We start from the raw sequence: 57,671 nt of genomic DNA, 5'->3' as shown, positions 1-57,671 counted from the left end.
GTGATGCCGAGCAGGTAGCCGGTAGCCGCCATGACGATGAAGAGCTGATAGCCCCAGAATACGAACCAGGCCAGATTGCCGCCGAACAGCCGCGCGCGGCAGGTGCGTTGGACGACATATAATGATGTGCACAGAAGCGCGTTGCCGCCAAAGGCGAAGACGACGCCCGACGTGTGCACCGGGCGCAGACGGCCGAAGTTGAACCATGGCTGGATGTTGAGCTGCGGATAGGCCAGTTGTAGCGCAATGATCACGCCGACAAGCATGCCGACGACACCCCAGAACACGGTGGCGATCGCGCCATAGCGGATAGGCCCGTCCAAATAGGCTGATGGATCGATCGGGGCAGCGGGTGCGAAGTTCGAGTTGCGCAGCAGAATGGCGGTGAAGCCGAGTAGTACGAAAAACAGCACCCACATATGTTGCCGGAAGGGCTCGTCCGTGCCGAAGCCGGCCGCCGCCAGAGCGGCGAATGCGAACAAACTCAAGGCGAAGGTTTCTCTGCCGAATTTCATGACATGTCCCCGAGCGCGAATCCGATGTGCGGGATGTGACCCCTCTGCCTAATCAATTCCGCGACTGGCCTGCCGACGCCTTGATCCATGTCAAAGTCGATGCTTCAACAGTCGGACAATCTTGCGCATTGGTTTCATGCGCGGAGGTTCCGATGGCCCGTGGCAAATCGTCAGTTGTCGTTAGGTGCGACCAACCGGAAGCCTGTCCGGTCGTTGAGGCATGCGTTCAAGGTGGGCGCGTGCCGTGTCTGGATGTCTCTCGCTGGCATGATAAAAAAATGCGCCTATGCGACGAGCTGGAGGCTGTTGCCGATGGGTTGCCTTCCCGGGTGGATCGGCTGAAATGCCTTCTGGTCGCAAATGAGCTCGTGCCTTTGCTGCGTAGAAGCCACGCTTATGAGGAGGAACATATCTTCCCCGCGTTTGCGCACGGCAGCACCAATGACTCCGCTCGGGGCACCTCCATACGCCGCCTGAAAGCCGAGCATGTCGAGGATGAGTGTTCGGCGCAGGATCTGACGGACACTCTGCTTGAGATCGGGCATGGGTCCGTTGTCGCCAATCCCGAAGCCTTCGGGTTCATGCTGCGCGGCTTCTTTGACAGCGTGCGCCGGCACGTGGCCTTTGAAAGGGAGCATGTGCTGCCGACGATCCTTGCAAGCGAGGTCGGCTAAAGCGCGTCGCGCTGAAACGGATTCAGGGCGCCGCGCTTTAGATCATTGTTTTGATGCATGTCGTGTTCGCAAAACCGCTGCGCACTTTTGCGCGATATGCATTAGGCGCCGGAGCGTTGTTTCAGCCTGTTCATGTTCTCGACGAAAACGTGACGGTTGTTCTCGATACGGATCACTCCGTCGGCGCGCAGCCTGGTCAGTTGACGGCTGACCGTCTCTATCGTCAGGCCGAGAAAGTCGGCGATATCCGCCCGTGTCAACGGCAGATCGAAGGTCGCCGACCCGGTGTCCTGAGCCGCCGCCGGATCAATGTTCGTTGCAATGATGAGCAGGAAGCTTGCCACTTTTTCCGAAGCCGTCTTGCGCCCAAGCGTCACCATCCAGTCACGGGCCTGGTCGAGTTCCTTGAGCGTCTGTTGGAGCAGGCGGTGTTCCAGCTCAGGCGACACTTTCATCATTCGCTCGATTGCCGTCTTTGGAAAAGAACACAGGGAAACATCCGTCGCGGCCTCGGCGTTGATCGAACTTTCGAGCTTGAATGGACGCCCCAGAAAATCGGGCGCGAACTGAAGGCCGACGATCTGCTGGCGCCCGTCCGAGAGAGTCTTGGTCAGCTTCACCACGCCTGAAAGCACATTCGAAAAGCTGTCGATCGCTTCGGCATCGCCAACCAGTTCGGCTCCCGGCTGAACGCTGTGCTTGGACGAGTTTCTCGCCAGGTCGACTAACTGATCCGGATCGAGCGCACCACAGACGCCGCGATGCCGCGCTTCGCAAGATTTGCAGAGCACCGGAATGTCGGAGTTGTGAACGTCACGCCGCACGGCCATCGCATCACCTGTGATCGGATGCCGCCAGACAGCATCGCTTTTTCTGCCATGGTTGCGTCAGTTCTTTCCCGGCACCTTGATCAAAATCAAAGCTCCTGCAGCCAGATGAGGCCTAACTGGAGGCCATGCAAAAGCCAGAGACCTGCGAGTTGAGACCGGACCTGACCGCCAGCTTGAGCGAGAACGTGCCGCGTTACACCAGCTATCCGACCGCGCCGCATTTCCATGCGGGGATCGACGACATGGTCGTTCGCGGCTGGCTGCGGACAATCGGCGCCGTCGACGAAATATCGCTCTACCTGCACGTCCCTTATTGCGACAAGTTATGCTGGTTCTGTGCCTGCCATACCAAGCAGACGCGCCACTACGCGCCGGTGGCGAGTTTCCTTCGCTCCCTGCACAGCGAAATCGAGACGGTCGCGGAGCTCCTCAGGGGCAAGGGCAGGGTGCGCGCAGTCCATTTCGGCGGCGGCTCACCGACCATGCTGACACCCGATGACCTTGTGGCTCTTGGAAGGCGCCTGCGAGCCGAGTTCGACTTTCTTAACGATGCCACCGTCAGTGTCGAGATAGAGCCCAATGACATGGACGAGGCACGCCTGGATGCGCTGGCGCAAATTGGCATGACGAGGGCGAGCCTCGGTGTGCAGGATTTCGATCCCAGGGTGCAGAAGGCGATCAATCGCGAGCAGAGTTTTCTACAGACCAAGCAGGTGGTGGACGGCGTGCGCTCGCGCGGCACGAAATCCGTCAATCTCGATCTGCTCTATGGTCTGCCACATCAGACGCTTCAGAGCATCGCCACGACAGTTGAACAGGCCTTGACACTGGCGCCCGACAGAGTGGCGCTTTTCGGCTACGCGCATGTGCCGTGGTTCAAAAAGCATCAGACGATGATCGATGAGGCCTGGTTGCCGGATTCGGCCCAACGCCTCGGACAATCACAACTTGCCGCGAAGATGATTGAAACGGCCGGCTACCAGGCCGTCGGGCTCGATCATTTCGCCAAGCCCGGCGATTCGCTGGCAATAGCGGCAGCGCCGGGCAAATTGCGCCGCAATTTCCAAGGCTATACCGAGGATCAATGTGAGACCTTGATCGGGTTCGGACCTTCCTCGATCAGCCGATACAAGCAGGGTTACGCACAGAACATCGTGGCCACTGGCGAGTATGAGAAGGTAGTCGATGGCCGGCGATTGGCGACGGCACGCGGCGTGGAACTCAGCCTCGATGACCAGGCGAGGGCCTGGATAATCGAGCGACTGATGTGCGATTTTTCCTTCCCGGCCATCGAACTTGTCGAATGCTTCGGCGATGTTGGGCAGGGATTGCTTCTTCAGGCCAGTCGGCTCGGCAATGTCGGCTCGGGGTTGCTTCGACTCCAGGGCGATGATTTTGTCGTGCCGGTAGAGTGCCGTCCTCTCGTCCGGACCATTGCGGCCAAATTTGACAAGTATCTCCAGGCCGGAACGGCCAGGCACTCCGTCGCATTCTGAGCGTTCGGCGTGCGCACCCTTCCGAAGATCGCCGTCGACCGAGTTCGGGCAACTTGAGCGACGCGATCCGTCGATTCCCATGTTCAAGTAGTCGCCTGGTTCGGGCGCCCGCTTCTTACCCGTGACCATCGAGCGAACGAGGTTTTCGTGATGACGCAGACTGGCAAGAAGCACCCCGGCAATGTGCAGGCCAACCAGAAGGAGGACCGTGTTGCCAAGCAACTGATGGAGTGTCTGCAACCAGCCGACGCCCAAAAAGCGTCAGTGGTCTGCAGCCAGCCGGTCAGGGCTATGCCGCAGATCGTGACAAGCAGCGCCAGCACCATGGCGGCGCCCGCCGGGTTATGTCCGAGATATCCTTTTTCGCGATGCGCCGCGATGTCGCCGAGATAGGACGTCACGGCGCTTGGGCCACGCACGAATTGGGCAAATCGGGTGTACCTGGAGCCGACGATGCCGGCCAGAAGCCGCGAGGCGACCAGCGCAAACACCGTAGCCGGCGAGTTCATGAATCTTCACGATCAGCCCCGACGACAGCCACGCCACCGTCACGCTCAACACCAGCGCCCAGTGAACCAGGCGAACACAAGGACTCCAGACCTTGACCATGTTCCGGCGGGAGGAAAGGGTGGCGTTCATGTCGATCAGCCTTCGTCGCCGTCGGCGTCGCTGCCGACCGGAGCCAACGTCTTGGGATCGAACATGGTCTCGACCCGCTTGCCTTTGCCGTCGACCGCATAGGCTTCGTAGCAGCCGCTTTCCGACTTGATGTTGCGCACCTTCCAGCCCTGGGCCTCGAGTTTACTCTGCAGTGCCTCTGCCGGCTGCCACTGGTCGGCAGGTACATCGCACTTGTTGCCGGCAAAGGCGGTTGCGATTCCGGCCGCGCTGAGCATCAGGGTGGCGAAAATCATCGTCTTCATCTTCAAGTCTCCATCGGCCAATTCCGATGCGGCCAACATCACGATGCAATCTGACAGCAACCTGAATGCGAAGCGCAATTCGAGATCCGGGCCTCGGGGGCGTTCAGGTTGGTGTAAGGTTTTCGGTGCAACGAGCACCGCGTCCGATGCGGACAGGACAGGGATGGAGGAGAGGTGCGGGTTCTTTTAATCGAAGACGATCGGATTCTTGGCGAAGCAGTTCGCGACCACGTCGCCGCCGCCAGCCATGTCGTCGATTGGTCGAAGACACTTGACGAGGCCCGCACCTGCCTGGCTGTCATTTCATATCAGCTCATCCTGCTCGATCTCCAACTCCCTGATGGGAGGGCAGGATTTCTTGAAGGCCCTGCGACGCGATGGAACCGATACGCCGGTGATCATCCTCACGGCGCGGGACCAACTCTCGGATCAGATCGAAGGTCTGAACAGCGGCGCCGACGATTACCTCGTCAAGCCTTTCAATCTCGAAAAGCTGTCGGCACGGCTGCAAGGGGTGGCTCGCCGTTATACCGGCAAACCCAATCCAATTGTCCGTTTGGGCAAGGTCGAGATCGACTTGGCACGACGCGACATCACCATCGACGGCAACTCCACTTCGCTTACCGGCCGCGAGTGGGCGGTGCTGGAACAGTTTCTGCAGCGGCCGGGCGCCATTGTGAGCAAGGCTCAGATCGAAGACGCGCTCTATGCGTTCGGCGCGGAGATCGAAAGCAATGCGGTGGAGGTGTACATAAGCCGTCTGCGCCGCAAGATTGGCAGCGACACCATCCGCACCGTGCGCGGTGTCGGCTACCGTGGGATGACCCAATGAACGGCCGTACAAGTCTGGTGCGCCGGCTGGTCGTCGCCCTCAGCACGGTGATGGTGGTTTACGGCCTTGTGGCGGCCATCGCCGGCGGCATCACCCTGCATCGCGAAATCAACGAAGCCATGGACGTCGCCATGAGAGAGGCAGCCAGAAGACTGCTGCCGGTAGTGGTAGCCGATCTCATTGGGAAGGAAGCCCAGGCTGCGCCGCGGGTTTTCGGAAGCCGATAATGACGAGGACGGCGACCGGCTGGTCGTCCAGGTTCGCGACAAGCAGGGCTTGGTGCTGCTGCATTCAAATCACGCGCCATCGTCGCCGCTTTCGCTGATCCCAGTTCCTGGTTTCACCGAGAACAAGGGGTGGCGTATCTATACCGAAGCGGCGGTGAGCGGAACGATTTTCATCCAGATTGCCGAGCTTGAAAGCCGTCGAGACGAGGAGACACTGGAAGCCGCATTCGGCTTCCTGCTGCCCCTGGTCCTGCTCACGCCACTGGCGGCGATCGTCTGTTGGCTGATCCTGGAGCGTTCCCTGCGTCCCGTTCTGACGTTGCGCAGCGAGATCGCTGGCCGCCACGGTGACAATCTGGCATCGATCCGCACCGAAGACCTTCCATTGGAATTGGCCGCCATCGCCAAGTCCGTGAATAGCCTGATGCGGCGGCTTGGAATGGCTTTGTCGGCAGAAAGGGAATTCACAGCTAATGCGGCGCACGAACTACGCACACCTATAGCCGGCGCCCTGGCGCAAGCAGAGCGCCTGCTCGCCGAAGCGCCTGACCTCAACGTCGGCAACCGCGCCCGTCAGATCAGGGCGTCACTCGCCAATCTTGCCGGGCTTTCGGAAAAGCTGATGCAGCTGGCAAGGGCCGATGCCGGCGTTGCGGCGGCATCGCAGCCGGTCGACCTTGGCTCGGTCGCTGCCCTTGTCGTCGAAGAGTTCGGTCGGAGCGCTGGGCAGGGCGAGATCGATCTTGTCAGACCCAGCAAGGATGCACCAATGGTCGAAATCGACCAGGACGCGCTCGCGATTGTCATCCGCAATCTGGTCGAAAACGCGGTACGACATGGCGCATCGGGCAAGCCGGTAAAGATCTCCATCGGCAAGGATGCCAGCTTGCGCATCATCAATGAATGCGGGTAATTCAGGCGGCGGAACTCGGCGGCTTGACGCAGCGTTTCGCGCGAGGTGCCCCTCCGGCAGACGGATCGGGCCTGGGTCTCGCCATCGTCAGCAACATCGTCGAGCAGGTCGGCGGAACACTGCTCTTGAGGTCGCCGGCCTCAGGCATGAAGGATGGATTTGAGGCTTCGATTCCAACTGGTCAAATCCGGTTAGGACGGTTCATCGTTTCGCAGAATGGCCAACCTGCTCTAACCCTATGTTTATACGCCATTCCACACGGAAACCCGCTGCGACTTGAATTGCTGTAGGCGCATTGACCAAACGGCAGTTCCAGCCTTGGTGGACGTGATGATGCATCCGGCAGAGAAGGTGGCTCTCAACCCGCAGCAGCCTGTTGTGGCGGATCGAGGCGAAAGAACATCGCCAGCTTGAGGCTTGTCGCTATCCGTTCGGCCCGATCGATAAACACCGCTGCCGTTTCTGGCGCAAAGAGCTCGGCGGCGGTTTTGCCAAACATGGCCAGCCAGATGTCGAAATCCGCTTCGGTGACATCCTTGAGTTTCACATGAGCGGGCACCGGCCGTCCGTGATAGTCGCCGGTCTTGAGAATGACGGAGCACCAGAAGTCGGTCATTTTCTCGAGATGCGGTTCCCAGTCGCCGGTAATCGCGCGCGCGAAGATCGGTCCAAGGCGCTCGTTCTTCCGGAGCTTGGCATAGAATTCACGAACGAGTCTCCCGATCGACGCCCGGTTGACGCGAGGATCGTTCAGAGGCTGCTCTGCAAGCGGAGGCACGGTCAAGGCTGATTTCATTGTCATTCCACAAATACTTTGTTGTCTTCGCCAAAATCAGGAAAGCCCGAGACGCCGAAGGCCTGCCTGGACAAGGGTGAGCCGCTCGCGGACAAGCCGGAAACCCAGATTGTCGGGCGGCGTTCCGACGGCGCAGCCGCCGCTCTTCCCGTCCCGGATGAAGTTCGACATATAGGTGCGGTGGAATCCTTCCACGACATGCACTCCGCAATTTTCTACCGAAGTTGAAATTCTTGTGCCGTCGCTGGTCACCGACGCGTGGACATAGCAGGTCGATGTCCATTCCCAGACATTGCCGGCGACGTCAGCCACCCCTTTTGCGTTCACACCGAAGGCCCCCTGAAATCTCGGGGCAGGATCGGATTTGCGCTCGAGCGAAGCCTCGTTGCGATATTGGGCGAGCCACCGCAGAGCCGGGTTGGCGGGATCGCTGATGCCGGCCTCTATGTCGCTCCGGAATTTTTCGCCGGCGGCAAAGGCCCACTCCGCATCGGTCGGGAGCCGCCACGCTTCGCCCCTCTGAGTTGACAGCCAGTTCGCATAGGCTTGCGCGTCCATGTGGCTCACGCCGGTGACGGGAAAGTTGCCGCCGCCGAGGGTTTCGGCGGGCTGGCAGACATCGGCCGCCACGCAGCGACCGTATTCCGATGCACTCACCTGATATTTCATAATTTCCAGCGGTTCCCCCAACCTGACCAGTTCGACCGGCGCCGCCACGGGACGTCCGTCCTGCAGGAATTCACCCGGTTGGGGATGACTGAACGACGCCGGGGCAAGGCGCACCAGTTCCGGGCTCGCGACAAGTTGGCGGCCAGGCGGCGAAAGCGCCGCCGTGGCCGCTCCCATGGCAACCAGTGCGGCAGAAGCAAACCCCGCGAGGGCTATGATTGGGTTGATTGGCATCGGCTTTCGCCCCGACATGGGCGGTCTTGCGGAATTGCCGCAAGGTCGCCTTGGCTTCAGGATCAGATCCTCGCTACGACGCGATGGAGCGTGGTGCTTCGATCTGCATCATCAGGTCGTCGTCCCAATGTCCGTCGACCGTGAAGTGCGCGGTCGCTCCGAGTTCCACGGCCTCGATCAGATTGTGGTTCACATAGGCGTAGATGCCGGGCTGCAGGAAAGTGTACAGCGCCGAGCCCGCCGAGCCGCCGCGAATGAACCAGGTTTCGAGATCCTTGGCCGGCGGATTGTCGAATTTGCCCTGTTCCCACACAAAGTCACCATGGCCGCCGATCAGGTGAGGGCGGGTGTCGCGGTTCGCCTGCGAATGGACGATCAGGACGGTCTCGCCGACTTTCGCCTTCATGGCATGCTCGCCCGTCAGCGATCCTTGCTTGCCGTTGAAGACGACATGTGTCGGGATCAGGCCGCGCATGACCTTGACGGTGTCATCGTAGTTGTCGCCAGCGGTTTCAAACTTCTTGAACTTTCCCTGCTCGTCGCGAGGAATGTAGAAGTCGTTCTCGCCGATATAGTAGATGTGATCGTAGCGGATGGGCTTGCCTTTGTCGTCCCTGAGGCCGTCGCGCGGCAGCACCATTACCGCGCCGCTCATGCCGGATACCACGTGCCATGGGATCATCGCGCCGCCTGGGGCGCAGTGATAGACGAACGTTCCGGCGCGGGTAGCCTTGAAGCGCAATGTGACCTGCTCACCCGGATTGATCAGTGTCAGGCCGCCGCCGCCAAGTGCGCCGGTGGCCGCGTGGAAGTCGATGTTGTGGGCGAGTGTGTTGGTGTCGGGATTGATGAGTGTGAGTTCGAGATAGTCGCCTTGATGCACGACCATCAGCGGGCCGGGAATGGAGCCATTGTAGGTCATCGCATTGAGCTGCGTGCCGTCCGCGTCGATGACGACCGGCTTCTCTTCGATTGTCATGGTGAATCCGACGATTTTCGGACCGCCTTTCGCGACCTGATCGTGAGCGTGAACGAAAGGAGGCGCGACCAATGCAACCTTTTCACGCGGCAGTCGCAGTCCTGCCACCTCCTTTGCGCTTACCGCTGCCGGCATGGCTGTAATCGTTGCGACGGCCGCGGCGGTAAAAACCGAACCCAGCAGTGCTTCACGTCTCGTAAGCATTTCCATCTCCTTTACGTGAGCCAATTTATGGCCAGATATTATGCTTGCTTCCGCGAACGTCTTTGCGCTAGCGCAAATCCAGTTCAATTCATCTACGTGGTGGAGGAAACAGGGAGGTAGTTGTCGTAAAGACCGAGGCGAAGTCTTCGCCAAAACGAAATCGGCCGAACTGGACCTTTCCCTGGTCCGTTCGGCCGTTCCCTCCGGAGGTCGTAAACCGGAGTGTATCTATTTGAAAAAAGGGCAGGTCAGTTGGAGGCGGCTTTTGTCGCTTCGCCGAACAGATCCGCAAACACCGTCTTGGCCTTTCCGACCTGCTTGACCGCTTCCGCCGCTTCCAGGTTGACGGGTTTGCCGACGACGATCAACGCCACCATGCCCATGCCGTAATGTGGAGCGCACTTCACGCCATAGACGCCTTCCTTGGTGAGGGTCACGGTGATCTCCTCACTTGGCTTTCCCTTGAAAGCCTCGGCGCCGTCCGGCAGCATGCCCTTAATGATTTCGGCATTGTGCAACTTGTCGGTCGGCACGAACCTGACCGTATCTCCAGGTGCCGCCTGCACAAAGGCGGGTTGGAAAACCATCGCACCTTTCTCACCCTTGTTCAGCATTTGCACCACATGTTCTTCAGCGTTGGCGGAGCCGGCGATAGCGAGCAAGGCGATGGCGGCGGCAATCAGGGGCAATTTCATTGGGACGTCCTTTCCTGGGTTCATCACGGCATCAACCGTCGCGCCCTTTCTACGTCACCAGACAATTTCGCGATTTGCGCTGGCGCAAACTTGGGCGTGAAATCTGGGTGGCGTTCTCAGGAGATCCGGGCGGGTTGAGGGACAGTTCGAGGAAGATCATGGTTCAAGCCGACCTCTGCTCTTCGGAGGCGGCGACCCACAACACCTGCGGCATGTGGAGGAATATCTGCCCCCTTGCCGCCTGCTGGCCGCCCGTGACACTCTTCCAAGTCAGCCTGACTTGGACGTCTTGCGGTCGTGGTCAAATGGGGGAATATAATTGGGTAGCCTCGATCGCTCGCTGATTGCCGGTTTGTCTGTCTTTGAGAGTCTATCTGCTGCGGATCTTGACCGCATCGTCGGCCAGGCCAGGTCGTTGAGGATTCCCAGGGACCAGCCGGTTTTCGAACAGGAGCAGGAAGCACATTCGTTTTTCCTGCTGCTCGACGGACATGTGCGTGTCGTTAAATCGACGCCGGACGGCCATGAGGTAACCGTGCGATACATAAGCCCTGGCGAGTTGATGGGCATTGCCCACGCCCTGGGCCGCACCACCTATCCAGCAAATGCAATCGCAGCCGTCGATTGCGTCGCCCTTGCCTGGCCAAGCCAGCTCTGGCCGACATTCGCTGCAGAGTTCCCCAGTTTCGGTGCCAACACCTACAAGGCAGTGGGCAGCAGACTGCAGGACGCACATTCGCGCGTCATCGAAATGTCCACAGAGCAGGTCGATCAGCGCGTCGCCCATGCGCTGCTCAAGCTGGTCAAGCAGACCGGCAAAAGGACAGAGGAAGGCATCCTGATCGACTTCCCGATCTCGCGTCAGGATATAGCCGAGATGACCGGAACGACGCTCCATACGGTGAGCCGACTGCTCTCGGCCTGGGAAGGTGAGGGATTGGTCAGAAGCGGGCGACAGAAGGTGACCGTGGTGGAGCCTCACCGGCTGCTTCTGATCGCGGAAGGCCGCGTGGAGAAAGGCTAGTCAGCGTCGGGACTTTCGATGGCGGCCCGCAGTTCGCAACTGATTTGTTCCTCATTCAGATCGTGCTCTCGCGCCGCCTCCGAAACGGTGTGGAACGAAGAAATCGGGCAGCCGACACAGAGCATGCCGTGCTGGAGAACGACGCGAATGGCTGCTGGCGAACCGCGCATAATTGCGTCCATCGTCGCGTCGTCGCTGAATTTGGCTTTCATGCCGCTTGCCCGTATTTGGAAGCCGACATCTTGCGCCTTTTTTCATCGATGCTCGTTGCGCTGAGACAAAGAGGAACCTTATGAGCCTTGCCCGCCCGTCGAGCGACGTGCATCCGCCGTCTCCGCAGGCATTCCCCGGCGCGCAACGCCACGGCAGTTCACTAAGCCCCGCCTGAGCCGCGCAGATCGTCGACGCTTTTCTCTTCCGTTGTCGAGCGAGAACATTCCGCCACGACCAGGCACCACGTCGATAATGAGATCGGTGTGCTTCCACACTTCAAATTGCGAGACGCTGATATAGACCGGGGTCTCGCCGATCTTTCCCAGCATCACGTCATCGTCGCCGACGATGAAATCGTTTTGCGAGTAGCACGTTGGTGATGATCCATCGCAGCACCCACCCGACTGATGGAAAAGCACCGGCCGTGGTCGGCGACGATTTCCGCCAGGAAGGTTCTGGCTCCAGGTGTGGCCGAGACTTTCCCGAGCGAGATTCAAGCATCCTGCTCTCCCTTCCGAGTTCCCGAGCCGATAAGGGCGCGGCCATAACGGCCACACCCTTGGCTTTCTATCCGACGACGCTCAAAAGAAACCGAGCTTCTTCGGGCTATAGCTGACCAGCATGTTCTTGGTCTGCTGGTAATGGTCGAGCATCATCTTGTGGTTCTCGCGGCCGATGCCCGATTGTTTGTAGCCGCCGAACGCCGCATGCGCCGGATAGGCATGGTAGCAGTTGGTCCATACGCGACCGGCGTGTATGGCACGGCCGAACCGGTAGCAGCGGTTCGCATCACGGCTCCAGATACCAGCGCCTAGGCCGTAGAGTGTGTCGTTGGCAATCGCCAAGGCTTCGTCGTCGTCCTTGAAGGTGGTGACCGACACCACTGGCCCAAAAATCTCCTCCTGGAAGACCCGCATCTTGTTGTGGCCCTTGAACACCGTGGGCTTGACGTAATAGCCGCCAGCAAGATCGCCCGGCAGATGGTTCTGCTCGCCGCCGATCAGCACTTCGGCGCCCTCCTTCCTACCGATGTCGAAGTACGACAGGATCTTCTCCAGCTGCTCGCTCGACGCCTGCGCGCCGATCATAGTGACCGGATCGAGCGGATCGCCCTGGACGATCGCCTCGACGCGCTTCAGCGCCTTTTCCATGAACTTGTCGTAGATCTTCTCATGCACCAGGGCCCGGCTGGGGCAGGTGCAGACCTCGCCCTGGTTGAGCGCGAACATGACAAAGCCCTCGATCGCCTTGTCGAAAAAATCGTCGTCTTCAGCGGTGACATCCTGGAAGAAGATATTGGGCGACTTGCCGCCGAGTTCCAGCGTCACCGGGATGAGGTTCTGGCTGGCATATTGCGAGATCAGCCGGCCGGTCGTGGTTTCGCCGGTGAAGGCGATCTTGGCGATGCGGTTCGACGAAGCGAGTGGCTTGCCGGCCTCCAGGCCGAAGCCGTTGACAATGTTGAGCACGCCGTCCGGCAGAAGGTCACCGATCAGGTCCGCCCACAGCATGATGGTGGCAGGCGTCTGTTCGGCCGGCTTAAGCACCACGCAGTTGCCGGCGGCAAGTGCCGGCGCCAGCTTCCATACGGCCATCAGGAGCGGAAAATTCCACGGGATGATCTGGCCAACCACGCCAAGCGGCTCATGGAAGTGATAGGCCACGGTGTCGTCGTCGATCTGAGAAAGGCTGCCTTCCTGGCCACGCAGCGCACCGGCGAAATAGCGGAAATGGTCAATGGCAAGCGGCAGGTCGGCCGCCGTCGTTTCACGGATCGGCTTGCCATTATCCCAGGTTTCGGCGCGCGCCAGCAGATCGAGGTTTTCCTCCATGCGGTCGGCGATGCGGTTGAGGATAAGCGACCGCTCGGCCACGCTGGTGCGCGCCCAGGCGTCCTTGGCGGCGTGCGCCGCATCCAGGGCGGCCTCAATATCCTGGGCGTCCGAACGGGCTACCTCGCACAGCAGTTGACCATTCACTGGCGAAAAGTTTTCGAAATAGCGGCCGGAGCGCGGCTCGGCCCATTTGCCGCCAATGAAATTGCCGTAGCGCCTGTCGAAGGGCGCCTTGATCGAGCGAGAGAATTCAACCTTGTTCACATCTTCCTCCCAAAGCTGACGCCGCGGAATGCGACGCGTGGAGGAGAGACTTGTGGGGATCTACCCGGATTGTCACCATGCCGAGGACGACGGACGGGCTGGAGGTGTCGCAGAATTGCGACAGTGTTGCGACGCTTCGAAAAACTCAATGTGACCTGTGAACATCCAGGCGGTTGAGCTTCCGGTGAAGCGTCGCCCGGCTGATACTCAGCGCTTTGGCCGCAGCAGAGACATTTCCGTCCGTGCGCGCCAGCGCTCGCTGCAGAACGCCACGCTCCGCTTCGGCGAGGATTTCGGTGACCTTCTGCGCCCCGCCAGGCAGATCGGCCGCAGGGATGGGTTTCTGGAGACACTCATGCGTAATTCCAAGCGCCAATCGCGCTGAACGGGTCGCACCCACCACAAGGTCATCGGCGTCGACTGCGATCAGCGCGCCGGGACCCTTGTCGGCCACAGGTGCCAGCAGAATTCGGGCCTTGGGGAATGCCATCCTGAAGTTCTCAGCCTCGATCCGACGCACTGCGTCGACCACGGCCACCGAAATGAGATTGGCGAACGCTTCGGTGAGGTCAGCTCGACAGGAAGACACGTCAAGCGCAGCCGCAAGATCTCCCTGGTGATCGTAGATGGGAGCGGTAGTGCAGCTCAGCTCGGTGTTGCGCGTGTGAAAATGCTGATCACGGTGGATCGTCAGGACTCGCTGCTCTACCAGACAGGTGCCGATACCGTTGGTGCCTTCGCTTTGTTCGTTCCAGATGGAGCCCGTCCACAACCCCCACAAACGAAAAGTTCCGTCATCCACCGCCGCGCCGCGCCGTTCGACCGGCACACCGTCACGATCTGCGAGCAGAACGCAGCATCCGACGCCTCCCACCGCAAGGTAGAGCCGGTCGAGGCTCGATTGGGCAGCTCGGACGAGCGTTTCGATCCGTTGTCGGGCCTCATTAAGCTCTGGCTCCGTCAGATACTGCGGTGGCTTGCAATCAGCAGGATCGAGCCGATGCAGATTGGAGGACCGCCGCCAGGAGGCGACCAACGCGGATTTCGCCGCCGCATCCGAAGCAATTGCAGCCTGTACGCGATCGGCATGATGACCGGACAAATCCTCGCCCATGCTTGTCCCCCAATCCCAACTGTTACTTCACGTCCCGGACCGGTGTCGCCAGGTTCCGCTTTCAATCAGCACACTGTCAATTCGACAGAAGAATCAGAAAGGGGCAGAACTTCTCGTCATTCAGCGGCATTTGGCCAATCGATAGCGTCCTCGCCGGTGCATTCTCTCTCCCGCCGCTTCGGTTGATGCCGCCAAGCCTATCAGCATGAACCGGCCATTCTTTGATCGAAAGCAAAGTTCGCGCGGATTTCAGCCTCGTCAAACACAACAGCTCTACGACGACACCCTCACGAGCACCGGCACTAGCCGGGGAGGGCGCTGGCCGTCGAATGGCGCTTCAAAAGCAATGCAAACACCTCGGCTTTCCTCTGGCAGCGATCCGGTCGACAATCTGGTCTCAAGCGTTGTGTAGCCTGGCTGACTGGAAAGTGGCACTAGACCAACCGCTTTCGTGTGCATTATGTGTGCAGTGAGAACTTCGACTTGGCCAAATGGGGTTCCATTGCGGCGGCATAGTCGTAAATTGGGTTACGTTTGGCCGGGCATCCCGTGCCAAATTGATCAATCTATCCAACAGCGCATTGGACGGACTGACAGCGAAAAAAGATAATAAAATGCATAAGATGGACCGGAGTCTTGATCTGGCCCCATGATGGACTGGACGGACTAGGCCCTGCGCGCCTTGCAGTGCAGGGCTTCTAGTCCGTCCTTCGCGGTGGGCCGCGGCTGTTCGCGTAACGTTAGCGAGATTGCGAGGATCAGGAGCGTGTTCGACGTCAGGATTTCGATAGCCGCCATGCCCGGTCGGCACCAGTCCACGGGAGGCGCTCAGAGTGGCACAATGTATAATCACGGGGCTTCGCCAGCCCGCTGCGCCCCCAACAGGGCACAATGGAGAACCTGTGAGCGTCGGGTTGTGTCGGGCCAAGAGTCTGCACCAGGCCGAGCTTGCAGGGCGGCGCAAAGCTCCTTATAGAGCGCGCGGCCGATTGAGGGCGGCCGCCGATTCTCAAAGGTCGCCCCATGTCCGATAACGTCTCGCGTTTAGCCGCCTTTCTCGCCGTTGTGCTAGCCCTCCTTTGTGCCGGTTTCCAGTTCCACAACGGCCACGCCATTCCCACGCTCTACTTCATGGTCGGTGCAATCCTGGTGACGGCGTTCACTCACCTGAACGTTCGCAGAGGACTGATTTAGCGGTCATGCGATAAGTTCGCGCCAGTTGCCTTTTTCAGTGGACGCTTTGAGCGTGATATCCAACGGGATCGGTGCGCTGGCTGGTAGGCGATGCAGGGATTGACCCTGCGACCACTGCATAAGAAGCGTGGTCCTGGCTTTGTCCTGGCCCGTTGCAGCCGCGCGCAAGGCGCTGTTTCACTCGATCTTTGGCAACCGATGCCAAAGGCCCGTCTAAGCTAGTCTAGGGCTTTTCTGCAAGGATCGCCGCGGCGGTTTGCTCGTCCGTGATCAAAACATCGGCGACACCGAGACGCAGCACCGCGCGCAGCACCGGAACCTTGTCGAGGCCACCGGAGGGCAGGATGACGGTGTCGATGTCGCGCAGGCTTTCAGGAGCGAGGCCTATCACACGATGGTTGAGCGGGTGATCGACGAGCTGTCCATCGGCATCGATCCAGTGGCCGCAAATATCGCCGACGGCGCCTGCCTGGTGCAGCGATATGAGATCGTCCTCGCCTATCAGCCCGATCCGAAAAATGGTGGCGTCCTTATGCACCGCACCGACCGAGACGAAAGCGGCATCGACGTCGCGGGCATGGGTGAAGGCGTCTTCCAGGATCGACTGGCGCATCAGCAGATCGCGCGTGGCCTCGGTATCGGTGAACACCGGTGCGGCGATGTAGAAACATTCCGCCTCGTAGAGCGCAGCGAGCCGCGACGCCATCTCATAGATGTTGATCGCCGACCCGCGCGTCAGTCCGCCGAGCAAGGAAACGACGGACATCCCTTTGACCGGACGTACAGTCACCGACCGGAGGCTGAGTTGGAGCGTGCGACCCCATCCCACGCCCACCGATATCCCGTCGCGGATCCTGAGCGACAGGGCTTGCCCGGCGGCGGCTGCGATGACTTGGGGTAGCAGAGCAGGATCGGGCGGTGTCGGAACCACGATTGGATCCGAGACGCCGTAGCTATGACGCAACCGGTTCTCCAGCTCAATGCAGTTCGCCACCTTCGAATTGATGCGGATCTGAACTATCCCCCGCTCGCGGGCCTGCGCCAGCATTCGATTGACGCGAAGGCGAGTTAGGCCAAGGGACTTGGCGATTTGGGCTTGCGTGAGGTCTCCGACATACGCCAGCCAGGCGGCGCGGACGAGGAGCCCTTCCTCACGATCGGTCGAGACGGAGCTGGTTACGGCGTGGCGGCCATCGCGTTTTTTTCGGGGTGGTTTCTCCATCACAACATTCTGTCCACTGCGCGGGCTACGAACGGCTCGGCGGCGCCGTGTCCGAATCGATATGAAGCGTTGGTTGACTTTCTGGCATCGTCCTTAGCACCGGTGATAGCGGTCGAAGGACAAGCCCAGCGGGGCATCATGGCAAATCGCGTCGATGATGGCAGCCGTCAGCGGCAGGTGATCGCCCGGAAGTAAACCTTGCGCCATCATTTTCTCCAATGTTTGGCCAAGATCCAGCGCCAGTTGCGCGCCCTCGACCGTGTCCGAGCTCATATGTTCCCGCTTGGCTACGGAATAAGGCAAGCCGCGGCCAAGCAAGCGTCCCATGCGGCCATTGCGGCCGGCTTGGCAGGTCACATAAAGATCACCGGAGCCAGCCAGTCCCTGCACTGTTTCGATTCTTCCGCCCAGGGCTTCGACCAAAATGGCCATCTCGGCGAGCGATTGCGAAAAAAGGGACGAGGCAAGGTTGTGCATGAGGGCACCATTTGGCGCCTTGTGGTCGCGCTCCAGCAGTCCGATCGGAGCGCCAACCGCCAGCGTGTAGAAATTCTTGAAAGCGGCGCAGATCTCGACACCGACGAGATCGGACGACGGTCGCATGTGATAGAAGGGAGCTCGCAGAATGTGGGACGCCGCAGCAATCTGGTCCGGGTCGTGCCCGGCCACAATCACTGAGGTATCACGCTGTGCCGCCAGCTCGCCGGCAATGCAGGGTCCGCCGACAGCCATCACTGGGATCGTCAAGGCGGTGCGCCGTTCAATCTCGCGAGCGAGCAGATGTGGCAGGATTTCAATGCCTGCGTCGCTCGCGGCGAGGCCTTTTGTGATCATCAGTATCGGCACTGGCGACTCGATGCTCTCAGCAATGCGGTCGATCGCCCAGGGAACGCCGGCCGACGAGACGCCGAGTACAAGCAGATCGGGTCCCTCCTTCATCGCTGCCCCGAAGTCAGTCCAGGAACAGGCGGTTACTGCGCCAGGTAGAGTGATGTTGAGGCGCGGATGATGACCTGTGCCCGCCACGGAGCCAATGATTTCCTCATCGAGATGGGTGCCAACGAGAGTGATGCGGTTACCCGCGTGAGCGGCCGGAAGGGTCATGGCAGAGCCCATGACGCCGGCGCCGAGGATAACGATCCGCGCCATTCAATTGCTCTCCTTGTCCAGTCTTTTGCCGCTGCCTTGATCGAACAGGTGGATTCGCTCAGGCGTTGGCTCCAGATGGATCACGGCTCCGGGAGAGAGTTCCATGCGATCATGCAGCACCGAGCAGATCGTGCTGTCGCCCATGCTTGCAAAGATATGAATCTCGGGGCCGGTCGGCTCCACAACGTTGACCGTCGTCGGGATGCCGCTCCCGTTGGCCACCGGTCGAAGATGTTCGGGGCGAATACCATAGATCACCTTCTGCCCGGGCCGGACCGCAGCCTTCGGCGGCAGCGGGAGAGATAGCTTGTCTGTCCGCACCACCCAGGCATCGCGCTCGGGCGCCACCTCGCCATGGAACAAATTCATTGCAGGCGAGCCGATGAACGAGGCGACAAAGAGATTTGCGGGGTGATCGTAGACATCGAGCGGCCGCCCGATCTGCTCGACGTGGCCGTCGCGCATGATGACGATGATATCGGCCATGGTCATAGCCTCGATCTGGTCGTGCGTGACGTAGACGGTGGTGGTCTTCAACCGCTGATGGAGTTCCTTGATTTCCGTCCGCATCTGCACGCGCAGTTTGGCGTCGAGGTTGGACAGCGGCTCGTCAAACAGGAATACGGTTGGATCGCGTACGATGGCTCGGCCCATGGCAACGCGCTGCCGCTGGCCGCCCGAAAGCTGGCGGGGATACCGTTCGAGGTAGGGAGTGAGGTTGAGGATCGAAGCCGCCCATCCCACCTTCTGATTGATTTCTTCCTTGGGGCGTTTCTTCAACTGCATGGAAAAGGCCATATTGTCGAAGACCGTCATGTGGGCGTAAAGCGCGTAATTCTGGAAGACCATCGCGATGTTGCGATCCTTGGGATGAAGAGTATTGACGACCTTGTCACCGATGGCGATCGCACCGGACGTGATTGGCTCAAGACCGGCTATCATGCGTAGCAGAGTGGACTTACCGCACCCGGACGGCCCCAACAGCACGACGAACTGGCCATCTTCGATCGAAAGATCGAGCCCAGGGATCACCTCGACGGTGCCATACTCCTTCCTTATGTTGCTGATGGTGACAGAGGCCATAAATTGCGATCCCTTCGATTGCGCTTACCCTGTTGGCTTCGCCTTGCGACATGCCGGCGGCGATCCAATACGGTTCACCATTCGCTCTCCAGGAACTCTTCAAGGAGCCCCGCATCGGCGGCCAGATTAACAAAGGACCAGCGGCCACGGATTTCTCGCGAATAGCGAATGGCGTCGTGCCAAAGCTGTCGCGGTAGACCTAATTCTGCTCCGGTGAGCGGCCCTCCCGCAGCCTTGAGCGCCGCCTCCATGCGGGCAACCGGCGTTGCCATCGGACGAAGCTCCCGGCGCAGAGCCGGCCAGATTTCCCAAAGTTTGCGATTGAAGGCTTCCGTCTGGCTGTGATCGAGTGCTGTCTTCTTCATCTCCGCAATGCAAAGTGGCCCAAGTTGCGCCCCATAGCGGGCCAGCATCGCGGTCTCATCGACAAGGGTCGGCCTTGCCTGCGGCGGCTCTTCCGTGTCCATCAGCCTGGCTTGCAGACGCGCCATGACCAGCGAGGCAACCCCAACCTGCTGACCGTGAGTGGTACCGGGATGATGCTCTCGCGCGAACATGTCGATCCAGTGGGAGATTTGGTGCTCTCCCATGGAGCCGGGATGGGAAACGCCGGCGAAGCAGACGCCCATCGAGCATAGCGTCAAGACTCGCTGGAGGTGCCCGACTGCGGTGATGTCATGCCTGGCAAGGCCAGACGCATGGGCCAGCATGGGTTCCTCATCGCCCGCCTGCAGCAAGTAGGGCACGTCGGAATAGTAAGTGCCGAACAGCCGATGCGAGGCCCACCAATCGATCTGCGCGGTGGAACGGCAAAGGCTGTCGCCAAGTCCGGCGGCGCTGAGCCAGGTCGGCGCTGCGGCCGAAATACCAAGGTCCAGGAAGATGCCGCGCGGAGCGTGCGAGGGCAGCGAGATTTTGAGCCCTGACGCCAAGGTCACGGACGCTGTCGAGGCGCCATAGCCATTCATCGACGCTGCCGTGCCGAAGACGGCATAAGGCCGGTCGTCAAGGAAGGTTGCTTGCTTGCAGCTATCGTTGAGGACGCCCGATCCCACGGCCACGACCCCGTCGGCGTGCCGCGTTCTTTCCCTGATCATCTGGATCGTCGCCTCGTCGCAGGCAAGATCGGGAGGCAGCACGATTTCGTCGACATCGGCGATGGCACGCAGGGCCTTGGCAACGCGCCGACCCATCACTTCGAGGGTGTTGACGTCCGACACGACAGCGATGCGGCTGCCCAGCGTCAGAGGCGCAACGAGATCCGCCTCGCGGCCCTCGGTTGTTTCCAGCAATTCGATCGTTTGGAACGGCAGGTCGGCGGCCGCGCCTGTGTTGGGATCCTTCCACTGGCCTGCGACAACATCCTCGATCAAGGCGTTCCAGTTGATCGTTTCAGCCATGGTCAGCCTCCATGAAGGCCGCGAGCCGCCGGTTCCAAGCGGAAAGCGTTGGCCAAAGATCGGCGTGAATCGCAAGAAGTTCGGCATAGCGGCAGGCACGACCCACATCGGGTTCGAAGGACTTAGCTGGTTCGCTGGCCATCGTGAGCGACGCTTCTGCGATCGTGGAAAACCAGCCGACCCCCTTTGCCGCTGCCATTGCCGCGCCGAGCGAGGAGGCTTCCACGGTCGTAGAACGTTTTATGGGACGGTTGAGTGCATCCGCCAGAATCTGCATCCACAGGTCGGACTTCGCTCCTCCGCCGATCGCGATGAAGCGGTCGATATTCTGAGCAGCGGCGGCAGCGGCCCGCTGACTTGTCGCGGCTTGGTGCAGCGCTATTCCTTCCAGCACGGCGCGATAGAGGTCGCCGCGGCGGCTCGAGCCCGAAAGTCCGGCAATTACGCCGCGGGCGGCGCTGTCCCAGTGCGGATCCATGACGCCCTGCCAATAGGGCAGGAGCATTATGCCGCCTGCGCCGATCGGGCTAACGGCGGCTTCGGCCTCAAGCGTCTCCAGGGGGCCGCTGGACCCACACAGCTCGGCGCCGAGCATTTCACGCGTCATCCAGTCGACGAGAAAAGTGCCGGCGCGAAGGCACGTTTCGTAGATATATCCGTCTTCGGCGACCGCCGTCTCGGTGCGGAAGGCCGGGTCATGGACGTAGTCGATGCCGAAGCTGCCGGAGACGACCGCGGTGCCGAGGTTTATGTAGGCGCATCCCGCTTGTAACACACCAGCGCCCGTGCCGGCGCATTGACCGTCGCCGCCGCCGGCGACGATCGGCGTGCCCTCCCGCAAGCCCGTCAGCATGGCGGCTTGCGGGGTCAATTGGCCCAAGATGGTGCCAGGCCGCGCCAGATCCAGCATCAGTCGCCGCGCGACCCCGGCCGCGTCCAATAGTTCGTTCGACCAGTCCATGGTTCGCATGTCGAGCACGCCCATCGGGTCTGCGGAGGCGGTCGACGTTATCCATCGGCCGCTCAAGCGAAAGACCAGGTAGCCGTGCACCTCGGCCATGCGCTGCACCTGGGCAAAGATTTGTGGCTGCTCCTCGCGAAACCAGATCATGCGATAGAGGCATGGGATCACGTCCAGCGGCTTGCCGGATATCGCATGGATGCGTGCCGCGCCGAAGAACTCGCCGAAACTGCGTGCCTTGTGGCGGGCACGCTCATCGAGCCAGAGCGTTGCGGGCCCCATCGCTTCCCCCTGCTCATCGAAAAGGCCGAAGCTTTCGCGCTGGTTGGAAATGGCTAGGCCGGCAATGCGTGCCGGCGAAACTGTTGCCGTCACGGTGCGGAGCGCTGTAACCGTCGAGGCCCACCAATCGGCCGGATCCTGCTCGAAATACCCGGGACGAGGGTTGGACATTGCTATCGACGCACGGCCCTCCGCCACGGCGCGACCGTTGCGGTCCCAGGCAATCGCCTTGGTCGCCGAGGTCGAGGAATCAATGCCGATGACGAGATCCGGAACCATTGCCGCCATTTTGCCAAAGGGGCGAGGGCGGTCGAAACCGCCCGTCGCCGAAATCACTGGAGTATCCCGCTAAAGGCCGGCATCCTTGACCTTGCCGTCGACAATACCGGCAATGGCATCCAGGCATGCCTTGGCGTCGCCGCCATAGTCCTGGCCCGTTAGCAGCTTGCCGAGCTCAACCGGGATGTCATTGTTCGACAAATCTGCCCAAATCGGCATGTCCGGCTCCGATCCCATTTGGTTGTCGATGGTGTATTTGATCGCGTCGAAATGGCGTGTGGTGCCCGGTCCAACAACGGCTTTCGCCTTGACCCGAGGGTCGGTGAAGGAGGAATTGCGCATCGGCGAGGCGCCGCCGCCCAGCGTCGACACCCGTGCCATCACGTCCTTCGAGCAGACCCACTGCATGAACAGCCATGCTGCTTCCTTGTTCTTGGAATATTGCGACAGCGAGATCGTGGAACCGCCCTGGTGGCCGACGGCCGGGATCTCATTGAAGCCGCAATCGGCGACGGCGCGACGGCCGGGGACCTCCTTGGGCGCCGGCAGAGCCTCGAACAGTCCTTTGACCTTGGAATCGTTGGCATCGAAGCCGGGGAAATCCTCGCCCCAGGTGATTGCCATGGCGGCCTGTCCCTGTGTCAGGGCCTGCCCCTGACCATCCCAGGTCCATGTCGTGGCGGAGGGCGGCGAGTTCTTGACCAGCTCCTGGTAGAATTTTAGCCCGGCCACCCCGCGCTCGTCGTTGCCGACAAACTTCTTGTCCTTGCTGAAGATCGAGCCGCCATGCCCCCACAGTGCGAAGGTCCAGTCGCATTCGAGCGAATAATGGCCGGACTTGGCCTGGCAGGCGGTGCCAAAGATGCCATTGCCCTTTTCTGCCTCTGTGAGCGCCTGCACAGCCTTGAGATAGGCGTCGAGGTCTGTCGGCAACGCGATATTGTGTTTGTCGAAAAGGTCTTTCCGATACATCAGGATGAAGATCGGGATATCGAAGGGAATTCCGCATTGTTTGCCATTATACATAGCGATGCCATCGACAAGCGGCTTAGAGAAATCGTCCCAGTCGAAGTTTGGCATCGCCAGTTCTTTGTTCTGGCCGTAGTATTCGCGCGGATCGATGACATCCTGAGCAAACGTCGCCATCCAAGACTGGTCGAGATAGTAGACGTCATAGGTGCCCAGCTGGCCCTGTACGTCCTGCGTAGCCTTGGCGAGAACCTGTTCCAGCGGGACGATCTCGACCTCGACCTCAATGCCGGTCGCCTTGGTGAACTCACCCGCGACGAGCTGGTTGGCGACGATCGTTGGCGGCGTCGCTTCCGAAGTGTAACGGATTTTCGTGCCGGCATAGGGTTTGCCGACATCGGCCAGCCACTTCAGCATATCCGTGTCCTGGGCGCGGGCTTCTTCGACCCCCAGGCCCAGCCCGGCGCGATTGGAGCGGCCGCCGCCCAGCATGGCCGAGCCAAAGGCAGAAAAGCCAACGCCAGCCAGCGCCATCTTCCTCATGAAGTCGCGTTTGGTCATTCGGTTCGCCGTAAAGTCATTGCAGGTATCGGCGACGAATGTCTTCTTGTCGTGATCTCTGAAGCTCATGATCGTTCCTCCTTTGCGATTTGTTTAATTCTTCTCGTTCGGGCCTCACTCCTTCAGCGATCCGAGGGTGAGGCCCCGGACCAGATGCCGTTGAACCAGTAGGATAAAGATGAAGCTGGGTATGATCGCGGACGTGCCAAGTGCTGTGATGTAGCCCCACTCGGTCGCGGTCGAGGTGACAAAAGTCGAGATCTTCACCGGCACAGTGCGGATCGACGTTGTCAGGAAGAGAGAGAGCAGGAACTCGGTCCATGAAAAGATGAAACACAGCACAGCTGTCGCGGCGATGCCACCTTTGACCATGGGAACGACCACACGTCGAAACGTCTGCCAGCGCGTAGCGCCGTCAATCAGTGCCGCCTCGTCGACCTCGCGCGGGACATCGTCGAAGAACGACTTCAAAAGCAAGACGGCCAGCGGCAGGTTGATCAAACTGTGAACGAGGATCAGCCCCGTATAGGTGTCGCGCAATCCGAGATCCCGGAACATGAAAACGACCGGTATGACGATCGCGATTGGCGGCATGAAGCGCTGCGAGAGGATCCAAAAAAGGAAAGACTGCTGGCCACTGAACTGCATTCGTGACAGACAATATGCGGCCAGTGTCGCCAGCAACAGCGTCAGTGCCGTCGAGCCGACAGCTATGATCGCGCTGTCGAGAAGCGACTGGCGGGAATCGTAGGAACTGGCGCCCCCCTTGATCACCCCCGCCGCCTCGCCGCCCTGTTCCATGCCTATGTCGACGCGCGAGACGCCAAGCAGCGTCACGCGGTAATTGTCCGGCGTCGGCGTGAAACCGGTGTAGACCGGTCCGCTGCGGTCGAAGATCGCGGAATAGGGTTTGACGGAGGACAGAGCCCACCAGGCGATCGGGAACATGAAGATCGCCACCACCAACACGGCGAGCACGTCGCGGGTGATCATCTGGACGCGGGACGGCTCCATCAGAACCTCACCTTGAAAAGCCTGACAAAGACGTTGGACACGGCGATCAGCACAACCAGCACAATCAGCGACAGGGTCGCGGCGTAGGGGAAGTCTCCGGTGAAGTAGATGCGGCCGGCATAGAATGAAAGCGTTTCGCTAGCCGTGCCTGGCCCGCCGGCAGTGATGATGTAGACGTAGTCATAGATGCGGAAGAGATCGACGCCGCGGATCAGTACGGCGACCGCTATCACCTTGCGCAGCATCGGCAGTGTAAGCCGCAAGAATGTCTGGATGCCGTTGGCCCCGTCGATCGCTGCGGCTTCGAAAGGTTCTTTCGGCAGCGCGCGCAGGCCCGCCAGGATGATGAGCACCATGAAGGGCGTCCATTGCCATATGTCTGCCAGCAGGATCGCCAGCAATGCGGTAACCGGCTGCGTCAGGATCGGCTGCGCCGGCGAGATCAGGTCGAGGGCGTAGAGGTAGAACGACAGGACACCGAAAGAGCCGTCCTGCATCAGCAAGAACATCATTCCTGTCACGGCAGGCGGCACGACCAGCGGCAGCGTCATCAGCGCCCGAAGTATCCCATAGCCCTTGCGATCGGTATCAAGCAGAAGCGCAATGAGGATGCCGAGTGCAAGCTGAACGGCCAGTGCGACGAAGGTGTAAATCAGCGTCGTTTCCAAAGAGTGCCACATACGCGTATCCGAAAATGCGCGCGCCCATTGGTGCACTCCCGCGAAATCAAGCTGCCGGGAAACGACATTGCGTTTGTGAAACGACAGCCAGACCGAATAGGCGAGAGGATAGATGCCGAAAACCAGAAGCATCACCGTGATTGGCGCGAGCCAGGGAAAAGGATGCTCGGCCGTCATGAACCGGGGCAGGGCCCAGCTGGACCTCTCCTGCGTGAAGGTTGCCGTGCTCACGGGCAAATCTCCGCTTGGTGAGAGAGCATTGGCCTTTCTCCCTATCGGCCAGATCGTGCAAACTTGAACTTTTGTAAGTTTGTTGTGCCTTTTGTTAAGGCAGCGTGTGGGACGCGTGTTGACTTGTCAAGTCAGATCCATGTCGGCGGGCGCTGCCCTCGCACGCCCTCCATCACAGCCGGACAGGGATTGTTATCTGGAACGCGACGGAAGCAGGAGACCGTCTGCATCGGGGTCATCGCTGCGTTGAGCCAGTTGCAACTGCGATCACCGACATGGTGGTGATCGCAATGGAGACGGGGAACTACCAATAGTCGACCAGTTCACCAGGCGTGGACACATCAATGAGAGTGGAGGCGGGCCAAATCTGTTAGCCCGGCGCTCGCCTTAATCCGGCAGTCTGATCTGCAGCTTCACGTCCGCCGGCCTGCCTTCGACCGCGCGGTCGAAAGCCGCGATGGAGTCTTCGAAGGGAAAGGTTGCCGAAATCAGCGGCTGGAGGTCGACCCTACCCGATGCCATCAGCGCGATCGCCCTGTCATATTGGTGGGCATAGCGGAAGACCGTCTCGATGCGGATTTCCTTGGTCGAGGCCGTAGCGATGTCGAACGCCACCGGCGCCACCGGTAGGCCGACCACCACCACGGCGCCGCCGGGTCGCGGCAGATCGAGCAACGTCTCCCATGCTTTGGGCGACCCGGAGCATTCGAAGACGACGTCGGCGCCCCAGCCGGCGGTCAGGCGTTTCACCTCCGCCCCTAGGTTCTTGTCGCGGATGTTGACCGGGACCACACCCTTGAAGCTTTTGGCAATGTCGAGCTTGGGTTGAGCGAGGTCTGCGACGATGGCGCGGGCACAGCCGCCGGCAAGGGCGGCAATCGCCACCATCGTGCCGATCGGCCCTGCCCCAAGCACCACCGCTGTGTCACCCGGCGCGATCTTGGCCTTGGCCGCAGCCTGCATGCCGACGGCGAAGGGCTCGACCATGGCGCCCTCGGCGAAGCTGACATTGTCGGGCAATTTGAAGGTGTAGTTGCCGGGGTGAACGACATGGGCTGTCAATACGCCATGAATCGGCGGCGTCGCCCAGAACCTGACCGCCGGGTCGATGTTGTAGAGGCCGAGCCGGCTCGCCCGCGAATTGGGATCCGGGATGCCTGGTTCCATGCAGACGCGGTCGCCGATCTTCAGATGCTCGACGCCTTCGCCTGTTTCCACGATGGTGCCAGCAGCTTCGTGGCCCAAGACGATCGGCGCTTGGACCACGAACGGGCCGATGCGCCCATGGGTGTAGTAATGCACGTCGGACCCACAGACACCTACCGTATCGATCTTGATACGAACCTCGCCCGGACCCACTGTCTGGGGCAGATCGATATCACGCAGCTGGAGTTGGTGCTGACGTTCAAGGACAAGGGCGCGAACTTTCGTCATCGACGTAATCTCCTCTAGCCAATTGCCCCTCTCGCCTAGGACCGGCTGCCGCCCTGGTCGAACAGCCAAGCCATGGCTGGTTGGATATGGACCGCCGTTGGCAATCTATCGGACTCTGCTGGTCAGCGTCGATATGGACAAGCGACGAAGGCTTCCACGGTTCTGCGATCGTGTATGCCCGGCTGGTCTACCACTCCTTCCAGGCGCTCCCCAATTTTCCGGCGGAACTGAACGCAAGAAACGTTGTTGGTTAGCAGCGGGTTGCGGTTGCGCTAAAAGTGAGGAATCTTGGAACACTCCTTCGAGTTTCGAACGACCCTGATAGCCGCCCCCTCGTCAGCTATGTTGGGGTTGAGCCACCAAGCAATGCGCATTGCGGCCTGATCTCCATGCCAGGTTTCATGCGATGAAAGTCTTGGTAGCGGGCGCAACTGGTCTCATTGGTGCTGCGGTATGCGCGCGGCTTAGCCAAGAAGGACACGAGGTCTATCGTGTTGTTCGGCCCAACGGATCGCGCTGTTTTTCAGGGAGCCGCGAGATTGTGTTGGACGTCGCGAAGGCCTTGGATCCCGCAGACTGGCATCGCCATTTGTCAGGTGTCGATGCCGTCGTCAACTGCGTCGGCGTCCTGCAAAAAGGGCTGCATGATAGCCCACGCGCGGTTCACCAGAGCGCGGCAGCGGCGTTGTTCAAGGCATGTGCGCAAACAGGGGTCACGAAGGTCATCCATTTCTCCGCAATTGGGGTGGACCGCCTACAGCTCTCCCCGTTTTCGTCCAGCAAGCTAGCGGGGGATGAAGCGCTAACGGCCCTTGATCTTGACTGGGTCATACTGCGGCCCGCTGTCGTACTCGGACGACCCGCCTATGGAGCGAGCGCACTGTTTCGCGGGCTGGCCGCTTTACCACTTCTCCCGGTGATGCCGAATACCGGGCGCCTCCAGGTCGTCCAACTCGAAGACGTCGTGTCCACGGTCGAATTTTTTCTGCGCCCCGACAGTCCTTCCCGTGTGGCGGTGGAACTGGCCGGGCCCGAGGCACTCTTGATGAGCGAGGTCATCGACCATTATCGTCGCTGGTTCGGCTGGAGAAAAGCTCGAGAATTTGTCATTCCGGGCGGGGCTTCCAGGGTGCTCTACCGCTTGGGCGATCTGGCAGGCGCGCTCGGATGGCGGCCACCGATGCGGACCAACGCCGCGAAGGAGATCACGCGAGGTGCGACGGGCGACCCTCAGCCGTGGATGAGGATGACCGGGCTCCAGCCGTCGAGCCTGTCGAGCACACTTGCGACCGACCCCGCGACGGTACAGGAACGATGGTTTGCTCGCCTCTATTTCGTCAAGCCAGCGATTTTCGTCGTGCTTCCTTTTTTCTGGATTATGACTGGCATCATCTCGCTTACCACCGGGTGGCGTAGCGGTGTCGAACTTCTGAGCAATACGGCAGTCAGCGCACTGGCCGAGCCGACAGTGGTGGCCGGCGCGCTTGCCGACATTGCGGTGGGCACGCTGATTGCCTGGCGACCAACTGCCCGGCTGGGACTTTGGGCAGCGATCGGGATCTCGTTGTTCTATGGGGTTTCGGGCACGATCTTGCGTCCGGGACTTTGGAACGAGCCGCTCGGTCCGCTGATGAAGATCCTGCCAATCCTCGTCGTGCACTTCGTCGCGCTAGCGATCCTGGCGGAGCGCTGATGGTCTATTTCCTGCTGAAGTTCCTCCACATCATCGGGGCCGCCATCCTACTCGGCACGGGCGCTGGTATCGCATTCTTCATGCTGCTCGCGCACCGGACAGGCAATGCTGCGACGATTGCCGCAGTAGCCCGGATCGTCGTCATTGCGGATTTCGTGTTCACGGCCACGGCCGTTGTTGCGCAGCCTGTGACGGGGGTCGCGCTCGCCTGGCAAGCCGGCTATTCGCTTTGGGAGGGCTGGATTGCCCTGTCCATTCTGCTCTACATCGTCACCGGTCTGTTCTGGCTTCCAGTCGTCTGGATGCAAATAACAATGCGCAATCTGGCGGCAGAGGCAGCAGCATCCGGCGAGCCTCCCCCTGAGCGCTACAGTCGACTGTTCCGGCTGTGGTTTATCTTCGGCTTCCCAGCATTCGCAGCCGTGACCGCGATATTCTGGCTGATGATTACGCGACCGGTCATCGAATGGATCTGACTTATCATTTGGGCGCGAACGCGGCCTGGTGGTCCTCCTGGCCGGCGCTCTCGGCGTGCTGCTCTACCTTCAGATAGCACCGGCAATCCCTCTGTAGTCACATGCACGTCATCTCCAGTTTCCCCATTGGCTTCGGGGGTGGGCATCTTTTTTGGAGGCCAGAAACATTGCCGGGTCGGGGGTCTTGGACTTTAGTGCAGATCAGGGTGAATCGGGAGCATTCATCGGAACCAAACTCTTATCTGCGGATTGTTCCGCTCAGCATGGAGATGACCCCTCAACTCCGAGCGCCAAGGGCCCGCTGCACTCCCCGGGGCAGCGGGCTTTCTTGTTTGTGGAACCCGAGCCGCCCCTCCTCTGGATAGAGTAGTAAAGAAGGCGCATGTGGAACCGAAGACATTATGCGAAGTGTAGCTCCCGCCCGGGATTTGGGTGACGCTGCCAATCAGCTCGATGTGCTGCCGCTTCTGCACCTTCGTTGTTTGATCGCCAATCGAATGCGGCTGTCCATAAGAAGCGATGGAAACGCTCACGCGGTCCTCAGTTACCCGCCGCCGGACGGTTTGCGGTTATCGCGATCTCATCGCCGATATTGATGCCCTTGGCCATGACCCAATGACCCGGGCCGTCCAAAGGCTTCGTCAAGTGATGCCTAGTCTTGCGTCGGCCTAATTCGGCGGCGAACTCTCCGGAGCGTGCGCCATCGGAGTTCCCAGTCGACCTGCCGCTGGATGATCCGCGATAGCTTGATGGCCCGCTCTTCGTCATCAACCAAACTGAAGTTTGGCGCCACCGCCGATGCGCGAACAATTAGAATTTTATGGCGATGCCGACGCGGAAATCATGTGTCTGAAGGGTATGGTCGAGGGTACATCCACCGCAATATTCGAGCGACTTCTTACCGAAGAAGGAGAAATCGTACTCGCCGCGAAGGAATACCTTATGGGTCAGCGCCACATCGATGCCGGCGCCTACGAGACCACCCACCACAGTTGCATCGCGCTCCGCGTCCCCACCCGGAAAGAACGTTTTCAGCTTTGCAGCAGTGACGCCGGCCGTGACAAACGGCATATAAGCTCCCATGTCCATCCCGACGCGTCCCTTCAACGAGCCGAACAAGCCAGTTGAAGCGTCTAGTATGCCGGGGCCGGGAATGTCGTCAAACGTGTTCTTCTTGAAGCGGTAGCCAAGCTCGCCTTCAAGGCCGTAGACAACCTTGCCCGACTGGAAATTATAGCCAGCAAATCCACCAATGGTTGCCGAACCGACGCTGTGCGTAGCGCTGGCACCGATAGTCGGTTCACTGATCTTGTAATGTTCCAGCGTCCCCGCGCCAAACACGCCCGCGTATGGCCCTTGCCAAGTCCACTCCGTGGTATCGACGGGAGCCGTCATGAGATCGGCCGATAAGGCCGATGCGCTGAACGAAAGCGAAATCAAGGAAGCGAGCAACAGAGCTTTCATAGTAATCCCCTAGCCGAAGCGTCTATTATCGAATCAACGGCAAAATTTGTATGTAGCTGAAAAGCCACACCCGCGAGCCTCAGTCCTTAGGCGGGGATGGACATCATTGGCACCCAGCGCCGCGAGCAGGGCAAGTCAGCCACGCTGCTCACAGGGGACAAGGCAAGGAAGTTAATGAGGCCACCAGCGAGCGAGACCGACGAAGCAAGTCGAGAGCCTCTACCGCACGATCCTCGAGGCCATAGTGCATTTTGAATGCGGTTTGAAAGAGTAGGCATACACTGCCCGCCCCCCATTTCATCCCGCTTCTCGACGACCTCAATGATTGCCTTCGCCAGCGCCTCGGCCTCGTGGATCGGTTGCGGTCCGTAGAGGGCGTTGACTATCTCGCGGCTCGGCAGCACGCCGGCCGGACACGTCTCAAAGCCCGCTGGCTCCCGCCGGCGGGCTTTTTCGTTTGATGTTCCACGGCGGCACAGTCTCCACCGCAAGATTGCTTCCTGGCCTCAGCCTGGATCGCCAGCGCCCCCCGGGCTTGTGCTTTACATCCTAGAGCGCCCGCCGCTGCCGTGAATGGGGCGGCGTGGTGTGGGGCCAGGCGGCCCATGCTGAGAAGGGATCACATCATTAACTCTGGCCAAGTGCGTACCATGACCCATAACGCGAATACGATCATGATCCCAATGGCAAGGTATTCCAGGACCAGGCGAGAGGGCATGCACGACCGCTTTCCAGAACACGACAGTTCAGGACATAGCTTCGACCTCTATGTGGTCAATCCCTCGCAACCAACGCCGCCGCCACTCGTTGACCTATGCTGGTTGATCCCAGCACACTCCAAAACTTCCCCGCTGCCGAAAGGTGGCGGGCTTTTTCGCATTGAAATTGACCCGTCTGGCACGGCATGTTGAGCATGCGGCGGGCGATTCCTCAGGCCGGCTTTTTCGTTGGTGTTTCATAGCGGCACAGTGCCCTCGGCACCGAAATTGCATCCTCCTATCAGCCTGGGTCACCCGCCCCGGGCCGGCCCGTGGTTCATCCCTAGGGACGCCCGCCGCTGCCGTGAATGGGGCGGCGGGAGCGGGACGTTGCCACACCGGTTAGTTTTTGGCAGCTTGCTTGAGCGGCCTCTCAGCGGCCGGCACCGATCCAAATCATTTTAAGTACCGCTTAAGGCTTCGGAAGTCTTCTTCAGCTAACCTCGGCTCTCGCTCACCAGAGAAACTGTTGTGCCGACGTCCTGAGCAGCGAGGGCACTTATGACCGCGACCTGCGCCAGCTCTGCCTGTTGATCGCGCGACGCTGAGGCCCAACTTGGCCCCGGCGCAGACCCGAGCGCCGGGGCTTTGTTAAGCTTTGTTAATTCCTATATCCGAGTGATCCTATGCAATCCTAGCCGTATCCGCTGGCCTTCCGCATAGGACAGCGCGAATGATTCCAGTTCAAATGATCGGGTAAGTTCTTGGTCGTTCTCGATGACGCGGACGAACCATTCGCCGCTGGCTTCCGCCACTTCGACGCGCGCCGCCACCTTGCGGAACGGAACCACGTTATCCATCGCATGCCTCCCTAGAAAGCAACGGGAAACGTCGATTTTTATGTGGCTGCCCAATCTTAGATCAAGTGGGATTCGTCCGTTGCGGACTTATCGCTGGGTGTCGTCCGGCGCTCCGGTGATCTGGCTAACCGCTGCTTGCGTAATGAAGCCTCGCCATTGGCCGTCATGTTCCCGTATATGCCAGATAAGGACAGCCAACGCCCTTCCATCTTCGACCTCGACGCCACTGCGCTAGGCTTTTATGAAGTCTGTTTGCGAAAACAATGTCTCGCTGAGGCGAACCTGCCGAGCGGTTCATCAGGAGCTTGCGGATCACAAGCTTAGGGAGCGACTGCAAACTCAGTTAATGTCCTTCAGGCGGGACTGTCTGGCGAAACGTTTCGCCTCGATCTCAAACTTGATGCTCGCCCGAAACACCAAATTCCCGCCCTCATCTCGCACGATAATGGCCTAGTTGGCGGCAATCGCCGTCAGGCAATCTCTCTCCCATTATCTCTGCTAGAGCTTTGATGGCCTCGTGTTCAATGGCGAGACCTTCACAATCGATCCCATCATCATCCGGGAAGATAGTGTCGTTGTCGTCCAGATCGAAATAGTAGAGTGCCATAGCCTCGAACATGGCGGCTTGGCGTTTGTTCCTCGCCCTTACGCAATTCCGGCCTTCGCGGCTGCGGACAGTGACACCCGACATGTAGAGAGGGAGGCTGAAAGAGATCGTCGACGCTCAGTAGGCGGGGGGCTTCGGGGACTTAAATGATTGCCGGTCCCCAGTTGTCGATTTCCCGTGAACAGGCGTGACCGACGAAGCCGAACTGGTCTCGCTGTCCAAGCAGCCGCTCGGCCGGTAGGGAAGATAGATGGCCGTTGCCAAGAAGGATCATGGCCTAAGGACGGCAAGGATCGCGGGGTGAAGAGGTGGACAGTCTCTATCGACGCGATCCTGCATCACGACCCTGGCCTGTCTCGATAGGCCCGTAAGCTTATGAGCATAGCGGCCCGACAGTGGGCGGGGCTGGGGTTTGCCGGAGCCGCCTGTGCAGTCAGGGTGGGCTTGACCGCGCTGTCCGGAATAGGACGGCGCGGTCAAGGAGTCGGCAACTCTTCGTGCCGAGGAGTTCCTCCATTCGGCGGTTATGCTATCCGGAAGACTTACTTGCGTTCCCGCCGCGGCAGGCAACATCCTTTCAGCAATTCCATTGGCCGCAGCAGCGCTTGCCTGAGCGCGCGCTGTGGTCAGGAATGGGAATAGGAACCCGCTCCGTGTAGAGTTGTGGAGCGGGTTCCTGCTGCCTCCACGGTGTCTTATCAAAGCCGCGCTGAGGGCGGCGGCAATGCCTTGGTCGAGCAACAGTAGTGTCTACTGGCCCGCTGATCTGGATAAGCTCCAGCGGGTGTTCGATCGGCTGTGTAGCGAGCGCCGCCTAGCCAAAAAAGACAGGGAACAGCGGGAATCGCTGGCTAGGGAAATGTTCCAGGTTTTCGATGCCGGGACCACGAACGAAGCCGACCTATTGCGGGCCATTTCCAGGCGGGTGAGACGTCCCGCTTGATGGCGGCTTTCTATGTGGCCTTTCCATCAGTGGCGTCTTCCGCGTCGGCGTCTATAGGGCGTCACCAGTCTAACGGTATCGGCATCGATGGTGAAAGGAATGCCTAGGTGCACCGCCAAGCTCAAGGAGTTCGGCGAGATTTTTCTCGGCGCCATTGCCGCGCATCAAGCCGGGGCGTCGGTCCGAGGTCTCAATATCGGCGAACTCTGTCGCCGTAGGTGCAAGCGGAGCACAAGGCAGAACCCCTATGTCAGCCTGATCACTTTACCCGTTGCGTCCAGGTGGCATCTGATCCGCGCCTGCCGGATCTCGGCGCCACCTTGCCTTTTATAATGTATGCGAACTGCTATCGGGGCCGAGACCGCGCCTCGGCTCAGACGGCGTACGGAACCTGCGCTCGTCGCATATATACTCACGACGCCAAACGGGGAGGCGGCCGACGCAATCGCCTCACGGCAGGCGCGAACAGTTGCACCCGGCGTGCCCGGTATTGCTTCGATTGCCGTCACGGCCGATGAGCGACCACCCTCGCCGTAAGGCCGCAGGATGCGTGGCAGGGAGATGTGTGGCACGCCTGCGACCGGGGCGGTCGTGGCGGCGGGATGACCAAGGGTATTGCCTGGCGGAGCGCCTGCTGGGGTACTTTCGGACGAGGCGCCTTGCCCACTGAGTTGGCCGCTGGCTCCAACGCTTGCGCCTACTGAGCCGTCGCCTGTTCCGACCGAAACTCCGGCGTCGGCCCCTACGCTGCCGACGCTCGCGCCAATACCGATTGACGCCCCGTTCTGGCCGACGCCCACACTGGTACCAACCCCCACATTGCCGGCCTTGGCCCCAACTCCTGCCTCAATAGCCATGGCAGGTTGAGTCGCGATTACAATCGAGAAAACGGCCGCGACGTATCTGCTCATCGCAATCCTCCATCCCCGGCTGTCATTGACTGAACCCCTCAGCCGGGGGTCGCGTGGGAAGCAGCGCGTCTGGCAGCGTGATCGCCGTCAGGCGAACGACCCGCGACTTGGGCACTTCCGCGTTGCCGACCTGCTGCTGCCCCCGGTTAAGCGATCTGCGCCGGGGCGCATGTGCGCCTGCGCGATCGGTGGGGGGTGCCTTTGCCGCGTTTTCGATATGCGAGGTGCAGCGCTCAACCCAGCGCTTGAGGGCGTTGAGGTCCTTGCGGGCCGAAGCGAGGTCGCGTGTCAGGTCAATGGTTTTTTTGCGCTCCTGCTCCGCCGCCTCGTTGAACGCCGTCGATATCCGGGCCAATTCCTCCTTTGCGGCGTCGCGTTCCCGCCGAGCAGTTGCAAGATCACTCGCCAGCGCGTTTGCTCTTTCGCGTTCCTGTGCGAGCGCCTCGCCAGCCTGCCTTGCAGCAACTTCAGCAAGCTGGCCGCCCTGAATGGCGCCGGCCCGCGTTGTTGCTGCCAGCTTCGCGCTCGCCTCCAGCGCTTCGATGGACTGACGAGCCCCGGCGATATCACGCTCCAGGAGCCCGATTTTCCGCCGCTCCCCTTCAATCGTCTGCCTGGCCTCGGCCAGAGACCTTTCCGCGGTATCGCGTGCCGCAACTGCCTCGGCATTCAGGCGCGCCTGCGCCGGGTCGCGCGCAAGCCCCTCGGCTTTTTGCCGCTGCCCTTCAAGGGCAGGTTGCGGCTGCTTCATCGGGTCGGCGACCGCGCGCGACGGCGCACTTGCGTTTTCTGTAGCGCGCCGCGTGGCAGCCAGTTCCTGGCGAGCCGCCGCCGGTTTGCCGGGCAGATTTTCCTCATGCGCACTGCCGGTCTTGAGTGGATCGATATCCTTGTGCAGCGCGAGGAAGCGCTGCTCATTGGCGGCGCGTTCGCGTTCAGCCTGGTCATGCTCCTCGTTAGCCCGGACTTGCGAGGCAAGCGCTTCGGCGCGAGTTGCCTCGCTTTCCATTCGAGCGGCGGTCAGACCACGCCTCAACGCATCGACCCAAGACCGCTCCCACCCCAGGGCTTGCCTCTGTTCCGCCGCAGCAGATGCCGACGGTACGCCATCCGGCGGCGCGATTTGGGTGGGAGCGACAGGAGTTTTCGTTGCTGGCGGAGCGAGCCCGACTGCTGCAAATCCAAGCAACATCATGAGGCAAAACGGAATGAGGAGCAGCGGGGCGGCTCTCGACTGTTTGCGGTCGTCATTCCGTTGACGGTCGTCATGAAACAAGGCGGCGATCGTGTATACTCGGTCAGGACAGTGGCCGAGGGGCGCGGAAGCCGAGTTGGATCTCCGCCCGTGATCCATTGCGAATCCTCCATGGCGTCGACCGCGCAGGTGAGATGCTGCGGCGTCAGTCGGCGTAAACCCGAGCGCCCCGCGCTAACACGCCAGGCGAACCCTTAGGCAGATCATCAAGCTACCAAAGGCAGGTCGGGGTCGTAAGCTACCGAATTAGGGTAGGGGACTTCCGAATCTTCTCAAAACTGTCGGCACAGGTCCCCTAAAGTACTAGCCCCGGGCACGGTCACCGATGCGGCCGGCTCGGCGCGCTTCTACGGATCGCGCCAGCTCGAAGGCTGGGGCACACAAAGCGTCACCACCGACGCCAGTGGCAACGCCAACATCGCGGCGAGCTGGCGCAATCTGTCGACGGAGTCGGTGAGCTCGACCATTTTCAGGTCACCCGGGGGAGCGACGATCGGGCCCTCAGCACGCAGTCGCCAGCCGGGGCACCATTATCGACAGGCGATCCGCCCCGCCGCGGCAGAGTCACCTGCTCTTGAGATCTGTTGCGATCCTGCCGAAACAATGAATTCGTGACGATCGGCCGATCCTCGGAATGCAATATCGTAGTCCAGCGGCCCACGGGCAATGACTGGTCGAAGCGCTATTGGCCTGCATCGCGGCCGCTTAACGGCTGCCGGCGCGCGACCTCATCCTCGACGGCGAGATGATAGCACCCCGACGGAATGGCAAGCCGAACATTCACGATCGTGAGCTTGAGTGGCGTGGTTACGGTTGGGTGAAGAGCAGCCGGAATCAGGACCATTGGGTGCTTCTAAAATGGTTGGAAGGATCGGGTGTCGGTCTGGAACCTCTTTCCGGCTCGCGCATTGAGCGAGGTTGAAGGGGACTCGGAGTCTGCATGGAACAAAGGGTTTTGGGCCCCGGAGCCTTTGCGAAGGGCTTTCGTGCTGATGACAACAGCCGCGAAGGGGATTCGGATGCTGTCGTAAGGAGCGAACTGGAAGATTTCTTCGAGAACGTGGCAGTCCCTCTCCACCTGGTGGCCAATGACGGAACTATTCTGCGCGCCAACCGCGCCGAGCTGGACATGCTCGGCTACACAGCTGGCGAATATGTCGGGCGTAGCATTCGGGACTTTCACGCTGATCCCGCCGCGATCGAAGACATTTTGAACCGGCTCTCCCGGCGCGAGGACCTCCAACACTACCGCGCGAGGTTGCGCGCCAGGGATGGCTCCATGCGTTGGGTGGAAATCACATCCAACGTGCGTGCGGTTGGCGGGCAGTTCCTCAACACGCGCTGCGTTACGATCGATGTCACGGATAAGATCAAAGCGGAACAGCTGTTACGCGAACAGGAAAACAGGCTTGCTGTCACCTACCAAAGCGCAGGGACGGGTATTGTCGAGGCCGACGCCGAAGGCCGGCTGCTTAGGGTGAATGCCCATTTGTGCGATCTTTTAGGCTACGCGCCGGAGGAACTGGTTGGACGGTCGATTTTCGATCAAACGTTTTCGGCTGATGTCGAGTCCGACCGCGAGCAGTACTGGCGGCAGGTCGCGGGTGAGATAAAAAGCTACACGATGGAGAAGCGGTTCGTTCGCAAGGACAGGTCTCTTGTCTGGGCCCTCGTTACTTCCTCCAGCGTCTTCGACGGCGAGGGAAAGTTCCGTTACGCGGTGCGGGTGCAGCACGACATCAGCGAGCGCAAGGCAATAGAGGCGACGCTTGCCCAAAGGGCGGAAGAGCAGGCTGCACTGCATCAATTCACTGAAATGCTTCAGCATGCCCGCACGCCAGCTGACGTCCATGAGCCTGCGCTCGACGCCATCCAGCGTGCGCTGGGTTGTCAGCGCGCTTCGATCCTGCTGTTGAACGATGGGATCATGAAGTTTGTGGCCTGGCGCGGCCTTTCGGACCCATATCGCGCAGCAGTAGAAGGCCACTCGCCCTGGCCGGCTGACTGCGCCGATCCTCAGCCGATTACCTTGGGCGATGTGGAAAAGGCCGAGCTTCCGGAAGAACTGAAGCGGACAATCCGAGCCGAGGGCATTGGCGCGGTTTGCTTCGTTCCGATAACGGAGAGAGGGCGACTGCTTGGCAAGTTCATGGCCTATTTCGACCAGCCGTGGGATTGCTCCGCCCACCAGGTCGAAGTCGCTCGCACCATCGCTCGCCAGCTTGGTTTCGGGATCGAGCGCCTTAAGGCGCAGAATGCCGCTCAGCGTTTGGCGGCAATCGTGGAGTCGTCGCATGATGCGGTTGTCAGCAAGGACCTGAACGGCATCATCTCGACCTGGAACCGGGGCGCCGAACGCCTGTTCGGCTATTCGGCCGCGGAAGTGATCGGCAAGCCAATCACCATTGTCATCCCGGACGACCGGTTGGATGAGGAACCTCTGATCTTGGGTCGAATCCGCAAGGGTGAACTCGTCGACCATTTCGAAACGGTTCGCCGCCGCAAGGACGGAACACTGGTGGATATTTCGCTGACAATATCGCCGGTTCGCGACGCGACGGGTCGGGTGGTGGGTGCTTCCAAGATCGCCCGGGATATAACCGATCAAAAAATGTCCGAAGCAAAGGTGCGCGACAGCCAGCGTCACCTTCAGGATCTGCTCGCCGCTATTCCTGCCGCGATCTACACCACCGATCGCGATGGGAAGATCACTTATTTCAACGAAGCCGCGGTTGCACTTGCCGGGCGGACTCCGGTAATTGGCAGTGACGAATGGTGCGTGACCTGGAAGCTCTTCTGGCCCGACGGCACGCCGCTTCCTCACGATGAATGCCCGATGGCAATCTCCTTGAGGGAAGGTAAGCCGGTCCGCGGATATGAAGCCATTGCCGAGCGGCCGGACGGAATCAGGATCCCTTTCATCCCTTATCCGACACCGATGCGGGATGCGGATGGGAACGTCATTGGCGGTATAAACATGCTGGTCGATGTCAGTGAGCGAAAGCAGGCCGAGACCCAACAGCGAATCTTGCTCGACGAACTTAACCATCGCGTCAAGAACAACATGATGATGCTGAAGTCCTTGCTTTCCGTGGCGGCGAGGACGAGCCGAAGCCTGGAAGCCCGTGACGTACTAGACGAGGCAAGCAAACGGGTTGCCGCGATGGCGGCCGCACAGCGCGTCCTTTACGATACCGCCGACGCCAGCAATTTCAGTGTGCAGCCCTTCCTCGGGGCCGTTTGCGAGACTGCCAAGCAAATGTTTCCACCGAATGTACGGCTGGTTTGTGAAGCTGACAGCATCAAATTGCCGAACGACGTGGCCATGCCGCTGGCTCTCATCGTCAACGAGCTTTTGACCAATGCGGTCAAGTATGGCCTCAACGGCAGCGCCGGAGGGACCGTCCAAGTCAGCATCACCAAGGAGGCGGAGGGTAATTCGCTGGTGGTTAGAGATGAAGGCTCCGGTTTCGACCTGAACTCAGTGCGCGCGACGTCCTCGGGACTGCGGCTTGTAGAGGGGCTCGCGCGGCAGATCGGCGGAACCTTCGAAGTTCATCGAGACCCATGTCGATGCGTGGTGACTTTTTCTCAAGCACCGCTGAAGATCGGCCGTGCGACTGGAACCCGCGATGACTGAGCCAAGCCGAGCCGGGGAGTTCGACCGCGCATTCAAACCCCAACTGGCCTTGTCGCGAGACGACATGGGCGGCGGTGAGGCAACGTCTACGGCCGGTCGGACGATACTGATCGTCGAAGACGATTACCTGATTGCGCTCGACGCGGAAGCGGGACTGACCGCGGCGGGGTTCTCGCTGGCCGGAACGGCGGTTAGCGCCGAACAAGCTGTGAGCCTCGCGCTCTCGACCAGGCCGACGCTCGTCCTCATGGATATCCGCTTGCTTGGAAAGCGGGACGGAATTGATGCCGCGCTGGAACTTTATCGCGACCACGGCATACGATGCATATTCACAACCGCGCATGGCGACCAGGAGGTGAAGCTTCGCGCCGAAGCGGCAAGGCCACTTGGCTGGGTGCAAAAGCCCTACTCAATATCCACTCTGGTCGACGCCATCAGAACAGGATTCCAACAACTCGAGCAACAGAGCTGAGGCGCGGCGGAATTTGGGCCCACCGATCCACGCGTGGACGCAGCACAGGAACGCGCAAGTTTATACAGGCTGGCAAGGTTGTGGCACCGATTGGTTTGCAATGCGCGCCCGGAGAACTGTTGTTGCCCTTGAGCGTCCCTGCCTCCGTTAAGACGGTTGACGTTCTGCTTTCGATCCCTGAGGGTCTGCACGTCCGTGCGGTGATGCAGGAGGTGCTCGAGGCGCAGATGGAGGAGGCGCTGGTTGCTTCGAAGGGCGACACCGGAGCGCCTCGGCTACCGCTCGCGAATACACGCCGATGAGCTTCAGGGCCTCATCACCGTCGTCATGCCCGAACCTGTCATTGACCAGCTGAAATTTGTTGACAAGGAGGGCGCCCATACGTTCGGTTTTTCGATCGGCGACGCGGACCACAAAGCCATCCACAATCGCCATGAACGCCCGCCCGTTCAGACATGAGGTAAAGCGCGTCCTGCGGTCTGCCGGATCCTACTGGCGGCGCTTAGACTAGCCGCGGGGCTACCCAGCGACCCCGCCTCGTACTACCGTTGCGCTTTGATTAGGGGCCGCACCCATTTCATTGCGGTTGCATGTGAGGATGAATTGGACATCTTCGAGCGGCTTGAGGCTTTGATAGACGTGCCCAACACGGCAGCGGTGGAGCAGGCGCGCGAACTGCTAAGACAGCTAGAGGAAAGGTCAGACGGTGCAACCGACACGATCGACCAATTTCTGCTTGATCTAATGACGGTGGACTTTGTCGTTGAGTCTTGCCACCCGCGTTTCGATGCTCCCGCGCGGAAACTGGCGCGAATTAGGCTGACAATGCTCAAGATGTTGTGCGGAGCTCCCGCCTGACAGAGCCCCGCTGCGTCTCCGGCGTTCCCGACGGAGTCGGCCGCGTCCGGATCAATTCATTTGGTGACACGCGCAGCAGCCCGCCACCTCGAGCATTGGGCTTTGCTCACGGCGCGAGATCATCAGGCCTCGCTGACGCAGTCCCGCAGCGCTGCGTATCGCATCTCGCAATCCCGGATCTCGCCTTGAACAGGGGATTAGTGCTGAAGAAAAGGCGCCGCATGGAGTCAGCTTCACTGCCCTCCACGAGGACTACTGTTGTGCGAGGACAGTCCGCCTCCCCGTTGGCTGCCGTGTTCCAGGGAATACGCATGAGTGAACTCGGCCCCGAGAAGAAATATCAATGACGCGTAGTAGATCCACAGCAGGACAACGATCAGCGCACTGGCCGCACCGAACGAAGACGCCACGGCACTGCTGCCAATGTAAAGACCGATCAAGCTCTTGCCGATGGTGAACGGTGCAGAGGTGACAAATGCCCCGAACCATACATCGCGCCACTGCAACTCCCTATCCGGTAGGACTTTGTAGATCGCTGCGAATAGCAGCGCGATAAGGAAAAAGGAGAACAGGATGTTCAGCCCTTCAACGATGACTGATCCGAAGGGCAGCAGCTGGTTGATCCAGCCACTGAGGGCGCTAATTGCTGCGCTCGCCGCCAGCGAGACGAGCAATAAAAAGCCGAGTGCAATGACCAATCCCAAGCTGGCCGTCCGCGCCCGGATCAGCCGAGCAATCGAGCTTCCTTCGGGTTTGGCCTTCCAAATTATGTTCAATGCCGATTGCATTTCGCCAAATACACCGGATGCCGTAAGAAGCAACGTGCACAGGCCAACTAAGGTCGCGATCATTCCCGATTTTGGATTTGAGGCGCTTTGCAGCGCACTTTGTAGCACCTCGGCGCTTTGGGGTCCCATCAATCCAGAAAGCTGACCGGCTATTGCAGTGCGTGCGGCGTCGTGTCCAAACACCAGGCCCGCTACGGCCACGACCAGCAACAAAACAGGTCCAAGTGACGTGACCGCAAAGAACGCCATGGCTGCACCGTGACTGAGAGCGCCGTCGGCAATGAAGCCCGCCACGCTGGCCTTCGCAATGCGCCACGCCTCAAGCATGGATTTCCTCGACGGAAGGTGTCAACTTTCCCGGACAAAGTTCATGCCTGACGTCCCGAAGGGGCAAACTTGCGACAAAGGGAAGCGTTCCACACCAGTGAGAAAGTCCCGCGCGGAGTTCGGTCCCAAGCTCCATCGCGACACGGTTTTTTCCGGGTCTATGTCTAATCGCTCAAGGCCGCCTAGGCTTTTTTGGCTTGCCGGCGCGAGGCTTCTGGCCAGCACGTTCTTCCCGAGACTGCTTAGAGTTGGCGAGCCGTTGGCGGACCGCATTTTCCGTACTTTCGGCCGCGGACCTGACGACGTCGCGGACCTTGTCGGTCAGCGTGCCTTCGCGCGACGCCTGCCGCGCAGCTTCGGTGACTGGCTGATAGCCTTCGGCTGCGATCCTCTTAACCTCAGCAATGCCCTCTTCGAGCTTAGCTGCGGCAACGTCCCGAATCTTGTCGCGGTAGCCACCCAACTCCCGCCGTCGATTGACCCATGCTGGTTGGTCCAAGCACTCCAGACGTGCCCCGGGTTCCAACCCGATGGGCTCTTTGTTGGGCTGCTGGAACATGTGTCAGAGACCAATGTTCGGGAGCCGGCCCGCTTTACTCCCGGGCGGTCCTCCCATGTGACTGCCCGCTGGCTATGGCCGGCGGGCTTTTTATGCGCATATGGGAACTTGATATTCGTGGGCAGGTTCGAAAAGCGGCGGCTCCCGTGCTGCCGGTCAGGTCCCCGAGACCTGGCCGGGCCCGCTTCCCTCGCCCGTGAGGCGGGCCCTGTGCGATCGGCAAAGGCGGCGGCCCTGGAACCTGAACGACTGTCGCTGGTTAGTAGATTGGTGGTAGTGGCTCTCCAGGGCTCGCCGCCGGTTGAGGTCCGGGCCTCAACTGCCCGCGCTTCTGCCGAGGGGCGCGGGCGACCATTTTAGGGGACAGATATGCCGCGCAAGGTTGACAAGCTAAGGCACGAACGGGCTGACCGCGAATCTCGCGTCGTCATCGATGCGGAGCGCAAAGCCCGTGAAGCCACGACAGCTCGTCTGAGGGCCGATCGGCTGGGACAGCGTTCCGTCCAGCCTGCGAATGTCGACCAGACGAAGTCACGCTAGGTGGACGTGGAGGCGGCCGACGCAGTGCCTGAGTCTACCGCGCCGGCCATCGCGCTCGGAGGTCCGCCGCGCGCTGACAAGATAGGACGAGGGTCACACGGTCAAGTAGAGCCCCATGGATCAGGCGTGGCTGTCTGGGGAGGCGACGCAGATGAGGCACGCTCGGCCTCGACACTGTCGCGCTTGTTCCTAAGAAGGGCAGGGCACAACGGAACAAGGCCGACTGCGATGCCTATTTTGCCTTCACGCGGCCCTTGTGGACTATGGCAAGCTTCGGAACCTGGGCTTCGTGGATGATTCTAAGAGCTTCGTCTCTGGTGATGCCGACCTTGCGGGCGTAGTACTCGGCTTCTCGGGCCCGCTCGCGATCCACTGGACGTTCCGTCGCCTGGTTGTTCGCCTTCTGCTTTGCCTTCTGTCCCATGAGGCGAATTATAGCACACCATGAACCCAGGCTAAACCGCGCGGCGGCCCGTTCGCCTGCCTAGCAGGAGTAGCGCTTAGACGCCACTGTCTGGCAGGTACCTGGTTCATCCGTTCGAACGACGCCCGTCGGCAGTCACAACGCTGGTTGGCCCAATCTGGCGGCAGGAAAGACTGGCAAGGTGGCTCCTGATGTGAGCGGACCGCGTCATCGGCAAGAGGCTGGCGATCACGCACGACTTCCTTTCGATAATGCTTGGGATGAGGCGCCCGGTGTGACGCTGGCATTCCAGGTGCTCAAGAGGCAGGGACTGATTCAAGCCGGTGAGGAGAGGTCACAAATAGGGGATTGAGCGGGGCTGTTGGCGATAGCGGGCGTGGTTACGGTCACGAAGCCGCCGACCGGTCACTGAGATAGCTCCCGCCTGAATCTCCGGTCCGGACCAAAGCGCTGGGGCTTTTCCGAGCCTAAGAGTTCATTGCGCTTGGCTTGGCTGCTAGCCGATCCAGCAGCTTGCGGGACTCTTCGATAACGCGGCGAGTGTCTTCAATGTTCAAGCGAAGATCGTCAATCTGTGCCGCCGCCCATCGCTGGTACATACGAGCGCTGACATTGCGTAGGCGTCAGGTTCCCACGGCTCCATCACCATCAGACCCGTTGCGTACTAGTTCGAACGTGACTTTTACCACAAAGAGCGGTTTGCTGGTACCCTCATGCACATGCAAGGCGACCTCTCGGAAGGTGCCGTCCGGCATTTTGTCCTTTGCTATTTCCAGCAGCGCCCTTGCTGCCTCATCTTCAGCGGATACCAGGCTCGGAAGGTCAGTGCCTTCGGTGTCCGGGTAGGCGGTTCCGTTATCGGTTAGATCGAAATAATAAAGCACCATGGGAGTCGAACAAAAAGGCGTCCCCTTTGTTCCTTCGACCCTAAGCTGCACCGCGCGGTGGTTAGCGCCTTACTTCCTGATGATCCAATCCACCAACGCAGGCTCGACACGCTCGGACCCGGTAAACTCGTGAACCAGGTACTGAGCGACGGCGCGCCATTGAGACCTTGGCGTCTTCGTTTCCACGACCAAATCGTGAAAGACCTTGCGGACAATGTCTGCCTCCCACGCGGATACCCGGTGGTGCTCAGCGTCTCTGAGTGCCTCCCCTATCTTGCGCTGGCGAAGCCGCTTTAGAAGCTCGCGTGATGCCGCGATTGCGCGCCGGGTTTGGGCTATGTCACCGCGAAGTGAGGTAATCTCGGCCCTAGAACGGTGCTGAGACAGGAAGCTGGCGTCAATCATCGCCTGCGTCATGTCTATATGGCTTACGATCATAGCTACCTCCCAATAGCTAAGACTCTACTTGTGTAAGCTAATGCAGCCCGTAAAGGATTCAAATGTCGGTTTGATACCAAGGGAATAGGGTGTGGCCGGCTCAGTGTGGCTTCCCTGTACTCGTCGACGGAAATTCGAGGATTGTCGCAGGCCGCTTCGGCTGCAGAGGCTCACGGCCAGGCACTTTATGCCAGAAGACTTAACGCAAATCCGCCGATCGACCGGCTGACCGCATCCGGGAAAATTCTAGGAAACGGGCACCTCGTGGAGGACGATTTTGAGTGCAGCAGCCCCTGAGCTGCGCATCAAAATTCATGGAGCAAGTTAGCCAAAACCGATCACCCTCCCGGTCAGCCGCCTCGTCGCTGACCCCAAAGCGGCAGTTGATCTGTTCCAACACCGAAGTAGGAATCGAGGCGATGGTATGCGACTTTTCGGGCGAGCGACGCGCAGCCCAGGCTGCCAGCCGCTCTCAATCGCCATCGCTCATATTTCAGCCTTTGAGCGGCAACCTGCGGTCGCGGCGGGATTTTGCTTTTTGCATCAAGCGTGTCTAGCTTCCCGGTTGGGGGAGAGGCTATGCGCGGCTTGCCCAAGGACGTTGACGCCGACGCGGTGATTGAGATCGGCCGCTACCTTGATGATCGAGGCAAGCGCGCGCGCATCTCCGTTCACGAGGCTATCAGGATCGTTCGCAAAAAAACGAGGACCAAATTGACTGATGCTGGCCTCGAAGAACTGATTGTGGAATGTGCGGCAGCACGGCACTTGGCGATTGTTCTGGATTCGTGACTGATCGTAATGCTTATCCAGAAAGCCCGCCAAGGTACTGAGAGCTGGCGCTATCCGCGCAGTCTAGGTCTGGATCCCAATGAACTTTCCGTGGGGTTTGCGGCCAATCTGGCGGTTCGCCGATCCTTAAGCCAAAGCGCCTTCTTTTTTCGTGCCAGTAACTCGACGTAGTCGCCACCATCAGCAAGCGCACCGCCGCGCTTCGCAGCAATCGTATAGTCAGCCCTGTTCGTTCGATAGTCTTCTTTTTGCACGGACATCGGTTTCTCCCACTTCGCGGCCTCTCTCCCTTTTTGGCCTGACGGACGAATTAGCTGCCGGTGTATCGCACAAGTCCACCAATTGTGGATTGTATTAAAATGATACACCCGCGTACGCGACAACCGGGGGCACGCGCGGAGCTGCCCGACGTAGGTCGCGTGGCGCGGTTCTCCTCCCTTCAGACTGGCGCCGCAAGCCCGTTATATGCATTTTTGCTAAAGTTCTCGGAACTGATTGCCGTCGCACGGTTTGACTCCCGGTTCCAGGAGTCGCGAGCACATGAGCAGGACCGAAGACCGGCTGTCGTTCATCGAGTTTCAATCGCCGACGCTGGTGGAGAAAGCTCCTGATGGCGGCAACTGGCTTCACGAGATCAAGTACGACGGCTACCGGACTCAACTTATTCTCGAAGGTGGAACAGCGCGAGCCTTCACCCGGCGAGGCTACGACTGGTCGCACCGGTACAAGAGAATTGTTCAGACGGCGGCGGGCCTGCCGGTGAAATCCGCGATCATCGATGGTGAGGCTGTGGTCTTAGGCGATACCGGGCTGCCGGACTATCAAGCCTTGGAACGGGAGCTAGGCAGTCCGAACTCGTCGAGGCTCATGTTCTACGCGTTCGACCTGCTTCATCTCAACGGGCGCGATTTCCGGCAGCAGCCGCTTTCGGAACGCAAGGCTGCATTGGAGAAGCTGCTCAAAGATAGAGCTCCGACCCTGACCTATGCCGAGCATCTGGACGTAAGCGGGAAGGACATGTTCGCCCACGCCTGCAAGATGGGGTTGGAGGGCATCGTCTCCAAGCGCGCCGATTCCCCCTATCGCTCCGGCGTCCAGACAAGCTGGGTCAAGATCAAATGCATCAAGAGCGACACCTTTCCCATCGTGGCTTTTGTCGAGAAGCTTGGCGCTCACCCGCGTCGCATCGCCTCGCTCTACATCGGCAGGCGTGAAGGCGACCGGCTGGTTTATGCCGGGAAGGCTCAGAGTGGCTACAGCTTGATCACCGCGCGGCAGGTCCGCGAGCGGCTCGACCCGCTGATTATCGACAAGTCGCCATTGTCGGAGCCGATCGACAAGCCCAAGGCCACATGGCTTAGGCCGGACGTTCTGGCCGAGGTGCAGTTCAGCGGCGTGACCGACCGCGGCATCTTGCGGGAAGCGGTATTCAAGGGCCTTCGTGAAGACCTCGTCACGATCCCCGCAAAGCCGCCCGCCCCATCTAAGCGGCGGCACGAGGCCGACGAACGCGGTGTGCCTCGTAAGAACATCCTGCAGCTGCTCCCAGACGCGGTGTCGCCTTCCAAGGATGAGCTTAGGGGCTACTGGGAGCAGGTTGCCGACCAAGCTCTGGTTCATCTCAGCCACAGACCGTTGAAACTGGTCCGGCATGCCCATGGGGCGACTTTCTATCACAAGGGCCCCTTGCCCGACATTCCGAGGGCCGTGCATCAGTTACGCGTCCAGAAGCGCGAAGGAGGCGAAGGAGTGCGCGTGTGGGTCGACGATCTTGCTGGTCTGCTCGGGCTGGTCGAAATGGATGCGGTGGAGCTTCATCCTTGGAACGCCACCATTGATGACATCGATCGCGCCGATCGCGTGGTTCTCGACCTCGACCCAGGCGAGGGCGTCGAATGGAAGCAGGTGATCGAAGCGGCCCTGGCGCTTCGCGACATCATGGAGGCTGCAGGTCTGAAGAGTTGGCCTAAGGTCACCGGCGGCAAGGGCATCCATTTGATGGCGCCTATTGAACCAAAGATGACCCACGACAGCGCCCGGCAACTAGCCAAGTCGCTTGCCCGAAGTCTTATCCACGTTCAGCCCGACCGTTACCTTTTGTCCGCTGCACCGGCAGCACGAACGGGACGCATTTTCATCGACTATCTTCGCAACGGGAGAGGCAACACGGCCGTAGGTGCGTTCTCCCCACGAGCACGCCCCGGGTTTCCAATCGCGCATCCAGTGACATGGGCTCAGGTTGAGCGGTCCATTCGGCCCGACGCCTTCACCATGGATCATCCGTTCAGGGCAGCCACTAGGAAGGCAGCCTGATCCGGCGAGGACCGGAGCAGCGAACCTGGATCAGAAGTGGGAGCTGCCGTCAGCAAATCGCAGCGAACATCAAAAGTCCGCACGAGCACGGGTTCGTATCGTAGCCAAGACGCGGTTTTCGTTTTCGGTTCGAGGCAATGCGGCTCTCCCGACGAGTTGGCGGGCTTGGGGATCGGTCCAGCCGCGATTCTCACCGCGTTCTTTGGCGGGTTATTCTGCCTGAGCGCATTTTCTGGCTTTGGGATTGCTCCTCAGGGTGCAGGGTTCTCACCCACAGCACTGGCTGGGATCGTTTCCGCCAGCATTGCTGGCGGGTTGATCGGATCAATGGCAAGTAGACAGGGCGCGGAACCTCTCGCGGGGATCGTCTTAGTGACGGCGCGCATCAACGGCGCTAGCGACGTGTTTTGGCGCTCTACTCTGATGGACGCAGCGAGATATCGAGAGTGGGTCACCAACGTTGGAAGGCGCGACGCCTATGCTCGGACGGCGCACATTGTGTGCGAACTCATGGTCAGCTCGGCGTTACCCTCAAGTTCCGCTCACCAATGCTCGTCAGGTTCTATTCGTTTGGTTGAGGCGCGAGAGGTGGCGTATTCGGGTCCGGGCAACCAAGGGTCGACAATTGACCACATCGAGAGGGCCGATCGCCAACGCTGCCATAACGTTCCACGAGTTTTGCGAATCCGTAGGCGAACGCGAAAAGAAGCGCCAAGACAACCACTATTCGGACGGCCATAAGGGATTGTAGCAGATCGGCACTGGCGCAGCAGTCCGCAAAAAAGCCTGCAACAGGAAAGGCTCGACAAGGTTCAATTCAAAGCAGCTAGTGTCCCGCTGGTGCGGGACCACGCTTGGCGGCGCGCGTTCCACTGGCCTCAATGCCTTTCCCTAAAATCCTGCAGCGACACATGGCGAAGATCCTCATCGCCCCGTAGGTGCCTGACGCGGCCGACGATGCCCGGCTTGACCATTGCGTCGCCGGCCGATTCATGCCCTTCGGTGCCGGCCCGGCGTGTTCCTGCACGCGTTGCCAAAGCCGCTCGCGAATCCCACGGCCGGGCTTGATAAAGGCCGAACCGACATAGCGCCCGGTCTCACGGTCCGCCATCAGCGCGAAGGCGGGCTTGCCGGCCTGGCACTCAACGCCAAGCAGGTCGAACTCGTCGATGGCATAGGCCTTCGTCTTTAGCCAGGCGGTCGACTCGCCGCTGCGGTATTTGCTGTTCAAGATGCAGCGTCGAATTTCGTTCCGGAACATTTTAGCTAAATTTAATGTTATAATGATTACAATGATTAAGCTATCCGATCTCGGCCCATTTGAACCTCATCTCAACGGCAAAATTGCCGACCACGAAAGTGAGTATTTCTACCGCTGCCCGCAGTGCGGCCAGATGGTGGATGAACGGGACGCGCGCCAAGTGGTCTGGCATTCCTTCTCGACGCACGAGCGGCTACTGGTCGATGGTGATGCACCTCACTTCCCATAACGACTTGCAGTTGACCGCTTGGACTTCTTCCGTGACAACTTCGAATCCAGCAAGTCTGGATGCGCCGAAACTGGTTGAGATTGCAACATCAGTGGCGTCGCAACCCGTCGCCATCAGGATCCGGCCTATGCGAGGGCGATTATGCCGAGCGTCAAATACGAACCAATGACCGCTTAGATATGCCTGAAACTATGCGCTGAAATCCATCGGATCCTGCGCCGGAGGCACGCCAATGTCGCCCAGATATCCGGTGCAATAGCGCGCAGGGATATTCATGCAGCGGCACAGCGAGATTGCCAGATGCGCAAAATCGCGACAGACCCCGGTTCGATCGGTGAGAGCCCCATAGGCGGTCCGCATTGGGTCCGCGGCTTGGTAACTGAAAGCGATATGATCGTGCACGAAATTGCAGATCGCCTGCACCCGCCCCATCCGGGCGTGGTATCGCCAAAGTTAGCCCAGGCGAAATCGCCAAGCCGGTCAGTATCGCAATAGCGGCTGCCGAGCAGAAACCTGAGCACGTCGTCCGGTAGTTCCTTGATATCGTGCTGAACGGCGTCTGGCACGATGACATCGGACTTGCCGGTGTCGTAAATTTCGAAGTTCGTCGATATCATCGTCCGCCCCGCGGGCGCTTCTATTCTCGTGCAGGCGTTACCGAAAGCGTCAATGTAGCCGCGGGCTTCAAGCGGGCGATCAAAGCCTATAATCTGTTCTGTTAACAAGTCGACGCGGCGCGATGGGTGGATCTCAAGGACCAGCAGCATTGGTGTTGGCTGCGGACATTCGTAGGTAAGGTTGAAACCTGCGCGGATCCGCATCGATGCTCCAGTGTTTGATTCAGGATCCGGGCAAACTCCGTGTTCCTCAAACAGTTCCGCAGAACTTCAGGCTGAGCTAATTTTGTTGCCGCCGGTTTCCTTTGCCACCTTCACCTCTACGGTCATGCCCAGAAAACTCGACGCGCTTCCGGAGTAGCTTCCGGAAAGAGGGATGGCTTGCTGGGGATGGCGGGCCACAGCGACCCTGATCAAATCCCGGTTGCCGACAATGCCATTTGTTGGATCGAACTCGATCCAACCGGCCCCAGGCAGGTAGACTTGGCACCAGGCATGGGTTGAGCCTCCGCCGCGGACAGCATCACAATCGCGACTCGGAACATAAACATAACCGGTCACGAAGCGAGCGGCAAAGCCGAGCGAGCGGACCGCTTCCATCATGAAAAGCGCAAAGTCCCGGCATGTGCCTTTGCGCAGATGCAGAGTCATGAGCGGGGATTGCGTTCCGGTTTCGAACCGACGGGAATACACGAAGCTCTCGTGGATGGCGTAGCAGAGCGTCATCAACAATTTTCCGGTCTTGGTATTACCTGTGGCACTGACGAACTGTCTGGCCCATTTGCCAACCTCGTCGCCGTCATCGGCATGATGGCGCTCCATCGTTCGCGCGAGGTCGGCAACCTCGTCAGGATCGTAAGAGAATGGATAATTCAACGCGGCCTCATCAATCCGGAAATCAGGCGCATGCTGGGGCGTGTGATTGAGCCGAATGTCTGTCACGAAATGAAGTTCATTGGCCGAACCCTTGAATTCGATCACGGCAACGCAGTTTCCAAAAACGTCATGGATCCATCGAACCTCCTTGGGCTCGGGTTTCACGAATAGAGCGTGGTCCAGAAGCCGTTGGTCGAAGCTGTCACGCGGCCTGAACATCAGGCGGTGCTCGCCAAAACTCACCAACTGTTTATAGCGATAGACAGTGCTGTGCTTGACTGAAAAAATCGGCATCCGCTTCCGTCAACGATCTCTCTGGCACGTCCATAGCAACCTAGCGCCTTATCGGATCCTGGACGAACTGTTTCCGATCCCGGCCGAAACGCCGCGTCGGCGGGTATTGGCGCAGAGAGGCTCGATCGCCCAACGCGTCTATCGACAGAGCCTTTGCCTAGTTCGCTTGGCCAGCAAGCCTAGAAAGGCTACCAAGCAACATTGTTTTGTCCTTGCCGATCATCAGCACGCCGCTGTCGGGAGCTAGCAGTGCCGAAAATGGCAACATGGCCGCGCCGATAGGCGAGGCCTCGGGGCCGAATTGTCCCGATACGATTTCCGGCGCAACAATGCCGATGGCGCTGGTGCGGTTGAACTGGGTCTGCACCCTTGCCAGCAGTTCGATGTGGATGGGCCGCGGCAAGATGCTGTCGAGAACGATGGCCTCGATATCGATGACGGAGGTGATGGCGATAATCGCTTCAACCAGTGCATTCGCACAATCGTCGACCCATTCGAACAAGGGCTCGCGTGCTCGAGACGGCAACGGGTCCAGCTCCCGCACACGATTGATCTCGATGCCGCGAGACTTGAGATGATTGACCAGCACGTAGATCGAGGCGCGATGCAGCAAGCTCTGGTAGCGCGCCGGCTTTGCTGCCACGGAATCGAGGCTTGAAGGCGAGACTGGAAGCGGGCCGAGCGCAGCGCTGTTGCCATGCGGGCCGGTGTGGACCTTGCCGCCTTGCACCAACCCGCCACCGACGAAAGTGTCGATGGAGATATGCATGAAGTCGCGGAACCGCGCGCCGGCCCCTTGGACGAGCTCGGCCAGCGCCGCCGATGACGCGTCGTTTTCGACGAACACCGGGGTTTTCGGCCGTGTGGCGAAGAATGTCGAAAGCTCAATTGCTTCCCAGCGGTTGCCGAGGTCCTCCGGAAAGCCGAGTTCTTCACTCCAGCCGCCGAGGAAATAGGGCGAAGCGATGCCTAGGCCGACAATGCTGGCCTCGCCAAGCCCGGCGACCACCTTGTCGAAATTGGCGAGCGACTTATTTCCGGCCCTGAGGACGAGATCGGGATCGGGATATCGGTATTCGTGTGACTCGCGAGCGCGAACCTCACCGGCGAAGTCGACCAGCACGGCTTCCAACGCACGCCGACCGATCTTGATACCGACGCTGTAGATCCGCTCCGGCGTCAGCCTGTAGAGAGTCGATGGAGATCCGCGTTGCCCGAACCTTTTGCCCACTTGCTTTACAAATCCGGACGACTCCAAGCCGTCGACAATGGTGGCGACTGCGGCCGGCGTCAGATTTGCCGCACGCGCCAAGTCGGACTTGGACGCCTCCTTCAGGCGGCGGATGGCGTCGAGCACGAAACGTTCGTTATAGTGCCGAACCTTGACGGAATTGCTGCCTTTTCCGGACAAAACTGGCGCTCCCAAATGTTTTGCCGAGCTCCGCACGGCCACAGCCGCATCGTGCGAAGCGCCCAGGCCCCGCGCCTTTGCGCGCTGCGACAGTGCGCGCCGGAGCTGTGGAAGTCAATTTTCTCGTTGCGGCTTCGACCTATTTAATATAGCAAATTGAAAAAATAAGCTAGATCAGGGAGGAAGGGCGTTGCAGCTTGGCGCATATGGCGAAGCCGATGCCGCGGGACGCAGGGATGTGACCGTTCCGGTCGCCCTGGTCCATGCAACCAAGGCCTTCGGCGGGACGATTGCTCTCAGGGATGCGACCTTCGAACTACGCTCGGGCGAGGTGCTGGCGCTGCTTGGCGAAAACGGTGCCGGCAAGAGCACCTGTGTGAAGCTTCTGGCTGGCGTGCATTCGCCAAGCAGTGGCCATGTCGAGGTCGATGGCACGCCTGTTGTCTTGCATTCGCCGCACGACGCCCAGGCGGCCGGCATTGCCGTCATGCACCAGCATCCTGGCCTGTTCCCGGACCTCTCGGTCGCGGAAAATATCTATCTTGGTCACATGCCGCGCGACCGCTTCGGCGGCATCGACAACGCCGCAATGCTTCATGGCGCTCGCAAGGTGTTAGCAACGGTCGGCCTCAACGTGCGGGCGGCAACGCGGTTGGGCGCGCTGCGCACCTCCGAACAGCAATTGGTGGAAATCGCCCGCGCGCTGTCGCTCGACGCGCGTGTGCTCATCATGGACGAGCCCACGGCGGCGCTGTCGCAGCGCGAGGTCGAACGGCTGTTCACCGTCGTTGCCGATCTCAGGCTGCATGGCGTGGCGATGATGTTCGTCGGTCACCGCATGGACGAGATCTTCCGCATCGCCGACCGCATCGCAGTGCTGCGCGACGGACGCCTTGTCGGCGTTAAGGCGAAGGGCGAGCTTGGCCGTGCCGCCGCCATCAGCTTGATGGTCGGCCGCGAACTGACCGACCTCTATCCCGAACGGCGCCACTCCACCGGCGCGCTGGTGCTGGAGGCGAGGGGGCTGTCGCGCGCCGGCGGCTTTGCCAGCATCGATCTCAAGCTCCATGCTGGAGAGGTGCTCGGGCTTGGCGGCCTGGTCGGCAGCGGGCGGACCGAGATCGCGCGCGTGCTGTTCGGCATCGACCAGCCTGATACCGGCGAAATCCTGATCGACGGCGAGGCTGTGCGCTTCGCATCGGCGCGTGACGCCATGGATGCGCGCGTTGCTTATGTCTCTGAAGACCGCATGGGCCAGAGCCTGGTGATGGATTTTTCCATTCTCGATAATGCCGTGCTGCCGATACTCGACAAGGCCGCCTCGGTAGGCCTCTACGGCACCGATCGCGCGATTGATCTGGTTGCGGACTGGCTGAAGCGCATGAAGCTGCGCTTTTCCGGCTACGGACAGCCGGTCAAGGAACTGTCCGGCGGCAATCAGCAGAAAGTGGTGCTGGCCAAATGGCTGCGCACCGACCCGCGCGTCCTCATCCTCGACGAACCAACGCAAGGCATCGACGTCGGCACCAAGGCGGAGGTCCACGCCGTGATCGCCGATCTTGCCGCGCAGGGTATGGCGATCCTTCTGATCTCCTCTGAAATGCCCGAGTTGATAGGCATGTGCGACCGTATTGTCGTCCTGCGCGAAGGCCACCAGACGGCCGAGTTCGCCCGCGGCGAAGCGACCCAGGAAAAAGTCTTGGAAGCGGCGACCAAGACCGATGAACGCGCCGACCAGGCACTGCACTCGGAGCGTGCCTTTAGCGAGGAGAAGGCCAAAGGACCACTCGACTTCCTGAAGCGCCGTGAGTTCGGCTTGCTCGCCGCGATGCTGGCGGTCGCCATTCCTGTCACCATTATCAACCCGCGAATGGTGAGCGCGGCAAACCTGACCGCCGTGTCGATGGATGCTGCATTGCTGGTTGTTGCGGCACTCGCTCAGATGCTGGTGTTGATCACCCGCAATATCGACATTTCGATCGCAGCGGTAATCGGTCTTTCAGCCTACATGGCGGCCAGCATGGTTCAGGCTTATCCGGCACTCGACATCGGGATCGGCTTGGCAACTGCATGCGCGGTCGGCAGTGTCGCTGGCCTGATCAACGGCCTTGTCGTCACCAAGGGAAAAATCCCGGCCATCGTCGTCACTCTGGCCTCGATGTCGATCTTTCGCGGCTTCAACTCGATCTGGGCGGCGGGCGACCAGATCAGCGCCGACGAGGTCACGCAGGCCTGGCTCGACATGACCGGTCTGAAGATCGTCGGCGTGCCGCTGATCGTCGTCATCGCCATTGCCATCCTGTGCGCCGGCTACGTGCTGCTCTATCGCACGGCGATCGGGCGCGAGCTGTTCGCTACCGGCTCCAACCCGGACGGCGCACGTCTCATCGGTATTCCCGTGGACAGGCGCATCCTGCTGGCCTTCGGCATAGCCGGTCTGCTCGGCGGCCTGTGCGGCGCCCTGTGGGCATCTCGTTATGCCACCATCGACGCCCGCGTTGCGCTCGGTTTCGAACTCACCGTTATCGCTTCTGCGGTGGTCGGCGGCGTCGCCATTCGTGGCGGCTCCGGCACGCTGCTCGGCATCGTCCTCGGCGCGCTCACGCTACTGGTCATTAAGAACGGTCTGACGCTGGTCCGCGTTGATCCGCTGTGGCTGCAGGGCGTCTACGGCCTGGTAATCCTGACCGCCATCGGCATCGACACTTTTATCGTGCGGCGCGCGGATCAAGCAAGGCAGGCGAGGGGAAGATGAAAAAATTCCTGCGCTCGATCGACTTCTGGGATCTGCTGCTGGCGATCTCTTGTCTAGCCATATTCTTCTATGCGGCCTTCTTCGTGCCGAACTTCGTTTCTGGCTTCAATCTCTCGCAACTGGCTGCGAGCGCTTCGGAAAAGGCGCTGCTGATCCTGCCAATGACGCTGCTCATCATCACCCGCGAGATCGACCTGTCGATCGCCTCGGTGTTGGCGCTGACGTCCGTGATCTTCGGCCTGCTCGTCCAGGCTGGCGTGCCGACGCTGGCGGCAATCCCGCTGACGCTCGTCGCCGGCGGCCTGCTCGGCGCCTTCAACGGCTGTCTGGTCTCGGGCTTGGGATTGCAGTCTCTGGTGGTGACGCTCGGCACAATGGCGCTCTATCGCGGTATTGGCTACATCCTGCTCGGCACCGGTTCGGTCAACATCCTCCCGCCTGCGGTCGTCGATTTCGGCATCAACAACCTGCCGGGCACGCAGATACCGTGGACGATCGTGCCATTCCTGGTGCTGGCGCCGGTGTTTGCCGTCATCCTGCAGAAGACGCCGACCGGCAAGCGCATCTACGCACTTGGCGGCAGCCCGGAAGTGGCGCGCTATTCCGGCATCAACACGCGCCGGATGGTTTTGAAGCTTTTCGTGGTTTCAGGCATCATCGCCGCCATTGCCGGAATCGTCTATACCGCCCGCCTCTCCAATGCCCGTGCCAACAATGCGCTGGGCATGGAGCTTGACGTTATCACCATTGTGCTGCTTGGCGGCGTCAGCGTCTTTGGCGGCAAGGGCCGCCTGACCGGCGTCATGCTGGCGCTGGTCCTAATCGCCATTATCCGCAACGTGCTGGCGCTCAACCAGATCGGCGGCGACGCGCAGGGGATGATCATTGGCCTGCTCCTGATCGGCTCGCTGCTGGTCGGCAACTACTGGCGCTCCGCACAGGAGCGGCTCTCAAGATCGCGCGTCTTGCGCGAAACCAAGGGGTGATCTCGGGCCCCTTTCTTCAAGCCCGAATTTAGATGGAGGAGTCACAATGAAAGCGTTTAGATTAGCCCTGCTCGCATCCGCGGTTCTGCTCGCACCGGCGTCGCTGGCCTTCAGCCAGGAGTGCGCCAAGGAACCTGTAAAGGTCGGCTTCCTGCCCAAGCTCGACACGGACCCTTACTTCAAGGTGGCTTTTGGAGGCGCCCAAGAGGCTGCAAAGGAGATCGGCGGCACAGCCACTCAGGTCGCCCCGTCTCAGGCGACAGCCGAGGCGCAGATCGAATTTATCAACAGCCTCGTGTCACAGAAGGTGGGCGTCATCGCCATTGCTGGCAACGACGCCAATGCCGTCGCACCTGCGCTGAAGCGCGCCGTTCAGCAAGGCGTCCGCGTGATTTCGTATGACTCCGACGTGGCGGCCGACGCCCGCGCTGTATTCGTGAATCAGGTGAAGGGCGACAGTCTGGCCGAAATGATGCTGGAAAGCGCATTCAATCTTAGCGGCGGTGAAGGTGAATTCGCGATCCTGTCATCGACACCCACGGCGACCAACCAAAATGCCTGGATCGACTTCATGAAGGCGAAAATGACGGCCGAGCCGAAATTCTCCAAGATGAAGCTGGTGCAGGTTGCTTATGGGGAAGAAAGCGAGCAGATCAACCAGCAACAGGCACTTGCGCTGGTGCAGGCATTTCCCAATCTCAAGGTGATCATCGTTCCAGCAGGCATTGGCCTTCCTGCGGCCGCCCGTGCACTCGAGGAGGCGGGCATGATCGGCAAGGTCAAGCTGACGGGTCTGGCCCCTGCCACTTTGATCTCGAAATACATCAAGGACGGCGCCGCGCAGGATATTTGGTGGAATGTCACCGACCTTGGCTATCTTACCTATCAGACTGCCCAGGCGCTTGCGCAGTGCAAGATCACCGGCAAGGAGGGTGAGAAGTTCAAGGCAGGCCGGCTAGGCGAATATACGATTGGGGCCGGCGGAGAATTGATCCTTGGACCAGCGAAAATCGTGACCCCCGAAAATCTGGCCGAGTTCAAGTTTTGATACGGCGGGCATCGAACCGCCGGGGGGGGCGCCGATTTCGGCGGCGCCCTCGCAACTCGATCTATGGGACAAGGTGGGTTAACTATGAAAGTGCTACTTGCAGGGGAAACGTTCGCAGCGACGACTTCGGTCGCCGTTGGTGCCGATGTGCTGACCAGCGCGACCTCGATAAATGGTGCAACCGCCTTCAAAGCCGCGCTTGCCGCTGAGGGCATCGCGATGACCCAGATCGGCGGTGACCGCTGCGCCGCCGAATTCCCCTTCGACCTCGATGCGCTTTCACAGTATCAGGCAGTGGTGATCTCGGATGTCGGCGCGCTGACCTTGCTGGTGACGGCGGAAGCCCGCGCAGG

General features: G+C 60.2%; 49 protein-coding genes and 4 pseudogenes (1 of these 53 running past the window's edge). 20 read left to right on the top strand and 33 right to left on the bottom strand.

Translation table 11 applies throughout. The features are described from left to right. On the bottom strand, window positions 1-515 hold the beginning of the coding sequence (gene ccoN / locus O7A60_RS26200) for a cytochrome-c oxidase, cbb3-type subunit I (protein ID WP_337108647.1). Its footprint begins 1,096 nt before the window's first position; only the first 515 of its 1,611 coding nucleotides appear in the window; the start codon lies at window positions 513-515; its stop codon lies beyond the left edge, outside the window. Window positions 516-667: 152 nt separating this feature from the next. Between ccoN and O7A60_RS26195 the strand changes: the two genes are divergently transcribed. Further along, complete coding sequence (locus tag O7A60_RS26195) at window positions 668-1,189, top strand: hemerythrin domain-containing protein (RefSeq protein WP_337108646.1); 522 nt, start codon at window positions 668-670, stop codon at window positions 1,187-1,189. A gap of 101 nt (window positions 1,190-1,290) precedes the next feature. On the opposite strand, the gene O7A60_RS26190 is transcribed toward O7A60_RS26195, so the two are convergent. Next, complete coding sequence (locus tag O7A60_RS26190; protein ID WP_337108645.1) at window positions 1,291-2,019, bottom strand: Crp/Fnr family transcriptional regulator; 729 nt, start codon at window positions 2,017-2,019, stop codon at window positions 1,291-1,293. A gap of 149 nt (window positions 2,020-2,168) precedes the next feature. On the opposite strand from O7A60_RS26190, the gene hemN reads away from it, so the two are divergent. After that, complete coding sequence (gene hemN / locus O7A60_RS26185; protein ID WP_337108660.1) at window positions 2,169-3,515, top strand: oxygen-independent coproporphyrinogen III oxidase; 1,347 nt, start codon at window positions 2,169-2,171, stop codon at window positions 3,513-3,515. An 83-nt stretch (window positions 3,516-3,598) separates the two neighbouring features. On the opposite strand, the gene O7A60_RS26180 is transcribed toward hemN, so the two are convergent. Further along, window positions 3,599-4,024, bottom strand: a complete 426-nt coding sequence (locus tag O7A60_RS26180) for a cytochrome b/b6 domain-containing protein (protein WP_337108644.1) — start codon at window positions 4,022-4,024, stop codon at window positions 3,599-3,601. Window positions 4,025-4,159: 135 nt separating this feature from the next. Beyond that, a complete protein-coding gene (locus O7A60_RS26175; RefSeq protein WP_337108643.1) occupies window positions 4,160-4,438 on the bottom strand; it encodes a PepSY domain-containing protein in 279 nt (92 codons plus the stop codon). A gap of 174 nt (window positions 4,439-4,612) precedes the next feature. Here O7A60_RS26175 and O7A60_RS26170 point away from each other — a divergent pair. The 3 genes and pseudogenes from O7A60_RS26170 to O7A60_RS26160 all read left to right on the top strand — a co-directional run bounded on the left by O7A60_RS26170 (window position 4,613) and on the right by O7A60_RS26160 (window position 6,410). Next, window positions 4,613-5,270, top strand: a pseudogene (locus O7A60_RS26170) (response regulator). Then, the gene (locus O7A60_RS26165) at window positions 5,267-5,497 is read left to right on the top strand and encodes a hypothetical protein (RefSeq protein WP_337108642.1); all 231 of its coding nucleotides are present in this window, start codon (window positions 5,267-5,269) and stop codon (window positions 5,495-5,497) included. The pseudogene O7A60_RS26170 and the gene O7A60_RS26165 overlap by 4 nt, the downstream one beginning before the upstream one ends. After that, window positions 5,451-6,410 (top strand): sensor histidine kinase, encoded by a 960-nt coding sequence (locus O7A60_RS26160; RefSeq protein ID WP_337108641.1) that lies wholly within the window; start codon window positions 5,451-5,453, stop codon window positions 6,408-6,410. Before O7A60_RS26165 ends, O7A60_RS26160 begins: the two co-directional genes overlap by 47 nt. 358 nt (window positions 6,411-6,768) lie before the next feature. On the opposite strand, the gene O7A60_RS26155 is transcribed toward O7A60_RS26160, so the two are convergent. From O7A60_RS26155 to O7A60_RS26140, 4 genes are all read right to left on the bottom strand, one after another. Continuing rightward, window positions 6,769-7,206 (bottom strand): group III truncated hemoglobin, encoded by a 438-nt coding sequence (locus O7A60_RS26155; RefSeq protein ID WP_415926859.1) that lies wholly within the window; start codon window positions 7,204-7,206, stop codon window positions 6,769-6,771. A gap of 36 nt (window positions 7,207-7,242) precedes the next feature. Then, window positions 7,243-8,109 carry an SUMF1/EgtB/PvdO family nonheme iron enzyme gene (locus O7A60_RS26150; protein ID WP_337108639.1) on the bottom strand — a complete coding sequence of 289 codons (867 nt, stop codon included), beginning with the start codon at window positions 8,107-8,109 and terminating at the stop codon, window positions 7,243-7,245. Between the two features lie 73 nt (window positions 8,110-8,182). Then, window positions 8,183-9,292 carry a copper-containing nitrite reductase gene (gene nirK / locus O7A60_RS26145; protein ID WP_337108638.1) on the bottom strand — a complete coding sequence of 370 codons (1,110 nt, stop codon included), beginning with the start codon at window positions 9,290-9,292 and terminating at the stop codon, window positions 8,183-8,185. 248 nt (window positions 9,293-9,540) lie between these two features. After that, on the bottom strand, window positions 9,541-9,987 hold the full coding sequence (locus O7A60_RS26140; RefSeq protein WP_337108637.1) for a pseudoazurin: 447 nt from the start codon (window positions 9,985-9,987) through the stop codon (window positions 9,541-9,543). Between the two features lie 319 nt (window positions 9,988-10,306). Here O7A60_RS26140 and O7A60_RS26135 point away from each other — a divergent pair, with 319 nt between their 5' ends. Beyond that, entirely contained in the window at window positions 10,307-11,011 is a 705-nt protein-coding gene (locus tag O7A60_RS26135; protein ID WP_337108636.1) for a Crp/Fnr family transcriptional regulator, read from the top strand. Here O7A60_RS26135 and O7A60_RS26130 read toward each other — a convergent pair. The 4 genes and pseudogenes from O7A60_RS26130 to O7A60_RS26115 form a co-directional block, all read right to left on the bottom strand. Then, entirely contained in the window at window positions 11,008-11,223 is a 216-nt protein-coding gene (locus O7A60_RS26130) for a hypothetical protein (protein ID WP_337108635.1), read from the bottom strand. The two genes, O7A60_RS26135 and O7A60_RS26130, sit on opposite strands and share 4 nt — an antisense overlap. A gap of 78 nt (window positions 11,224-11,301) precedes the next feature. Beyond that, a pseudogene (locus O7A60_RS26125) lies at window positions 11,302-11,717 on the bottom strand (DUF779 domain-containing protein). Between the two features lie 88 nt (window positions 11,718-11,805). After that, a complete protein-coding gene (gene adh, locus O7A60_RS26120; protein WP_337108634.1) occupies window positions 11,806-13,323 on the bottom strand; it encodes an aldehyde dehydrogenase in 1,518 nt (505 codons plus the stop codon). Window positions 13,324-13,468: 145 nt separating this feature from the next. After that, window positions 13,469-14,437, bottom strand: coding sequence for a helix-turn-helix domain-containing protein (locus O7A60_RS26115; RefSeq protein WP_337108633.1), 969 nt, complete (start codon window positions 14,435-14,437; stop codon window positions 13,469-13,471). 1,023 nt (window positions 14,438-15,460) lie between these two features. Between O7A60_RS26115 and O7A60_RS26110 the strand changes: the two genes are divergently transcribed. Then, window positions 15,461-15,631 (top strand): hypothetical protein, encoded by a 171-nt coding sequence (locus O7A60_RS26110; RefSeq protein WP_337108632.1) that lies wholly within the window; start codon window positions 15,461-15,463, stop codon window positions 15,629-15,631. A 223-nt stretch (window positions 15,632-15,854) separates the two neighbouring features. On the opposite strand, the gene O7A60_RS26105 is transcribed toward O7A60_RS26110, so the two are convergent. The 9 genes from O7A60_RS26105 to O7A60_RS26065 form a co-directional block, all read right to left on the bottom strand. After that, window positions 15,855-16,679: a sugar-binding transcriptional regulator gene (locus O7A60_RS26105; RefSeq protein ID WP_337108631.1), complete on the bottom strand. Its 825-nt coding sequence runs from the start codon at window positions 16,677-16,679 to the stop codon at window positions 15,855-15,857. 267 nt (window positions 16,680-16,946) lie between these two features. Further along, window positions 16,947-18,002: a hypothetical protein gene (locus O7A60_RS26100; protein ID WP_337108630.1), complete on the bottom strand. Its 1,056-nt coding sequence runs from the start codon at window positions 18,000-18,002 to the stop codon at window positions 16,947-16,949. Then, window positions 18,003-19,085, bottom strand: a complete 1,083-nt coding sequence (locus tag O7A60_RS26095; RefSeq protein WP_337108629.1) for an ABC transporter ATP-binding protein — start codon at window positions 19,083-19,085, stop codon at window positions 18,003-18,005. Window positions 19,086-19,159: 74 nt separating this feature from the next. Further along, window positions 19,160-20,485, bottom strand: a complete 1,326-nt coding sequence (locus O7A60_RS26090) for an iron-containing alcohol dehydrogenase (RefSeq protein ID WP_337108628.1) — start codon at window positions 20,483-20,485, stop codon at window positions 19,160-19,162. Then, entirely contained in the window at window positions 20,478-22,007 is a 1,530-nt protein-coding gene (locus O7A60_RS26085) for an FGGY-family carbohydrate kinase (RefSeq protein WP_337108659.1), read from the bottom strand. Before O7A60_RS26085 ends, O7A60_RS26090 begins: the two co-directional genes overlap by 8 nt. Before the next feature lie 69 nt (window positions 22,008-22,076). Further along, the gene (locus O7A60_RS26080) at window positions 22,077-23,606 is read right to left on the bottom strand and encodes an ABC transporter substrate-binding protein (RefSeq protein WP_337108627.1); all 1,530 of its coding nucleotides are present in this window, start codon (window positions 23,604-23,606) and stop codon (window positions 22,077-22,079) included. Between the two features lie 45 nt (window positions 23,607-23,651). Continuing rightward, on the bottom strand, window positions 23,652-24,551 hold the full coding sequence (locus O7A60_RS26075; RefSeq protein ID WP_027146061.1) for a carbohydrate ABC transporter permease: 900 nt from the start codon (window positions 24,549-24,551) through the stop codon (window positions 23,652-23,654). After that, window positions 24,551-25,462 (bottom strand): carbohydrate ABC transporter permease, encoded by a 912-nt coding sequence (locus O7A60_RS26070; RefSeq protein ID WP_337108626.1) that lies wholly within the window; start codon window positions 25,460-25,462, stop codon window positions 24,551-24,553. Before O7A60_RS26070 ends, O7A60_RS26075 begins: the two co-directional genes overlap by 1 nt. Before the next feature lie 387 nt (window positions 25,463-25,849). Further along, window positions 25,850-26,896: an NAD(P)-dependent alcohol dehydrogenase gene (locus tag O7A60_RS26065; protein WP_337108625.1), complete on the bottom strand. Its 1,047-nt coding sequence runs from the start codon at window positions 26,894-26,896 to the stop codon at window positions 25,850-25,852. 406 nt (window positions 26,897-27,302) lie between these two features. Here O7A60_RS26065 and O7A60_RS26060 point away from each other — a divergent pair, with 406 nt between their 5' ends. Next, window positions 27,303-28,589, top strand: coding sequence for an SDR family oxidoreductase (locus tag O7A60_RS26060; RefSeq protein ID WP_337108624.1), 1,287 nt, complete (start codon window positions 27,303-27,305; stop codon window positions 28,587-28,589). Further along, window positions 28,589-29,065 carry a DUF2269 family protein gene (locus O7A60_RS26055; protein ID WP_027146057.1) on the top strand — a complete coding sequence of 159 codons (477 nt, stop codon included), beginning with the start codon at window positions 28,589-28,591 and terminating at the stop codon, window positions 29,063-29,065. Before O7A60_RS26060 ends, O7A60_RS26055 begins: the two co-directional genes overlap by 1 nt. Before the next feature lie 810 nt (window positions 29,066-29,875). Here the strand turns inward: O7A60_RS26055 and O7A60_RS26050 are convergent. The 4 genes from O7A60_RS26050 to O7A60_RS26035 all read right to left on the bottom strand — a co-directional run bounded on the left by O7A60_RS26050 (window position 29,876) and on the right by O7A60_RS26035 (window position 35,824). Then, entirely contained in the window at window positions 29,876-30,529 is a 654-nt protein-coding gene (locus tag O7A60_RS26050) for an outer membrane protein (protein WP_337108623.1), read from the bottom strand. A 1,366-nt stretch (window positions 30,530-31,895) separates the two neighbouring features. Next, a complete protein-coding gene (locus tag O7A60_RS26045) occupies window positions 31,896-32,087 on the bottom strand; it encodes a hypothetical protein (RefSeq protein ID WP_337108622.1) in 192 nt (63 codons plus the stop codon). A 430-nt stretch (window positions 32,088-32,517) separates the two neighbouring features. Continuing rightward, window positions 32,518-32,694 carry a DUF6894 family protein gene (locus O7A60_RS26040; RefSeq protein WP_337108621.1) on the bottom strand — a complete coding sequence of 59 codons (177 nt, stop codon included), beginning with the start codon at window positions 32,692-32,694 and terminating at the stop codon, window positions 32,518-32,520. 1,876 nt (window positions 32,695-34,570) lie between these two features. Then, window positions 34,571-35,824, bottom strand: a complete 1,254-nt coding sequence (locus tag O7A60_RS26035; protein ID WP_337108620.1) for a hypothetical protein — start codon at window positions 35,822-35,824, stop codon at window positions 34,571-34,573. Between the two features lie 919 nt (window positions 35,825-36,743). Between O7A60_RS26035 and O7A60_RS26030 the strand changes: the two genes are divergently transcribed. The 4 genes and pseudogenes from O7A60_RS26030 to O7A60_RS26020 all read left to right on the top strand — a co-directional run bounded on the left by O7A60_RS26030 (window position 36,744) and on the right by O7A60_RS26020 (window position 40,773). Continuing rightward, a complete protein-coding gene (locus tag O7A60_RS26030) occupies window positions 36,744-39,443 on the top strand; it encodes a PAS domain S-box protein (RefSeq protein ID WP_337108619.1) in 2,700 nt (899 codons plus the stop codon). Beyond that, window positions 39,436-39,915 (top strand): response regulator, encoded by a 480-nt coding sequence (locus tag O7A60_RS26025; RefSeq protein ID WP_337108618.1) that lies wholly within the window; start codon window positions 39,436-39,438, stop codon window positions 39,913-39,915. The genes O7A60_RS26030 and O7A60_RS26025 overlap by 8 nt, the downstream gene beginning before the upstream one ends. Before the next feature lie 116 nt (window positions 39,916-40,031). Then, window positions 40,032-40,200 (top strand): annotated as a pseudogene (locus O7A60_RS32020) (IS256 family transposase); the annotation flags it as partial. Window positions 40,201-40,518: 318 nt separating this feature from the next. Continuing rightward, the gene (locus tag O7A60_RS26020; RefSeq protein WP_245262397.1) at window positions 40,519-40,773 is read left to right on the top strand and encodes a hypothetical protein; all 255 of its coding nucleotides are present in this window, start codon (window positions 40,519-40,521) and stop codon (window positions 40,771-40,773) included. A 233-nt stretch (window positions 40,774-41,006) separates the two neighbouring features. Here the strand turns inward: O7A60_RS26020 and O7A60_RS26015 are convergent, their stop codons facing one another. The 4 genes from O7A60_RS26015 to O7A60_RS26000 all read right to left on the bottom strand — a co-directional run bounded on the left by O7A60_RS26015 (window position 41,007) and on the right by O7A60_RS26000 (window position 44,298). Then, window positions 41,007-41,888 carry a YihY/virulence factor BrkB family protein gene (locus O7A60_RS26015; protein WP_337108617.1) on the bottom strand — a complete coding sequence of 294 codons (882 nt, stop codon included), beginning with the start codon at window positions 41,886-41,888 and terminating at the stop codon, window positions 41,007-41,009. Window positions 41,889-42,060: 172 nt separating this feature from the next. Continuing rightward, window positions 42,061-42,387 carry a hypothetical protein gene (locus O7A60_RS26010; protein ID WP_337108616.1) on the bottom strand — a complete coding sequence of 109 codons (327 nt, stop codon included), beginning with the start codon at window positions 42,385-42,387 and terminating at the stop codon, window positions 42,061-42,063. A gap of 832 nt (window positions 42,388-43,219) precedes the next feature. Next, a complete protein-coding gene (locus tag O7A60_RS26005) occupies window positions 43,220-43,411 on the bottom strand; it encodes a hypothetical protein (RefSeq protein ID WP_337108615.1) in 192 nt (63 codons plus the stop codon). 623 nt (window positions 43,412-44,034) lie between these two features. Further along, entirely contained in the window at window positions 44,035-44,298 is a 264-nt protein-coding gene (locus tag O7A60_RS26000; RefSeq protein ID WP_337108614.1) for a DUF6894 family protein, read from the bottom strand. Window positions 44,299-45,315: 1,017 nt separating this feature from the next. Here O7A60_RS26000 and O7A60_RS25995 point away from each other — a divergent pair. Both O7A60_RS25995 and ligD read left to right on the top strand, forming a co-directional pair. Then, the gene (locus tag O7A60_RS25995; protein ID WP_337108613.1) at window positions 45,316-45,528 is read left to right on the top strand and encodes a hypothetical protein; all 213 of its coding nucleotides are present in this window, start codon (window positions 45,316-45,318) and stop codon (window positions 45,526-45,528) included. 540 nt (window positions 45,529-46,068) lie between these two features. Further along, window positions 46,069-47,841 (top strand): DNA ligase D, encoded by a 1,773-nt coding sequence (gene ligD / locus O7A60_RS25990; RefSeq protein ID WP_337108612.1) that lies wholly within the window; start codon window positions 46,069-46,071, stop codon window positions 47,839-47,841. 826 nt (window positions 47,842-48,667) lie between these two features. Here the strand turns inward: ligD and O7A60_RS25980 are convergent. After that, complete coding sequence (locus O7A60_RS25980; protein ID WP_337108611.1) at window positions 48,668-49,072, bottom strand: hypothetical protein; 405 nt, start codon at window positions 49,070-49,072, stop codon at window positions 48,668-48,670. A 61-nt stretch (window positions 49,073-49,133) separates the two neighbouring features. Here O7A60_RS25980 and O7A60_RS25975 point away from each other — a divergent pair, with 61 nt between their 5' ends. Then, window positions 49,134-49,331 carry a hypothetical protein gene (locus tag O7A60_RS25975; RefSeq protein WP_027146544.1) on the top strand — a complete coding sequence of 66 codons (198 nt, stop codon included), beginning with the start codon at window positions 49,134-49,136 and terminating at the stop codon, window positions 49,329-49,331. On the opposite strand, the pseudogene O7A60_RS25970 reads toward O7A60_RS25975, so the two are convergent. From O7A60_RS25970 to O7A60_RS25960, 3 genes and pseudogenes are all read right to left on the bottom strand, one after another. Beyond that, window positions 49,296-50,152 (bottom strand): annotated as a pseudogene (locus O7A60_RS25970) (transglutaminase-like domain-containing protein). The gene O7A60_RS25975 and the pseudogene O7A60_RS25970 sit on opposite strands and share 36 nt — an antisense overlap. Before the next feature lie 66 nt (window positions 50,153-50,218). Further along, window positions 50,219-51,118: a transglutaminase family protein gene (locus O7A60_RS25965; protein WP_337108610.1), complete on the bottom strand. Its 900-nt coding sequence runs from the start codon at window positions 51,116-51,118 to the stop codon at window positions 50,219-50,221. Between the two features lie 157 nt (window positions 51,119-51,275). Then, window positions 51,276-52,529: an ROK family transcriptional regulator gene (locus O7A60_RS25960; RefSeq protein WP_337108609.1), complete on the bottom strand. Its 1,254-nt coding sequence runs from the start codon at window positions 52,527-52,529 to the stop codon at window positions 51,276-51,278. A gap of 190 nt (window positions 52,530-52,719) precedes the next feature. On the opposite strand from O7A60_RS25960, the gene O7A60_RS25955 reads away from it, so the two are divergent. From O7A60_RS25955 to O7A60_RS25940, 4 genes are all read left to right on the top strand, one after another. Further along, the gene (locus O7A60_RS25955) at window positions 52,720-55,284 is read left to right on the top strand and encodes an ATP-binding cassette domain-containing protein (RefSeq protein ID WP_337108608.1); all 2,565 of its coding nucleotides are present in this window, start codon (window positions 52,720-52,722) and stop codon (window positions 55,282-55,284) included. Continuing rightward, complete coding sequence (locus O7A60_RS25950) at window positions 55,281-56,270, top strand: ABC transporter permease (RefSeq protein WP_337108607.1); 990 nt, start codon at window positions 55,281-55,283, stop codon at window positions 56,268-56,270. The genes O7A60_RS25955 and O7A60_RS25950 overlap by 4 nt, the downstream gene beginning before the upstream one ends. Window positions 56,271-56,316: 46 nt before the next feature. Then, window positions 56,317-57,318: a rhamnose ABC transporter substrate-binding protein gene (locus O7A60_RS25945; protein WP_337108606.1), complete on the top strand. Its 1,002-nt coding sequence runs from the start codon at window positions 56,317-56,319 to the stop codon at window positions 57,316-57,318. An 84-nt stretch (window positions 57,319-57,402) separates the two neighbouring features. Next, window positions 57,403-57,671 (top strand): glutamine amidotransferase (locus O7A60_RS25940; protein WP_337108605.1); only part of this gene is annotated, 269 nt, incomplete at its 3' end.

Source organism: Mesorhizobium salmacidum (SeqCode) (assembly GCF_037179605.1).
Lineage (GTDB): Bacteria > Pseudomonadota > Alphaproteobacteria > Rhizobiales > Rhizobiaceae > Mesorhizobium > Mesorhizobium salmacidum.
Note: the sequence above shows the minus strand (reverse complement) of the source record. Positions and strands in the feature narration are given on the sequence as shown.

Excerpts from the sequence above, each read along its gene's own strand:
- O7A60_RS26180 (WP_337108644.1), bottom strand. The coding sequence starts at position 4,024 with ATGAACTCGCCGGCTACGGTGTTTGCGCTGGTCGCCTCGCGGCTTCTG.
- O7A60_RS26045 (WP_337108622.1), bottom strand. The coding sequence starts at position 32,087 with ATGGATAACGTGGTTCCGTTCCGCAAGGTGGCGGCGCGCGTCGAAGTG.
- O7A60_RS26025 (WP_337108618.1), top strand. The coding sequence starts at position 39,436 with ATGACTGAGCCAAGCCGAGCCGGGGAGTTCGACCGCGCATTCAAACCC.
- O7A60_RS26065 (WP_337108625.1), bottom strand. The coding sequence starts at position 26,896 with ATGACGAAAGTTCGCGCCCTTGTCCTTGAACGTCAGCACCAACTCCAG.
- O7A60_RS25950 (WP_337108607.1), top strand. The coding sequence starts at position 55,281 with ATGAAAAAATTCCTGCGCTCGATCGACTTCTGGGATCTGCTGCTGGCG.
- O7A60_RS26050 (WP_337108623.1), bottom strand. The coding sequence starts at position 30,529 with ATGAAAGCTCTGTTGCTCGCTTCCTTGATTTCGCTTTCGTTCAGCGCA.
- O7A60_RS26040 (WP_337108621.1), bottom strand. The coding sequence starts at position 32,694 with ATGGCACTCTACTATTTCGATCTGGACGACAACGACACTATCTTCCCG.
- O7A60_RS25975 (WP_027146544.1), top strand. The coding sequence starts at position 49,134 with ATGATTAAGCTATCCGATCTCGGCCCATTTGAACCTCATCTCAACGGC.
- O7A60_RS26075 (WP_027146061.1), bottom strand. The coding sequence starts at position 24,551 with ATGGAGCCGTCCCGCGTCCAGATGATCACCCGCGACGTGCTCGCCGTG.
- O7A60_RS26015 (WP_337108617.1), bottom strand. The coding sequence starts at position 41,888 with ATGCTTGAGGCGTGGCGCATTGCGAAGGCCAGCGTGGCGGGCTTCATT.
- O7A60_RS26030 (WP_337108619.1), top strand. The coding sequence starts at position 36,744 with ATGGAACAAAGGGTTTTGGGCCCCGGAGCCTTTGCGAAGGGCTTTCGT.
- O7A60_RS26090 (WP_337108628.1), bottom strand. The coding sequence starts at position 20,485 with ATGGCTGAAACGATCAACTGGAACGCCTTGATCGAGGATGTTGTCGCA.
- O7A60_RS26085 (WP_337108659.1), bottom strand. The coding sequence starts at position 22,007 with ATGGTTCCGGATCTCGTCATCGGCATTGATTCCTCGACCTCGGCGACC.
- O7A60_RS26115 (WP_337108633.1), bottom strand. The coding sequence starts at position 14,437 with ATGGGCGAGGATTTGTCCGGTCATCATGCCGATCGCGTACAGGCTGCA.
- O7A60_RS26155 (WP_415926859.1), bottom strand. The coding sequence starts at position 7,206 with ATGAAATCAGCCTTGACCGTGCCTCCGCTTGCAGAGCAGCCTCTGAAC.
- O7A60_RS25995 (WP_337108613.1), top strand. The coding sequence starts at position 45,316 with ATGCGCGGCTTGCCCAAGGACGTTGACGCCGACGCGGTGATTGAGATC.
- O7A60_RS26165 (WP_337108642.1), top strand. The coding sequence starts at position 5,267 with ATGAACGGCCGTACAAGTCTGGTGCGCCGGCTGGTCGTCGCCCTCAGC.
- ligD (WP_337108612.1), top strand. The coding sequence starts at position 46,069 with ATGAGCAGGACCGAAGACCGGCTGTCGTTCATCGAGTTTCAATCGCCG.
- O7A60_RS26150 (WP_337108639.1), bottom strand. The coding sequence starts at position 8,109 with ATGCCAATCAACCCAATCATAGCCCTCGCGGGGTTTGCTTCTGCCGCA.
- O7A60_RS26130 (WP_337108635.1), bottom strand. The coding sequence starts at position 11,223 with ATGAAAGCCAAATTCAGCGACGACGCGACGATGGACGCAATTATGCGC.
- O7A60_RS26105 (WP_337108631.1), bottom strand. The coding sequence starts at position 16,679 with ATGCTGGCGCAGGCCCGCGAGCGGGGGATAGTTCAGATCCGCATCAAT.
- O7A60_RS26000 (WP_337108614.1), bottom strand. The coding sequence starts at position 44,298 with ATGGTGCTTTATTATTTCGATCTAACCGATAACGGAACCGCCTACCCG.
- O7A60_RS26005 (WP_337108615.1), bottom strand. The coding sequence starts at position 43,411 with ATGGGACAGAAGGCAAAGCAGAAGGCGAACAACCAGGCGACGGAACGT.
- nirK (WP_337108638.1), bottom strand. The coding sequence starts at position 9,292 with ATGCTTACGAGACGTGAAGCACTGCTGGGTTCGGTTTTTACCGCCGCG.
- O7A60_RS26110 (WP_337108632.1), top strand. The coding sequence starts at position 15,461 with ATGTCCGATAACGTCTCGCGTTTAGCCGCCTTTCTCGCCGTTGTGCTA.
- O7A60_RS26175 (WP_337108643.1), bottom strand. The coding sequence starts at position 4,438 with ATGAAGACGATGATTTTCGCCACCCTGATGCTCAGCGCGGCCGGAATC.
- O7A60_RS26190 (WP_337108645.1), bottom strand. The coding sequence starts at position 2,019 with ATGGCCGTGCGGCGTGACGTTCACAACTCCGACATTCCGGTGCTCTGC.
- O7A60_RS26195 (WP_337108646.1), top strand. The coding sequence starts at position 668 with ATGGCCCGTGGCAAATCGTCAGTTGTCGTTAGGTGCGACCAACCGGAA.
- O7A60_RS26055 (WP_027146057.1), top strand. The coding sequence starts at position 28,589 with ATGGTCTATTTCCTGCTGAAGTTCCTCCACATCATCGGGGCCGCCATC.
- O7A60_RS25965 (WP_337108610.1), bottom strand. The coding sequence starts at position 51,118 with ATGCCGATTTTTTCAGTCAAGCACAGCACTGTCTATCGCTATAAACAG.
- O7A60_RS26100 (WP_337108630.1), bottom strand. The coding sequence starts at position 18,002 with ATGGCGCGGATCGTTATCCTCGGCGCCGGCGTCATGGGCTCTGCCATG.
- O7A60_RS26060 (WP_337108624.1), top strand. The coding sequence starts at position 27,303 with ATGAAAGTCTTGGTAGCGGGCGCAACTGGTCTCATTGGTGCTGCGGTA.
- O7A60_RS25945 (WP_337108606.1), top strand. The coding sequence starts at position 56,317 with ATGAAAGCGTTTAGATTAGCCCTGCTCGCATCCGCGGTTCTGCTCGCA.
- O7A60_RS26140 (WP_337108637.1), bottom strand. The coding sequence starts at position 9,987 with ATGAAATTGCCCCTGATTGCCGCCGCCATCGCCTTGCTCGCTATCGCC.
- O7A60_RS26095 (WP_337108629.1), bottom strand. The coding sequence starts at position 19,085 with ATGGCCTCTGTCACCATCAGCAACATAAGGAAGGAGTATGGCACCGTC.
- O7A60_RS26080 (WP_337108627.1), bottom strand. The coding sequence starts at position 23,606 with ATGAGCTTCAGAGATCACGACAAGAAGACATTCGTCGCCGATACCTGC.